General features: G+C 68.8%; 57 protein-coding genes (2 of these 57 running past the window's edge). 28 read left to right on the top strand and 29 right to left on the bottom strand.

Going from position 1 to position 56,078, the window contains the following annotated elements; genetic code table 11:
• Both pstB and HRC28_RS23815 read left to right on the top strand, forming a co-directional pair.
• Positions 1-92, top strand: the end of a protein-coding gene (gene pstB / locus HRC28_RS23820) for a phosphate ABC transporter ATP-binding protein PstB (RefSeq protein ID WP_182377834.1). The gene continues 688 nt to the left of window position 1, outside the view; 92 of the gene's 780 nt are visible here — the last part of the coding sequence; the start codon falls outside the window, past its left edge; the stop codon is at positions 90-92.
• Positions 92-832, top strand: a complete 741-nt coding sequence (locus HRC28_RS23815; protein WP_182377833.1) for a winged helix-turn-helix domain-containing protein — start codon at positions 92-94, stop codon at positions 830-832. The genes pstB and HRC28_RS23815 overlap by 1 nt, the downstream gene beginning before the upstream one ends.
• Before the next feature lie 8 nt (positions 833-840).
• Here HRC28_RS23815 and HRC28_RS23810 read toward each other — a convergent pair whose 3' ends face one another.
• The 3 genes from HRC28_RS23810 to HRC28_RS23800 form a co-directional block, all read right to left on the bottom strand.
• On the bottom strand, positions 841-1,875 hold the full coding sequence (locus HRC28_RS23810) for an inorganic phosphate transporter (protein ID WP_182377832.1): 1,035 nt from the start codon (positions 1,873-1,875) through the stop codon (positions 841-843).
• A 2-nt stretch (positions 1,876-1,877) separates the two neighbouring features.
• Positions 1,878-2,495, bottom strand: coding sequence for a DUF47 family protein (locus HRC28_RS23805; protein WP_182380946.1), 618 nt, complete (start codon positions 2,493-2,495; stop codon positions 1,878-1,880).
• A 188-nt stretch (positions 2,496-2,683) separates the two neighbouring features.
• Complete coding sequence (locus tag HRC28_RS23800; protein WP_182377831.1) at positions 2,684-4,825, bottom strand: RNA degradosome polyphosphate kinase; 2,142 nt, start codon at positions 4,823-4,825, stop codon at positions 2,684-2,686.
• 79 nt (positions 4,826-4,904) lie between these two features.
• On the opposite strand from HRC28_RS23800, the gene HRC28_RS23795 reads away from it, so the two are divergent.
• Positions 4,905-5,945 (top strand): alpha/beta hydrolase, encoded by a 1,041-nt coding sequence (locus HRC28_RS23795; protein ID WP_182377830.1) that lies wholly within the window; start codon positions 4,905-4,907, stop codon positions 5,943-5,945.
• Between the two features lie 3 nt (positions 5,946-5,948).
• Here HRC28_RS23795 and HRC28_RS23790 read toward each other — a convergent pair whose 3' ends face one another.
• The 3 genes from HRC28_RS23790 to mshD are packed head-to-tail and all read right to left on the bottom strand — an operon-like array spanning position 5,949 to position 12,031.
• Complete coding sequence (locus HRC28_RS23790; RefSeq protein WP_182377829.1) at positions 5,949-6,554, bottom strand: hypothetical protein; 606 nt, start codon at positions 6,552-6,554, stop codon at positions 5,949-5,951.
• Positions 6,555-6,565: 11 nt separating this feature from the next.
• Positions 6,566-11,131: a hypothetical protein gene (locus tag HRC28_RS23785; RefSeq protein ID WP_182377828.1), complete on the bottom strand. Its 4,566-nt coding sequence runs from the start codon at positions 11,129-11,131 to the stop codon at positions 6,566-6,568.
• Positions 11,132-11,161: 30 nt separating this feature from the next.
• Positions 11,162-12,031, bottom strand: a complete 870-nt coding sequence (gene mshD / locus HRC28_RS23780; protein ID WP_182377827.1) for a mycothiol synthase — start codon at positions 12,029-12,031, stop codon at positions 11,162-11,164.
• Positions 12,032-12,122: 91 nt separating this feature from the next.
• Here mshD and HRC28_RS23775 point away from each other — a divergent pair, with 91 nt between their 5' ends.
• Positions 12,123-13,673, top strand: a complete 1,551-nt coding sequence (locus tag HRC28_RS23775) for an FMN-binding glutamate synthase family protein (RefSeq protein WP_182377826.1) — start codon at positions 12,123-12,125, stop codon at positions 13,671-13,673.
• A gap of 10 nt (positions 13,674-13,683) precedes the next feature.
• Here HRC28_RS23775 and HRC28_RS23770 read toward each other — a convergent pair whose 3' ends face one another.
• A complete protein-coding gene (locus HRC28_RS23770) occupies positions 13,684-14,418 on the bottom strand; it encodes a response regulator transcription factor (RefSeq protein WP_182377825.1) in 735 nt (244 codons plus the stop codon).
• Between the two features lie 137 nt (positions 14,419-14,555).
• Here HRC28_RS23770 and HRC28_RS23765 point away from each other — a divergent pair, with 137 nt between their 5' ends.
• The 3 genes from HRC28_RS23765 (at position 14,556) to HRC28_RS23755 (ending at position 17,081) form a co-directional block, all read left to right on the top strand.
• Positions 14,556-14,822 carry a MoaD/ThiS family protein gene (locus HRC28_RS23765; RefSeq protein ID WP_182380944.1) on the top strand — a complete coding sequence of 89 codons (267 nt, stop codon included), beginning with the start codon at positions 14,556-14,558 and terminating at the stop codon, positions 14,820-14,822.
• 82 nt (positions 14,823-14,904) lie between these two features.
• A complete protein-coding gene (locus HRC28_RS23760; protein ID WP_182377824.1) occupies positions 14,905-16,245 on the top strand; it encodes an O-antigen ligase family protein in 1,341 nt (446 codons plus the stop codon).
• Between the two features lie 122 nt (positions 16,246-16,367).
• Positions 16,368-17,081, top strand: a complete 714-nt coding sequence (locus HRC28_RS23755) for a TylF/MycF/NovP-related O-methyltransferase (protein ID WP_182377823.1) — start codon at positions 16,368-16,370, stop codon at positions 17,079-17,081.
• A gap of 89 nt (positions 17,082-17,170) precedes the next feature.
• Here HRC28_RS23755 and HRC28_RS23750 read toward each other — a convergent pair whose 3' ends face one another.
• The 3 genes from HRC28_RS23750 to HRC28_RS23740 form a co-directional block, all read right to left on the bottom strand.
• Positions 17,171-17,875: a sugar transferase gene (locus tag HRC28_RS23750; protein ID WP_182377822.1), complete on the bottom strand. Its 705-nt coding sequence runs from the start codon at positions 17,873-17,875 to the stop codon at positions 17,171-17,173.
• A gap of 130 nt (positions 17,876-18,005) precedes the next feature.
• Positions 18,006-19,226, bottom strand: coding sequence for a glycosyltransferase family 4 protein (locus HRC28_RS23745; RefSeq protein ID WP_182377821.1), 1,221 nt, complete (start codon positions 19,224-19,226; stop codon positions 18,006-18,008).
• A 14-nt stretch (positions 19,227-19,240) separates the two neighbouring features.
• A complete protein-coding gene (locus tag HRC28_RS23740; RefSeq protein WP_182377820.1) occupies positions 19,241-20,224 on the bottom strand; it encodes an NAD-dependent epimerase/dehydratase family protein in 984 nt (327 codons plus the stop codon).
• Positions 20,225-20,373: 149 nt separating this feature from the next.
• Here HRC28_RS23740 and HRC28_RS23735 point away from each other — a divergent pair, with 149 nt between their 5' ends.
• Entirely contained in the window at positions 20,374-21,363 is a 990-nt protein-coding gene (locus tag HRC28_RS23735; RefSeq protein ID WP_182377819.1) for a GDP-mannose 4,6-dehydratase, read from the top strand.
• Here the strand turns inward: HRC28_RS23735 and HRC28_RS23730 are convergent.
• Positions 21,360-22,265 carry a class I SAM-dependent methyltransferase gene (locus tag HRC28_RS23730; RefSeq protein ID WP_182377818.1) on the bottom strand — a complete coding sequence of 302 codons (906 nt, stop codon included), beginning with the start codon at positions 22,263-22,265 and terminating at the stop codon, positions 21,360-21,362. The two genes, HRC28_RS23735 and HRC28_RS23730, sit on opposite strands and share 4 nt — an antisense overlap.
• 48 nt (positions 22,266-22,313) lie before the next feature.
• Entirely contained in the window at positions 22,314-23,396 is a 1,083-nt protein-coding gene (locus HRC28_RS25205) for a glycosyltransferase (RefSeq protein WP_202033165.1), read from the bottom strand.
• 24 nt (positions 23,397-23,420) lie between these two features.
• Between HRC28_RS25205 and gmd the strand changes: the two genes are divergently transcribed.
• Positions 23,421-24,416: a GDP-mannose 4,6-dehydratase gene (gene gmd / locus HRC28_RS25200; RefSeq protein WP_202033164.1), complete on the top strand. Its 996-nt coding sequence runs from the start codon at positions 23,421-23,423 to the stop codon at positions 24,414-24,416.
• Complete coding sequence (locus tag HRC28_RS23715; RefSeq protein WP_182377815.1) at positions 24,413-25,306, top strand: FkbM family methyltransferase; 894 nt, start codon at positions 24,413-24,415, stop codon at positions 25,304-25,306. The genes gmd and HRC28_RS23715 overlap by 4 nt, the downstream gene beginning before the upstream one ends.
• A gap of 46 nt (positions 25,307-25,352) precedes the next feature.
• Here HRC28_RS23715 and HRC28_RS23710 read toward each other — a convergent pair whose 3' ends face one another.
• The 3 genes from HRC28_RS23710 to HRC28_RS23700 all read right to left on the bottom strand — a co-directional run bounded on the left by HRC28_RS23710 (position 25,353) and on the right by HRC28_RS23700 (position 28,576).
• Positions 25,353-26,081: an SGNH/GDSL hydrolase family protein gene (locus HRC28_RS23710; protein WP_182377814.1), complete on the bottom strand. Its 729-nt coding sequence runs from the start codon at positions 26,079-26,081 to the stop codon at positions 25,353-25,355.
• Positions 26,078-26,980 (bottom strand): hypothetical protein, encoded by a 903-nt coding sequence (locus HRC28_RS23705; protein WP_182377813.1) that lies wholly within the window; start codon positions 26,978-26,980, stop codon positions 26,078-26,080. The genes HRC28_RS23710 and HRC28_RS23705 overlap by 4 nt, the downstream gene beginning before the upstream one ends.
• Before the next feature lie 183 nt (positions 26,981-27,163).
• Positions 27,164-28,576 carry a class I adenylate-forming enzyme family protein gene (locus HRC28_RS23700; RefSeq protein ID WP_182377812.1) on the bottom strand — a complete coding sequence of 471 codons (1,413 nt, stop codon included), beginning with the start codon at positions 28,574-28,576 and terminating at the stop codon, positions 27,164-27,166.
• A 136-nt stretch (positions 28,577-28,712) separates the two neighbouring features.
• Between HRC28_RS23700 and HRC28_RS23695 the strand changes: the two genes are divergently transcribed.
• Positions 28,713-29,978 (top strand): hypothetical protein, encoded by a 1,266-nt coding sequence (locus HRC28_RS23695; protein WP_182377811.1) that lies wholly within the window; start codon positions 28,713-28,715, stop codon positions 29,976-29,978.
• Positions 29,978-31,234: an oligosaccharide flippase family protein gene (locus HRC28_RS23690; RefSeq protein WP_182377810.1), complete on the top strand. Its 1,257-nt coding sequence runs from the start codon at positions 29,978-29,980 to the stop codon at positions 31,232-31,234. The genes HRC28_RS23695 and HRC28_RS23690 overlap by 1 nt, the downstream gene beginning before the upstream one ends.
• A 35-nt stretch (positions 31,235-31,269) precedes the next feature.
• Here HRC28_RS23690 and HRC28_RS23685 read toward each other — a convergent pair whose 3' ends face one another.
• From HRC28_RS23685 to HRC28_RS23675, 3 genes are read right to left on the bottom strand one after another with little or no spacing between them, the layout of a single operon-like run.
• The gene (locus tag HRC28_RS23685) at positions 31,270-32,007 is read right to left on the bottom strand and encodes an SDR family oxidoreductase (RefSeq protein WP_182377809.1); all 738 of its coding nucleotides are present in this window, start codon (positions 32,005-32,007) and stop codon (positions 31,270-31,272) included.
• Positions 32,004-32,261, bottom strand: coding sequence for a phosphopantetheine-binding protein (locus tag HRC28_RS23680; protein ID WP_182377808.1), 258 nt, complete (start codon positions 32,259-32,261; stop codon positions 32,004-32,006). Before HRC28_RS23680 ends, HRC28_RS23685 begins: the two co-directional genes overlap by 4 nt.
• Complete coding sequence (locus HRC28_RS23675) at positions 32,258-32,974, bottom strand: hypothetical protein (RefSeq protein WP_182377807.1); 717 nt, start codon at positions 32,972-32,974, stop codon at positions 32,258-32,260. Before HRC28_RS23675 ends, HRC28_RS23680 begins: the two co-directional genes overlap by 4 nt.
• A 116-nt stretch (positions 32,975-33,090) precedes the next feature.
• Between HRC28_RS23675 and HRC28_RS23670 the strand changes: the two genes are divergently transcribed.
• The gene (locus HRC28_RS23670; protein ID WP_182377806.1) at positions 33,091-34,152 is read left to right on the top strand and encodes a sulfotransferase; all 1,062 of its coding nucleotides are present in this window, start codon (positions 33,091-33,093) and stop codon (positions 34,150-34,152) included.
• A 24-nt stretch (positions 34,153-34,176) separates the two neighbouring features.
• Here the strand turns inward: HRC28_RS23670 and HRC28_RS23665 are convergent, their stop codons facing one another.
• Entirely contained in the window at positions 34,177-35,220 is a 1,044-nt protein-coding gene (locus HRC28_RS23665; RefSeq protein WP_182377805.1) for a putative sugar O-methyltransferase, read from the bottom strand.
• Between the two features lie 105 nt (positions 35,221-35,325).
• On the opposite strand from HRC28_RS23665, the gene HRC28_RS23660 reads away from it, so the two are divergent.
• The 3 genes from HRC28_RS23660 (at position 35,326) to HRC28_RS23650 (ending at position 38,427) form a co-directional block, all read left to right on the top strand.
• Positions 35,326-36,330: a glycosyltransferase family 2 protein gene (locus HRC28_RS23660; RefSeq protein WP_182377804.1), complete on the top strand. Its 1,005-nt coding sequence runs from the start codon at positions 35,326-35,328 to the stop codon at positions 36,328-36,330.
• Positions 36,327-37,574, top strand: a complete 1,248-nt coding sequence (locus tag HRC28_RS23655) for a glycosyltransferase 61 family protein (protein WP_182377803.1) — start codon at positions 36,327-36,329, stop codon at positions 37,572-37,574. The genes HRC28_RS23660 and HRC28_RS23655 overlap by 4 nt, the downstream gene beginning before the upstream one ends.
• A gap of 85 nt (positions 37,575-37,659) precedes the next feature.
• Positions 37,660-38,427, top strand: coding sequence for a class I SAM-dependent methyltransferase (locus HRC28_RS23650; protein ID WP_182377802.1), 768 nt, complete (start codon positions 37,660-37,662; stop codon positions 38,425-38,427).
• Here the strand turns inward: HRC28_RS23650 and HRC28_RS23645 are convergent, their stop codons facing one another.
• On the bottom strand, positions 38,428-39,837 hold the full coding sequence (locus HRC28_RS23645; RefSeq protein WP_182377801.1) for a polysaccharide biosynthesis tyrosine autokinase: 1,410 nt from the start codon (positions 39,835-39,837) through the stop codon (positions 38,428-38,430).
• 142 nt (positions 39,838-39,979) lie between these two features.
• Between HRC28_RS23645 and HRC28_RS23640 the strand changes: the two genes are divergently transcribed.
• From HRC28_RS23640 to HRC28_RS23620, 5 genes are all read left to right on the top strand, one after another.
• Positions 39,980-41,803, top strand: coding sequence for a DUF4012 domain-containing protein (locus HRC28_RS23640; protein ID WP_182377800.1), 1,824 nt, complete (start codon positions 39,980-39,982; stop codon positions 41,801-41,803).
• Between the two features lie 362 nt (positions 41,804-42,165).
• Positions 42,166-43,014, top strand: a complete 849-nt coding sequence (locus tag HRC28_RS23635) for a sulfurtransferase (RefSeq protein WP_182377799.1) — start codon at positions 42,166-42,168, stop codon at positions 43,012-43,014.
• A complete protein-coding gene (locus HRC28_RS23630; protein WP_182377798.1) occupies positions 43,014-43,322 on the top strand; it encodes a DUF1416 domain-containing protein in 309 nt (102 codons plus the stop codon). Before HRC28_RS23635 ends, HRC28_RS23630 begins: the two co-directional genes overlap by 1 nt.
• Before the next feature lie 95 nt (positions 43,323-43,417).
• Positions 43,418-43,885 carry a thioredoxin family protein gene (locus HRC28_RS25695; protein WP_182377797.1) on the top strand — a complete coding sequence of 156 codons (468 nt, stop codon included), beginning with the start codon at positions 43,418-43,420 and terminating at the stop codon, positions 43,883-43,885.
• Positions 43,882-44,349 (top strand): DUF4395 domain-containing protein, encoded by a 468-nt coding sequence (locus HRC28_RS23620; protein WP_182377796.1) that lies wholly within the window; start codon positions 43,882-43,884, stop codon positions 44,347-44,349. The genes HRC28_RS25695 and HRC28_RS23620 overlap by 4 nt, the downstream gene beginning before the upstream one ends.
• Positions 44,350-44,362: 13 nt before the next feature.
• On the opposite strand, the gene HRC28_RS23615 is transcribed toward HRC28_RS23620, so the two are convergent.
• The 5 genes from HRC28_RS23615 to HRC28_RS23595 form a co-directional block, all read right to left on the bottom strand.
• Positions 44,363-44,761 (bottom strand): PIN domain-containing protein, encoded by a 399-nt coding sequence (locus HRC28_RS23615; RefSeq protein WP_182377795.1) that lies wholly within the window; start codon positions 44,759-44,761, stop codon positions 44,363-44,365.
• The gene (locus HRC28_RS23610) at positions 44,758-45,033 is read right to left on the bottom strand and encodes an AbrB/MazE/SpoVT family DNA-binding domain-containing protein (protein ID WP_182377794.1); all 276 of its coding nucleotides are present in this window, start codon (positions 45,031-45,033) and stop codon (positions 44,758-44,760) included. The genes HRC28_RS23615 and HRC28_RS23610 overlap by 4 nt, the downstream gene beginning before the upstream one ends.
• 93 nt (positions 45,034-45,126) lie before the next feature.
• On the bottom strand, positions 45,127-45,555 hold the full coding sequence (dtd, locus tag HRC28_RS23605) for a D-aminoacyl-tRNA deacylase (protein WP_182377793.1): 429 nt from the start codon (positions 45,553-45,555) through the stop codon (positions 45,127-45,129).
• 7 nt (positions 45,556-45,562) lie between these two features.
• Positions 45,563-46,423 carry an SGNH/GDSL hydrolase family protein gene (locus HRC28_RS23600; RefSeq protein WP_182377792.1) on the bottom strand — a complete coding sequence of 287 codons (861 nt, stop codon included), beginning with the start codon at positions 46,421-46,423 and terminating at the stop codon, positions 45,563-45,565.
• 27 nt (positions 46,424-46,450) lie between these two features.
• Positions 46,451-46,813, bottom strand: a complete 363-nt coding sequence (locus HRC28_RS23595; protein WP_182377791.1) for a DsrE family protein — start codon at positions 46,811-46,813, stop codon at positions 46,451-46,453.
• Positions 46,814-46,864: 51 nt separating this feature from the next.
• Between HRC28_RS23595 and HRC28_RS23590 the strand changes: the two genes are divergently transcribed.
• The 4 genes from HRC28_RS23590 to HRC28_RS23575 are packed head-to-tail and all read left to right on the top strand — an operon-like array spanning position 46,865 to position 49,212.
• Complete coding sequence (locus HRC28_RS23590; RefSeq protein ID WP_182377790.1) at positions 46,865-47,359, top strand: FABP family protein; 495 nt, start codon at positions 46,865-46,867, stop codon at positions 47,357-47,359.
• Positions 47,352-47,783, top strand: a complete 432-nt coding sequence (locus HRC28_RS23585; RefSeq protein WP_182377789.1) for a Fur family transcriptional regulator — start codon at positions 47,352-47,354, stop codon at positions 47,781-47,783. The genes HRC28_RS23590 and HRC28_RS23585 overlap by 8 nt, the downstream gene beginning before the upstream one ends.
• Positions 47,780-48,256 carry an adenylyltransferase/cytidyltransferase family protein gene (locus HRC28_RS23580; protein WP_182377788.1) on the top strand — a complete coding sequence of 159 codons (477 nt, stop codon included), beginning with the start codon at positions 47,780-47,782 and terminating at the stop codon, positions 48,254-48,256. The genes HRC28_RS23585 and HRC28_RS23580 overlap by 4 nt, the downstream gene beginning before the upstream one ends.
• Positions 48,253-49,212, top strand: coding sequence for a folate-binding protein YgfZ (locus HRC28_RS23575; RefSeq protein ID WP_182377787.1), 960 nt, complete (start codon positions 48,253-48,255; stop codon positions 49,210-49,212). The genes HRC28_RS23580 and HRC28_RS23575 overlap by 4 nt, the downstream gene beginning before the upstream one ends.
• Before the next feature lie 61 nt (positions 49,213-49,273).
• Here HRC28_RS23575 and HRC28_RS23570 read toward each other — a convergent pair whose 3' ends face one another.
• Positions 49,274-50,554: a GTP-binding protein gene (locus HRC28_RS23570; protein ID WP_237111631.1), complete on the bottom strand. Its 1,281-nt coding sequence runs from the start codon at positions 50,552-50,554 to the stop codon at positions 49,274-49,276.
• A complete protein-coding gene (gene cysD / locus HRC28_RS23565; protein WP_182377786.1) occupies positions 50,554-51,468 on the bottom strand; it encodes a sulfate adenylyltransferase subunit CysD in 915 nt (304 codons plus the stop codon). The genes HRC28_RS23570 and cysD overlap by 1 nt, the downstream gene beginning before the upstream one ends.
• A gap of 99 nt (positions 51,469-51,567) precedes the next feature.
• Between cysD and HRC28_RS23560 the strand changes: the two genes are divergently transcribed.
• The 3 genes from HRC28_RS23560 to HRC28_RS23550 all read left to right on the top strand — a co-directional run bounded on the left by HRC28_RS23560 (position 51,568) and on the right by HRC28_RS23550 (position 53,880).
• Entirely contained in the window at positions 51,568-52,371 is an 804-nt protein-coding gene (locus HRC28_RS23560) for a DUF4143 domain-containing protein (protein ID WP_182377785.1), read from the top strand.
• A gap of 86 nt (positions 52,372-52,457) precedes the next feature.
• Complete coding sequence (locus HRC28_RS23555) at positions 52,458-53,624, top strand: nucleotide sugar dehydrogenase (protein WP_182377784.1); 1,167 nt, start codon at positions 52,458-52,460, stop codon at positions 53,622-53,624.
• Between the two features lie 118 nt (positions 53,625-53,742).
• On the top strand, positions 53,743-53,880 hold the full coding sequence (locus tag HRC28_RS23550) for a hypothetical protein (RefSeq protein WP_182377783.1): 138 nt from the start codon (positions 53,743-53,745) through the stop codon (positions 53,878-53,880).
• 12 nt (positions 53,881-53,892) lie between these two features.
• Here HRC28_RS23550 and HRC28_RS23545 read toward each other — a convergent pair whose 3' ends face one another.
• Both HRC28_RS23545 and cysC read right to left on the bottom strand, forming a co-directional pair.
• Positions 53,893-54,894 (bottom strand): sulfite exporter TauE/SafE family protein, encoded by a 1,002-nt coding sequence (locus HRC28_RS23545; protein ID WP_182377782.1) that lies wholly within the window; start codon positions 54,892-54,894, stop codon positions 53,893-53,895.
• Positions 54,891-56,078, bottom strand: partial view of an adenylyl-sulfate kinase gene (cysC, locus tag HRC28_RS25195; protein ID WP_202033163.1) — the 3' portion only. 729 nt of this gene lie beyond the right edge of the window; the window shows 1,188 of its 1,917 coding nt (coding positions 730-1,917); the start codon falls outside the window, past its right edge — the gene reads right to left on this strand; the stop codon is at positions 54,891-54,893. The genes HRC28_RS23545 and cysC overlap by 4 nt, the downstream gene beginning before the upstream one ends.

The following is a 56,078-nucleotide window of genomic DNA, read 5'->3' as shown; positions in this document are numbered from 1 at the left end:
GCCAACTGGTCGAGTTCAACCCGACGAAGAAGATGTTCGCGAACCCCGATGACCCGTCGACCGAGGCCTACATCTCCGGCCGCTTCGGCTGATGGACGCCCGCCGGCAGTCGATCCGCGCTTACCTGCGTCGCTGGACGGAGTCGGCGGGGGCGCAGTTGCTGGTGGTCGATCCGGCTGATGACGAGAGCGGGCTCGCCGAGGCGATGGCCGGTCACGGCGTGCACGTGACCTGGGTGGGCGACACCCTGGACGGACTCGTCGAGTTCGGTCGCATCGACCCGCACGCGGTCGTGGTCGCGCCGGACGCCCCGGGCATCGCGGCCGGTGACTTCGTCACCCGCATCCGTCGCCACGGCTCGCCCTACGTCATCGCGAGCTCGGACGGTCTCGGGGACGGTGCCCGCGGGCAGTCGGACGCGATCGGCCCGCTGATGCTCGCAGGAGCCTCGGCCGTCGTACTCCGGCCGTATGCGGCGCAGCAGGTCTGGGACCTGATGACCCACGCGCCGCGCTCTGTCGCCGATCACGCCACGCTCGAAGTGGGTCCGATCGAGCTGGACGCCACTGCCTTCACCGTGCGGGTGGGCGGTGAACGGATCGCCGACCTGCCCCTGAAGGAGTTCGAGCTGCTCCGGGCCCTGATGCTGGCCTCGCCCGGTGTGGTCACCGACGAGGAACTGCGCGAAGCGATCTGGGGCGCCAGTGAGCGCCGCCCCGGGGGCAACACCATCGCCATGCACGTCACCCGGTTGCGGGCCCGCCTGGGCGACGTCGCCGTCGTACGACGGATCCGCGGGCGGGGCTACAGTCTCACCGTCGACTCAGCCTGACCCGCCTCCTACAACAAGAAGAGCGCGAGGATCTCGTAGCAGGCCCAGGCTGCCAGCGCCGCGGCCGGGAACGTCGAGACCCAGGCGGTGAGGATCGTGCGGGCCATGCCCCACTTGACCGCGTTGAACCGCTTGGTCGCACCCGCACCCATGACGGCCGAGGTGATCGTGTGGGTTGTCGAGATCGGCGCGTGGAAGATGAACGCCGTCGAGTAGAGCACGGTGGCACCGACGGACTCGGCCGCGAAGCCGCGCGGCGGGTCCAGGTCGATGATCTTGCGACCGAGCGTGCGCATGATGCGCCAGCCGCCGGCGTAGGTGCCGGCCGAGATCGCGCCTGCGGCGAGGAGGACGACCCAGATGGGCAGCGTCTCGATGTCGTACGTCGCGGGATAGGCGATGACGAGCGTCAGCAGGATCACGCCCATCGTCTTCTGGGCGTCCTGCAGGCCGTGACCGAGGGCGAGGGCGGCGGCCGAGACCGTCTGCATGCCCCGGAAGCCGCGGTTGATCTTGTGCGGGTTGCCCTTGCGGAAGATCCACATGATCGACAACATCACGATGAAGGCGGCGCAGAAGCCGAAGAGCGGCGACAACACCATCGGGATCAGGACCTTCTGGACGATGGTCTCCCACTTGACGGCCACGCCGCCGGCGATCGCGGCTCCCACGAGACCACCGATGAGGGCGTGCGAAGAGGACGACGGGAGGCCGTAGTACCAGGTGATCAGGTTCCAGATGATGGCACCGAGCAGGCCGGCCATCACGACCACGAGCCCGTGATTGACCGTGAGTCCGGCCAGTGTCCTGCCGGCATCGTCCGTGATCGTGATGACATCAGCCACCGTCTTGGCGACTTCCTGGCCCAGCAGCGCGCCGATGAAGTTCATGATCGCAGCCAGCGTCAGGGCGATCCGCGGTGTGAGCGCACGGGTCGACACCGACGTGGCGATGGCGTTCGCCGCGTCATGGAAGCCGTTGGTGTAGTCGAACACGAGCGCGATGACGACCACGGCGATCACGATCGCCAGGGTGAGGCTCACGCTCAGCCTTCCTTGACGGCGATCTGCTCCACGATGTTGGCGACCCGCTCGAAGGCGTCGATGGCGCCCTCGAGGGACTCCACGATGTCCTTGAGCTTGAGGACCTCGATCGTGGCGAACTCACCGGAGAACAACTTGGCCAGGGTCCGCCGGTGATTGCGGTCACCGGTGTTCTCGAGGCGGTTGATCTCGATCCAGTAGTCGTCGAGTGACTGCATCGACTGGAGGCGCGGCATGGCCGCAGTCGTCAGTTCGGCGCAGCGCTGGAGCACCTCGACCTGCTCGGAGAGCTCCGGCGGCAGCGTCTTGACCTCGTACAGCAGGATCAGGTCGACGGCCTCGTCCATCATGTCCATGCAGTCGTCGAGGCCCGACCCGAGCGCGTAGATGTCCTCGCGGTCGAAGGGGGTGACGAAGGTGCTGTTCACCTTCTTGACGATCGAGTGCGTGGTCTCGTCGCAGGCGTGTTCGGCGGCGCGCATGCGCTCGGCGACGTCGGCCTTGTCGGAGTCGTCGGACAGCATTTCGGCGAGGAGCTCGGCTCCACCCACCAGATGCTGAGCCGACTCCGCGAAGAGTACGTAGAAGGAGTTATCGACCGGACGTAGACGCAGACCCACAAGTACTCCCGTTGAGGCGGAGACGAACGGCTTCATGCTAGGGGGAAACGTTCGGATGAACGCAAACCCCCAGCACCGCAGACAGTGTGGCACGTCCCACGCTCAATGGCGCAACGGTGCACCCTCTCCGTGTTCGGGCAGGTCAGAGGGGGTTTGGCCGCCCGCGCGAGGCGCCCACGACCGCAGGATCAGAGCAAAAGTCGGCGATGCCGCTGGGCCTCGATCAGGGTCTCCTGGAGGTGAATTTCGCCGTCATTGCGCTTCCATTGGCCGTCCGCGCCGAGTTCCCAGGCCTGGGTGGTGGGCGCGAAGGCGAGGTCCAGCAGGCGTCGTACCTCGTCGCGACTCTGCGCGGGGAGTCGGACCAGCACCTCGACCCGGCGGTCCAGGTTGCGGTGCATCATGTCGGCGGAGCCGATCCAGGTGACGGGCTCGCCGCCGCCCTCGAAGTCGAAGATCCGGCTGTGCTCCAGGAACCGACCGAGGATGGAGCGGACCTTGATGTTCTCGCTCAGCCCGGGGACACCGGGGCGCAGCGCGCAGATGCCGCGGACGAGCAGCTCGACGCGCACGCCCTCGCAGGAGGCGAGGTAGAGCGCGTCGATGAGCGGCTCGTCGACGATGGAGTTCGCCTTGATCCGGACACCGGCGGGCCGCCCCGCCTGGTGGTGCGCGATCTCGGCATGGATCTGGTCGATCAGGCCGCTGCGCACGGAATCCGGCGCCACCAGCAGTTCCTCGTACGTCGCCTTGCGTGACCAGCCGGACAGGTTGTTGAACAGGTGGGCGACGTCCTCGCCGATGGCCTCGTTCGTCGTGAGCAGGCCGAGGTCCTCGTAGGTGCGGGAGGTCTTCGGGTTGTAGTTGCCCGTACCGATGTGGGTGTAGCGCCGGATGCCCTCGGGCTCGTCGCGGACCACCATGGCGAGCTTGCAGTGGGTCTTGAGTCCGACCAGGCCGTGGACGACGTGACAGCCCGCCTGCTCGAGCTTTCGGGCCCAGCGGATGTTGGCCTGTTCGTCGAAGCGCGCCTTGATCTCGACCAGCACCAGCACCTGCTTGCCGGCCTCGGCGGCATCGATGAGGGCGTCGATGATCGGCGAGTCACCGGAGGTCCGGTAGAGCGTCTGCTTGATCGCCAGCACGTGGGGGTCCGCGGCGGCCTGCTCAATGAACCGCTGCACGGACGTCGCGAACGAGTCGTAGGGGTGGTGCAGCAGGACGTCGCGGCGCCGCAACGCCTTGAAGACATCGACCGGTGCAGCCGACTCCACCTCGGCCAGCCGGGTGTGGGTGACCGGCACGTACGAGGGGTACTTCAGGTCCTCGCGCGGCAGGTCGGCGATCGAGTGCAGCCCACGCAGGTCGAGCGGACCCGGGAGCCGGAAGACCTCTTCCTCGGTCACGTCAAGTTCGGAGACGAGCAGTTCGAGCACCGACGGGTCGATCGACTCCTCGACCTCCAGACGCACCGGCGGGCCGAACTTGCGGCGGAGCAGTTCCTTCTCCAGTGCCGCGAGGAGGTTCTCGGCGTCGTCCTCCTCGACCTCCAGGTCCTCGTTGCGGGTGACCCGGAAGGTGTGCACCTCGAGCACGTCCATGCCGGGGAACAGCCGGCCGAGGTGGGCGCCGATGACGTCTTCGAGCGGGACGAAACGGGCGTTGCCGAGGGAGACGAAGCGGTCGAAGTTCGACGGCACCTTCACGCGCGCGAAGAGTTCCTTGCCGGACTTCGGATTGCGGATCAGGACCGCGAGATTGAGCGAAAGGCCCGAAATGTAGGGGAATGGGTGGGCCGGGTCGACGGCGAGCGGCGTCAGGACCGGGAACACGCGCTCCTTGAAGAGTCGCTTGCAGAACTTCTGTTCATCGCGTTCGAGATCGGCCCAGCGGACCAGTTCGATGCCCTCGTCGCGCAGGGCAGGCACGATCTGGTGGTGGAAGATGTCGGTCTGCCGGCGGCTGAGGTCGGACGTCTGGGACCAGATCGCCTCGAGCACCTCACGCGGCATCATTCCGCTCGCTGCCCGAACCGCCAGGCCGGTTGCGATCCGGCGCTTGAGGCCGGCCACCCGGACCATGAAGAACTCATCGAGATTGCTGGTGAAGATGGCCAGGAAGCGGGCCCGCTCGAGGAGGGGGAGTTCTTCGTCCTCCGCCAGTTCGAGCACCCGCTCGTTGAAGTGGAGCCAGGAGAGTTCCCGGTCCAGGAACCGGTCAGCGGCCGCCGCAATCGTCTCCTCCAGTGCGGGTGAGGGCACGTAGGAGGGGACGGCCGAGAGGACGGGCGCCTCGGGGGTCGCGGGGACAGGGTGCTGCTCGGTGGACATGAATCGAGTGTGGCAGTTCAGGGTGAACGGAAGGTGACCACGAGCGGGGTGGTCGCAGCCCGATGTCGTCAGTAGGTTGATGCGCGTGAGTCTGCAGACCGCCGTCGAGACACGTTTCCTGAAGTCGATCATGGGGCTCCCCGAGAGAGCACAGCGCGTGCTGTCAGGACGCCCGCTCGTGCTCGACGGACAGACGCTCGCCACCGACCTGCAGTTGATGCTGCGGGTGCAGCGGTTGGCGCGCAAGCCAGCGATGGTGGACGTGCCGGACATCGCGGTCGGCCGCGCCGACATGTTGGCCAACGCGACGATCGTGGGCGGTACCCAGCCGATCGGTGCCGTCCGCGACCTCACGGTCGCGGGGCTTCCCGCGCGGCACTATCTCCCGCATGGCCCGCACTCCGCCACCGCGGGCCGCCCGGTGCTGCTGTTCTTTCACGGCGGCGGCTTCCTGTACGGCGACCTCGACAGCCACGACGCACCCTGTCGCGTGTTGGCGGAGAAGTCCGGCGTCCCGGTACTGGCGATCGAGTGGGGCCTGGGCCCCGAGCGCCCCTTCCCGGGCGGCTTCGATGACGCCGAGGCTGCGGTCCGCTGGTTGTTCGAGCACGCGGATGAACTCGGCGTCGATCCGACCCGGATCGGAGTGGCCGGCGATTCGGCAGGAGGCGCCGTGGCGGCGTGGACGGCCATCGCGGCTGCGCGCGCTGGTCTCCCGCTGGCGTTCCAGTTGCTGTTCTACCCCTGCACCTGGCCGGGGCGCGACACCGAGAGCCTCCGCCTCTTCGGCGAGGACCTCTTCCTCACGGCCGACTACATGGCGATGGTCGATCGCACCTATCTCCCGTCCGCCGCGGACCTGGCGAACGAGCGGGTGCACCTCCTCGGTGCAGAACTGCCGACCGGGCTCGCGCCGGCGTACGTCGTGACCGCAGGCTTCGACCCGCTGCGCGACGAGGGTGAGGCGTACGCGCGCCGGTTGTCCGACGCCGGAGTGAAGGTGGAAATGCGCCGGTACGTCGACCAGATCCACGGTTTCCTCAACATCGTGGGCGTCGGCCGCACCAGTCGCGCCGCCGTACTCGAGATCGCCGACAAGGTGCGCGCGGCTCTGGGCTGAGCCTCAGATCTCGGGGCGGTACTCCCGGAGCTCCCGCAGGAAACCCTGCGGGTCGACCATCGACGCGTCGATGACGAACGGGTCCATGCCGCGACGCGGGAAGTGCACAGCCCAGTCGGACTCGCCGGGGCGGCCGAACACGAGCACCTGGGTGTCCGGCTTCTTCACGTCGAAGCGGTGCGTCGACTCGCCGTGCTTGACGTAGACGACGCCCCGGACGACCTCGACCTCGATGGGCACGATGCGGGTGCGTGCCGCGCCCCAGGCCAGGCCGACGGTGAGCGCGAGCATCGCGAGCCCGAAGATGCTGCCCAGCTTGCCGTTGAGCATCGCCAGCAGCGTCACCATGCCGGCCACCACCGCCGTGGCGCCCAGGATGAGGGACAGCACGCGGGGGTCGCTGCCGTCGCCGGTCAGTCGATCGCCCGCGGCGTCACCGTCGAACAGCGAGAGGGAACCGGCCTCCGACTCGGCGGCCACCTGCGCGGCGATCTGGGCGGCGATCTGGGCGCGCGCGGACGTGAGCTCGTCGCCGAGACGTCGTACCTCTGCCTCGGCGTCGGCGCAGCGGCGTGCAAGAGCGTCCCGCTCCGCCCGGAGCGAGGTCACCGGGTCAGTGTCTAGAGGTCCGGTTTCCACTGTCGCAGAGCCTCCATGAAGGTGTGGGCGTCGACCATCCGCGAATCGATGGAGACCGGGGACATGCTGCGCCGCAGGATGAGGACCCGCCAGTTGCGCTGGCCAGGCGTTCCGGTCTGCTCGATCTTGGTGTTCGGGCTGGTCAGGTCGAACCGGCTGTTCGTGTCGCCGACCGTCACCTTGAGCACGCCGGCCTCGTCGATGTGGACGCTGCGCGAGGTGTTGCTCATCCTGAGCGCGTACATCAGCAGGATCGCCGCGGCCGCGGTCATGGTGCCGCTGAGGGCGATGTCGTCGCGCAGGGTGCCGATGATGGCCATCCGGGCGACCACGGCGGCACAGGCAAGGGCCGCGAGGATCGCGATCGGGCCGAGGCTGTCGTTGCCGCGCTTGGCGTGGAACGGGATCCCCTTGGTGGCCGGGGCGGCGCTGACCGCGGCGATGACGGCGGTCGCGTGATCGGTGCGCTCCGGCTCCTCGATCGGCGCTTCCTCGACGGGCTCCTCGGTGAGCTCGGGCTCGTCGGCCACGACCTCGTCCACGGGCTCCGGCTCGATGACGGGCTCCGGCTCGTCGAGGACGACCTCGTCCACGGGCTCCGGTTCGATGACGGGCTCCGGCTCCTCGACGGGCTCCGGCTCCTCGACGGGCTCCGGCTCCTCGACGGGCTCCGGCTCCTCGACGGGCTCGTCCACCGGCGCTTCGTCGACGGCCTCGGGCTCGGTGGCCGAGGCCCGCCACTGGTCGATCAGGCTGGCTGCGACGGTGGTCTCCTGGTCGCCGTCGTGGTCGCCGTCCTCGGTGTCGACGTCGATGAGTTCGTCGGTCTCGTCGATCGGGCCGAGGTCCGTCGTGGACCCGGCACGCCACTGTTCGACCAGGGAGAGCTGCGCGACCTCGGGCTCGGCGTCGACGATGACGTCGGCTTCGGCGTCTTCAGTGTCCGCGGCGTCAACGACGGGCTCGGCGAAGGCCGCTGGCTCCGCCACGACGGCGGGTTCGTCCGGTACGACGGGGACCGCATTCACCCGGGCCCTGATCTGGGCGACCTGTTCGGCCAGATCAGCGGCCTTGGCCTCGGCTTCGGCGCGGGACGCCGCCGCATCGGCGATGGCCTGTTCGCGTTCCCGGGCCAGCTCGGCGGCATGGGCTTCGGCTGCTTCACGGGCGGCTGCCTGCTCGGCGGCGTTCGCCTCGGCAGCGGCACGAGCGCGCTCGGCTTCAGCGACGGCGCGGTCCCGCTCCTCGGCGAGTTCCGCGGCGCGGGCTTCAGCAGCTTCACGGACGGCTGCCTGCTCGGCGGCGAGTGCCTCCGCCTGGGCCCGGGCCGTCGCGGCTTCGGCCGCGGCCAGTTCACGATCGTGGACGAGTTCGGCGGCCCGCGACTCGTCAGCGGTGCGCGCTGCGGCCCGCTCCGCTGCGAGCGCTTCGGCTTCGGCGCGGGAGGTTGCTGCTTCGGCGACGGCCTGCTCGCGTTCCTGGGCGAGCTCGGCTGCGCGTGCTTCGGCGTCGGCGCGTGCGCGCGCCTCCTCGGCGGCGACGATCTCGGCGTTGGCGCGTGCGGCTGCCTCTTCGGCGGCGTGGGTCTCGGCGTTGGCGCGCGCAGCTGCCTGTTCGGCGGCCAGGGCGTCGGCTTCGGCGCGAGCGAGTGCGGCGGCCGTGACCGCCTGCTCGCGCTCGTGGGCGATCTCGGTGACGCGTGCCTCGGCGTCCGCTCGTGCGCGCACCTGCTCGGCGGCGAGGGCTTCGGCTTCGGCGCGCGCCTGCGTCTGCGCGGCGGCCACGGCCTCGGCCTCGGCGCGGGCCCGGGCGTGCTCCAGGGCGGTCTCCTGCGCCTGGAGCAGTTCGGACTGCAGGCTGTTCACCGCCTGCGTGTGGACGACGGCCGACGCCTCGAGCTCGGCCAGCGTTGCTGCTGCCCGGGTCTCGGCATCGATGCGGGCCTGGGTTGCACCGGCGGCGAACTCGGCCGCGAGGGTCAGCGCCTCGGTCGCAGCACGGTTCTCCTCGGCCAGGGCGGCGGCGGAGGCGTGGGCGGACGCTGCTGCCGCCTGCGCTTCACTGGCCAGCTCGAGTTGCTCGCGGGCAGCCACCTCGGCTAGGCGCCGTGCCTCGTGGGCCTGCTCGGCTCGCTGTGCCTGCTGCGTTGCGGACTCGTCTGCTGCCACGCGGGCCGCGACCTGCACCTCGGCGCGCGCGGCGGCTTCCTCGGCACGGCGTTCGGCCGCTTCGGCTGTCTCGAGCGCGATCCGGGCGAGGTCGGCCTGTTCGAGGGCGGCCTGCTCGGCTGCCCGACGGGACTCGTGGGCGTCCTGGGCGAGGCGCGCGTGGTCCGCGGCAGCTTGCTCGGCAGCGGCGCGGCCCTCGACGGCCTGGCGGGCGAGCGCGCCATGCTCCTCGGCGCTGGCGGCGGCCTGCTCGGCGAGCAGCCGGGCGCGGTCTTCGGCTGCTTCAGCGGCCCGGTGGGCTTCCTGGGCGAGCGCGGCCTGCTGACGGGCGGCGTCCTCGGCGAGGGCGCGGGCCTGGGCGATCTCGGCAGAGGTGCGCTCGGTCGCTGCGCGCTCCTCGAGCATCCGGCGCGCGAACTCGGCGTGTTCGGCGGCGCTGACTGCGGCGGCCTCGGCCATGACCCGCGCGCGGTCCTCGGCGATGGCGCGGTCGTCGTGGGCCTGGCGGGCGGTCGCGGCGTGCTGCTCGGCCGCGGTCTCGGCCACCTGACGGGCGGCGGCGGCCGCGGCGGCGAGGTCAGCTTGTTCGCGGGCCCGGTCCTCGGCGGCCCAGCGCTCGGCGTGCGCGGTCGAGGCCCGCTCGGCCTGCTCGATCGCGTGGCGCTCGGCCTCTTCGCGGCGGGCCGTCTCGGCATCGGCAGACTCGGCGCGTTCACGGGCGGCGCGCTCGGCAGCTTCGCGGGCGGTGAACTCGGCACGGGCGAGCTCTTCGGCTTCGATCCGCGCGCGGTGCGCCGTCGCCGCGGTCTCGGCCTGCTCCTGGGCGAGGCGGTCGGCCTCGGCGCGGGCGACGTTGGCCCGCTGCGCGGCTTCCTCGGCGACGAGTCGTTCGGCGGCTTGTTCGGCCGCGGCCATCTCGGCATCCCGGCGGAGGCGGGCGGCGAGCGCTGCCACGACTTCAGCATTGTCCGGGCCTTCCGGCACGGTGCCGGCTGCTTCGTCGCCGTCCGTCGGTACGACGGTCGGGGTCAGCTCGGCCTCGATCTCGGCGCGGGCGTGCGCGAGCACCTCGGAGGGTCGACGCGGGATCTCGCGCGGACCGTCGGCGTTGGGGATCGGCTCCTCGAGCATCGGGGCATCGACGAAGTCCGGGATGATCCGCGCGTCCGGCTTGGGTGCCGCGCTGGGGCCGGTGCCGCGACGGCGCAACCGGGCCAGGCCCTTGGGCGCAGGGGCGGGGATGGGTTCGGCGAAGCCTCCGTCGACGGCGGCTGCGATCACGCGTTGGCCGGCGACCTCGTCGCTGACACGGTCGCCGAGCGAACGCTCTTCGTGCTCCGGTTCCGGCGCCTCGCCCGCTTCGGGCTCGTGCGTCGTGAACAGATCGACCGCAGGCTCATCGAGAACGGACTCCACGGGCTCCTCGGCCGCAGCGTCTTCGATCGCAGCGTCTTCGATCGCAGCGTCCTCGACCACGGTCTCCGGCGCCAGGAAGTCGATCACGGGCTCAGCGACGACCTCGGGCTCAGCGACGTCCTCGTCTGCTCCGACGTCGGACACCTCGACCTCAGTGGCCTCCCGTTCGACCGGAGCCGTCGTCGGCTCGTCGAGGATCCCGAGGGGCAGCGTTGCGGGCGTGGGCTCCAGCGGGTCGGTGAGCGGATCGCTCGTCGGGCGCCGTGTGGCGCGGGAGATGATCGCGGACCAGTCGTTCGGGTCGATCGGTTCCTCGTCGACGGGCGCCGCAGGCGGGGCCACGTCAGCCGTTGCGTCGTCGGCGGTCGCGGGGCTCTCGACCGGCGGGTCCACCCGCAGGCGCTCAAGGCGCTCCGACAGGCCCCGTCCGGTTGCGACGGCCTCGATGTCGACGGGCTCCTCGACGGGCAGGTCGGCGATCCGACGGCCCACCGCACGGTCGATCACGTCCGCCCAGTCGGCAGTACCGGAGTGCGCACCCGTCGCCGGGTCCGTCGGAACGACCGGCGGTTCGAACTCGTCGGGTTCGGACCCCGTCAGCGCCGCCGGGCTGACCAGCGAGCCCCAATCGACGTCGTCGGTGTCCGGCGTCGCGTCGGCGACAGGGTGGGCCCGGTGAGCGACGCGCGCGACGATGTTGTCCGGGTCCTCGGGGACGAGGCCGTCCGGGTCGTGGAGCGCCGGAGCGCTCGGGTGGGCGTCCTCGCCGGTGTCGAGGACGGCAGCGGTGTGGCTGCGTCGGAGGAGTTCCTGGATCTCGTCGGGCTCGAGTTCAGCGACAGCCGGCGCGTCCTGGTCGTTGCGGCGCCACAGACGGTTGCGTCGTCCGCGACCGCGCCCCGAGGGTGCGTCGGCATGCCCGGAGTCCTCGGACTCGGGCTCGCCGTCGGTGAACGAACTCATGAAGGGTAAATCTACTCATGCCCGTCGGGGTTACGGTGCATGTTCCAGAACGTCCGAGCGGCGGTACTGCACGTGCGTGTCCGTCGGAGCGTGCGTGAAGCCGATTCCGTCGTACAAATGGCGTGCCGCGGTGTTGTCCGATTCGACGTACAGCAGCACCTCCTCGACCCCTCGCGAGGCGAGGTGGTGCAGGCCCGCAACGGTCAGCGCGCGCCCCAGCCCTCGTCCCTGCGCGTCCGGCGACACGCCGACGACATAGACCTCGCCGGTCGACGCGTCGTGCTGCTTGGTCCAGTGGAAGCCGAGCAGGCGCCCGCCACGGTCGACGGCCAGCAGCAAACCAGCCGGGTCGAACCACGGCTCGGCCATCCGTTCCTCCAGGCCGTCGACGTCGAGGTCGCCCTGCTCGGCGTGGTGGGCGAAGGCGGCCGCATTGACGGCCAGGAATGCGGCGGCATCGCCGGAGCCGAAGTCGCGGATGGACACGTCAGCGGGCGGCTCCGCCGCCGCAAGCGGTACGGCGGTCGGTCGGCGCATCACCCAGAGTTCCCTCGTCCGGGCGAATCCCAGGGGCCCGGCGAGCGTGACGGCCGCGGGGTGGTCGCCGTGGGACCACGCCGCCAGCGCCCCCGGCGCAGCGCAGGCGAGGCCGGCGAGCGCACCGCCGGTGCCGTGCCCGCGGGCCTCCGGGGCGACCGCGAGGTCGACTTCCTCCCCGCGGCGCAGGGCGAACCCGTCGCGGGTCACCCAGGCGTCCAGTCCGTTCAGGCCGTGGTGCTTGAGGCGCAGGTGGGCGGCCTCGTCGAGGGGGTCCGCACCGTCGTACTCACGACAGGCCCGGCGCACCTCGGCGATGGCAGCGAGAGCGGTCTCGCCGGTGAGCAGGTCGTCGATGGCCACGTGTCGACGCTATCGCGCAGTGGTGTGCGCCCCGGAACTCGACCGTGACAGACCGTTTACATGCGACACCACGACACGGTAGGACTGCCCCATGAAACTCAGCCACGCGGTGAGTGGGGCAGCCGTGGCCCTCGGCGCGGTCGCCGTACGCGACCTCGTCCAGAAGAAGCACGCTCTTCAGCGCAATTTTCCGGTCGTGGCTCACGCCCGGTACTGGCTGGAGACCATCGGTCCGGAACTGCGGCAGTACATCGTCACGGGCAACGACGAGGAACGGCCGTTCAGTCGCGACCAGCGCACCTGGATCTACGCGTCGAGCAAGGAGCAGAACAGCTACTTCGGCTTCGGCACCGACCTCGACGTCGAGCACACCCAGGGGCATGCGTACATCAAGCAGCGCACCTTCGCCGACAAGCTCCCGAGCGACCAGGACCACAACTGGACGCTGCCGAGCGCGAAGGTGCTGGGCGGACCACGGGGGAGAGCCAAGGCGTTCCGCCCGGAGTCGGTCGTGAACGTCTCGGCGATGAGCTTCGGTTCGCTGTCCTCGAACGCGATCACCGCGATCAACAAGGGCGCGGCGTCCGCGGGCTGCCTGCACAACACCGGCGAGGGATCGATCTCGCCGTACCACCGCAACGGCGCCGACCTGATCGTCCAGATCGGTACGGCGTACTTCGGCTGCCGTGACGATGCGGGCAACTTCTCGCTCGACAAGCTCAAGGCGATGATCGACTCGGCACCGGTCAAGGCGCTGGAGATCAAGCTCAGCCAGGGTGCCAAGCCCGGTCTCGGTGGACTCCTGCCAGCGGCGAAGGTGACCCCGGAGATCGCGGCCATCCGTGGCATCCCGGAGGGCAAGGACTGCTCCTCGCCGTCGCGGCACACGGCGTTCCACGACGTCGACTCGATGCTCGACTTCGTCGAGATGCTCGGCGCTGAAACCGGCCTGCCGGTCGGCATCAAGTCGGCCGTGGGCGCGATGGACTTCTGGGAGGACCTCGCCCGACTGATGTCGCCGCGGGACCGGGGCGTCGACTTCATCACCCTCGACGGCGGTGAAGGGGGCACCGGCGCAGCGCCGCTGATCTTCGCCGACTCGGTGTCGCTGCCGTACCGGATGGGCTTCTCCCGGGTCTACGGCACCTTCGCCGAACTCGGGCTCACCGACGACATCACCTTCATCGGCTCCGCGAAGCTTGGACTGCCCGACAACGCAGTGGTCGCGTTCGCGCTCGGCGCCGACATGATCAACGTGGCGCGGGAGGTGATGCTCTCGATCGGGTGCATCCAGGCGCAGAAGTGCCACACCGACCACTGCCCGACCGGCGTGGCGACGCAGAACCCGTGGCTGGTCCGCGGCCTCGACGTCACGTCCAAGGCGGACCGGGCCGGCGTCTACCTCCGGACGATGCGCAAGGAACTGACCCGGATCTCGGCCGCCGTTGGCGTCGCCCACCCGGCTCTGATCACGTGTGCCGACGTCGACATCTTCAACGGCGACTACGACGCGCGTTCACTGGCGTCGGTCTACGGCTACAAGGAGGGCTGGGGCGAGATCGGCCCCGACCTCAGGGACGAGATCGTCCGGCTGATGCACACCAGCGACCACTTCGACGAGCAGCCCGACGCCGCAGACTAGACGCCGGAGACTAGGCGTCGAGTGTGTTGCGCTCAGCCATCCGCGCTGCGTCGGCCTCGGCGTCCTTCGACGGGAGCACGAAGCGGTAGCCGACGTTGCGCACGGTCCCGATGAGCGTCTCGTTCTCGGGGCCGAGCTTGGCGCGCAGCCGACGCACGTGGACGTCGACGGTGCGCGTGCCACCGAAGTAGTCGTAGCCCCAGACCTCCTGCAGCAACTGCTGGCGGCTGAACACCCGGCCCGGGTGCTGGGCGAGGAACTTGAGGAGCTCGAACTCCTTGAACGTCAGGTCGAGCACTCGTCCGCCGACCTTCGCGGTGTACGTCGCGTCGTCGACGACGACCTCACCAGAGCGGATCACGTGGGCATCGGGGTCGGCGGCGTCGCGGGCGGCGGCGAGACGGCCGATGGCCAGCTTGATCCGGGCCTCGAGTTCGGCAGGGCCACAGGTGTGCAGCACGACGTCGTCCATGCCCCAGTCGTGGTTGACCACGGCCAGACCACCCTCGGTGGCCACGAGGATCACGGGTACGTCGGTGCCGGTGGTGCGGATCAGGCGGCACAGGTCGCGGGAACTGGCCAGGTCGTGACGGCCGTCGACGAGCACCAGATCGGACTCGGGCGCCTCGAGGAGGGCGCTGCCCTCGGCAGGCAGGATCTTGACGTGGTGGCCGAGCAGGGCGAGACCGGGCAGAACTTCGGCCGACGGTTGCAACGCGCTGGTCAGAAGCAGAAGAGTGCTCACTCTGGTCTCCTCACTGGCAGCGCTTGGGCGCGTGCCGGGTGTGAGACCGAAACGCAACGCTGGGCCCCGGCCGGTTTTCCTATGGGGGACGATACCGAAACAATGGTGCAACGGGGAAGGACAGCACGGTGAATGAGATGCAGGTCATCCGGGTCCGCTACTGGGCGGCCGCACGATCTGCTGCCGGAGTGCCCGAGGAGGACATCGATGTCCCGGGCCCGGTCTCGCTGACCGAACTGGTCGCCGAGATCGTGCGTCGCCACCCGGACGGCCGCCTTCCCGACGTCGTCAAGGCGTGCTCGGTGTTGATCGGTGACCGTCCGGTGTCGTCCGGAGACCCGGCCGAGGTCGTCGTACGCCCGGGGGACACGGTGGAGTTCCTGCCGCCGTTCGCCGGGGGATGAACACACTCCCTCGCACGGGGCGCACGCACCGTTAGACTCGCCCCGGTCGTCCCGTGAGACGACCCCCGTGCAGAGGAGACCAGTGCCGAACCAGACAGTCGCGCGGCCGCCGAAGGCGCCGTCCGGTGACGGCACGACCGGCGTCCTCGAAACGCGCCTGGTCACCGGCCTCCTGGTCCTGGTCGCGCTCGGCCTCGTCTACATCGCGGCCCGCGGCCCGATCGCGGCCGTCGCCGCGGGCATGCTGGCTGTCCTCTTGCTCCTGTTGGCCGTGCTCGGCCGGGAGCGGCTCGCCTTCTTCGCGATGATGGGGGCGTTCGCCACCGCGCCCATGAACAAGGGCATTGCGCCCGGCGGCGCGGAAAGCCCCATCACGCCCACGGACCTCCTGTTCGGCCTCGCGGTGATGCTCCTGGTCCCGACGCTCTTGCGGCGCTCCCTGCGACTGCCGCTGGCCTACACGATCGGCATCTCGCTGATCCTGATCACGGGCACGCTGTCGACCCTGTTCTCCCCGGATCCGCTGTTCAGCGCCATTCAGTTCGTGCAGTGGCTGGTCGTCATCCTCGGCCTGCTCGGCCTGTTCGCGTTGTGGGCACCGACCTGGAAGATGATCGACGTCCTCCTCTGGAGCTACGTCGCGGGGCAGATGATCAGCATCGCCTACGCGCCGATCGGCGGTGCGGTCGGCAACCGCTACCAGGGCCTGTCCCACCACACGAACGAGTTCGGTGGCGCCGGCGTGATGGCGTTCGCGACCCTGATGTACCTCTGGCGTCGCAACGACGCGGTCTGGTACCGCGCCCTGGTGGCGCTGGCGATGGCTGCGAGTGTCGGCTCCGTTCTGGCGAGCGGTAGCCGCGCGGCGGCCGCCGTGATCGCCGGACTGGTACTGATGATCCCCTTCGTCGAGCGCTCCGCCCTCAAGGGTTTCGTGCTCGCCATCCTGGGCGCGCTGTTCGTCTTCTCGCTTCCTTTCGTCATCGGCAACTCGGGCGAGGGGTCGGCGCTGGCCCGCCTTGCCGGCTCGGCCGACGCGATCGGCGCCGACCGGGCCCGCACCGAGGCCCAGGACTTCGGCATCAACCTGTTCCTGCAGCATCCGTTGGTCGGCAACGGGTTCTCGGAAGCGCTGTACGTCCACAACGTCGTGCTCGGGGTCGCCTCGAGCGTCGGCGTGATCGGCCTGCTCGGCTATTTCCTGGTGCTGTTCACCTTGGCGCGCCCGATCATCGGCAACCATCCGAACCGGCGTCTGGGGTACGTCGTGTGGGCGTTCATCGCCATCACGCCGACGTTCCCCGGCCTCGAGGACCGGACCCTCTGGGTGCCCATGGCGCCCGCGATCCTGCTTGCCATCCAGGTGCGGATGACCTCCGACAAGAAGAAACCGGCCGCGAAGACCGCGCTCGTGACCCGCTGATCACGCCACCCGATCGGTTCGGCTGACCAACCCTGTCCAAGTTCAGGTGGAGCGGTCCGGCAGCCCTTATGCTTCTGCCGGAAGCGGCGCCCTCCCGACATCGCCGCGCGGAGTGACCCCACATGCCTTCTGCAGTTCAGCGCGCCATGGCGAATGCTCGCCTCAAGTCGAAGGTTGTCATTGCCAAGGTGGGCAGAGACAGCCTCCGGCTGGACACCATCGTCAACCTGCCCAAGATCGAGACGTGGCGCCGTGAGCACGTCCCGGCAGGCACGCCGGCCTTCGACCACCGCGAAGAGATGTACGACCACCTCCACGAGACGCTGATCGGCGACAACCCGGTCGACTACCTCGAGTTCGGGGTGTTCGAGGGCAACTCGCTGCGTCACTGGGCCAACCTCAACAAGAACGCGGATTCCCGGTTCTACGGGTTCGACTCCTTCGAGGGTCTGCCCGAGACCTGGAAGCGGTTCGACAACAAGATGGTCAAGGCGCACTTCGACGTCAACGGCGCCCTGCCGGACATCGAGGACGACCGCGTCGAGTTCATCGCCGGCTGGTTCCAGGAGAGCGTCGACCCGTTCCTGGAGAAGTTCACGCCCGAGTCGCAGTTGATCGTTCACATCGACGCTGACCTCTACTCCTCGGCGCTCTACGTCCTGACCCGCCTCAACGCCCTGCTGGTGCCCGGCACGATCGTGGTCTTCGACGAGTTCTCATCGGTGCTCAACGAGTTCCAGGCCTTGGAGAACTACTGCTCCGCCTACCAGCGTGAGTACGACGTCCTGGCCCACTCCTGGTACTACTTCGGCCAGGTCGCGATCCAGATGCGCTGACCGGCCCACCGGCCGGAAAGCAGAAACGGCGGCGCACCCCTCGGGGTGCGCCGCCGTTCTGTTTCGTCTGGTCGTTGGCCGAGCGGCCCTCAGGCGACGTCGGCCTCGGCGCCGTAGTGCTGGGGCGCCAGGTCGGACATGTGCACCGTCGTGCGCTGGCGGCGCGGGGCCGCGAGCTGGAGGGCCTCGTCGAACGACATCGGCTTGCGGAGACCGAAGGTGACGAGGACCGTGAACAGCAGGATCTTGAAGTCGAGCGCGATGCTCGGGCTGGCTGCGCTCTGACGGGAGTACGCCGACTCCAGGGCCAGGCGCTGGTCGTCGGTCAGCGAGCACCGTCCGACGAGCTGCGGCAGTCCGGTCAGACCGGCCGGGGTCTCCCAGCGCGAGTCGATGTCGGCGTGCTGGTCGGTGAGTGCACCGCGAACGACATCGGTCAGGGGGCGGGCGCCGACGATGCTCATCTCGCCCTTGAGGACGTGCACGAACTGGGGGATCTCGTTGAGCCCGAGCCGGTCGAGCACGCGGCCGATCGGAGTGTAGAGCGGGGAGTCGTGCGGGGTGTTGAGGAACCGGCCGCTGTCGACGGGGGCCGTGACCTTGTGGGCGTCGCGCACCATCACGCGGAGCTTGACCATCTCGATGACGGTCGTCGGGCCCACCCAGCGGCGGGAGCGATAGAAGATGGGTCGACCTGAGAAGAGGAGCACGGCCATGGAGGCCACGGCCACCACGGGTACCCAAACGACGGCGGCCAGGCTGATCACGACGACGTCGAACGCGCGCTTCTTCAACTGATACCTCCTGCCACAGACCAGACCCGAGTTGTGGTCGTCCCGATGCGGGGTGGGGGACCCTGCACCCAGCCCAACGAGCGAGTGGGCGATGGGGTACGAATCACTTGCAGGATTAAAGGTGAGACCTTCAGCTGAGGCGGGACGAACCCGTTCCACGCGCTCGAACATGGGTGCGAAGGAGTCCCTCGAACTTCGTGGCGCAGCCGTCGAGGGCGAACTCCTGCTCCGCGAGATCACGGGAGGCCTCGCCGAGTTCGGTGCGCATCTCGTCGTCCTGGAGGACCTGGACCAGCCAGGCACCGGCCTCGGCCACGGAGGCCCCTTCAGGCGGCAGTACGAGCCCGCCCGCACGGGTCACGAGGGAGGAAGCGAGGTTCTCGGCCGGCATCAGGCCCAACACCGGCCGTCCGGCGCACAGGTAGGACAGGGTCTTGGACGGGACCGAGAACGCCCCGGCCTCCTTCTCGAGCAGGACGACGAGGACATCGCCGCTGCCGAGCACCTCCGGCAAGCGTTCATAGGGCTGGAACGGCAGCAGGGTGATCGGCACGTCCAGCCGCTCCGCTTCCGCACGCAGTACGTCGACCGCGGGGCCGGAGTTCACGACGACCAGTCGGACCGGCTGGCCGGCGTCGGCGGTCGCCTTCGCGAGGTGGACCAGGAGTTCGGGGTTGTGCTTGAGGCCGAGCGTGCCGGAGTAGAGCAGGGTGCGGACGTCGTCGACGTTGTTCTCGGTGGCCCAGTCGTTCTTCCGGTCGACCGGCACGATCTCGTCGAGCGGCGCCCAGTTCGGGATCACGGTGACCTTGTCCGCCGTACCCCACTTCTCGTGGACGGGGACGAAGGACGAGGCGATCACGACGATCGCTGCAGCGCGCCGGGAGCACCAGCGCTCGGCGACCTCGAAGGCCCACGCCACGGCGGCGAAGTGCTTCGGCAGCTTGCTGCCGCTGAACGACTTCACCGCGATGGCGTAGACGTCCTGGTGCCACAGCACCCACGGCTTGCGCAGCACGGCCATGGCGAGCGCGAAGATCACCAGGGTCGGGATCTGCACGTTCGACATCATCGTGATGTCGGGATTCGCCCGGCGCACGTGGCGGACCAGTTCGAAGCCGCGGCGGGTCTCGCGCACGAGGCGCTGGGCCATCCGCTGGTTGTCGATCAGCTTGGCGCCGCCGATGCCCTCGAAGGTGATCGTCTCGCCGGGCGCGGCCTCGAGCTTGCCCTTGCCGGACACGTAGCCCTCGACGTACGAGTGCGTGACGTCATGCCCCCGACGGGCGAGCTCGCGACTGAGCTCGGCCTGGAAGGGATGTCCGCTGTGGTCGTGGACCAGAATCCGCAACTGCTCAGTCCTCGTCAGCCGTGTGCGCGCTTGACCTGGTCGTACACCCAGGCATAGGTCTTGGCCAGACCGTCGGCGAGCGTGATCGACGGCTCCCACTGGAAGACCTCGTTGATCATCGTGTTGTCGGAGTTACGACCCCGCACGCCCTGGGGTGCGCTGAGGTCGTACTTGCGCTCGCACTTGATGCCGGCGATCTCTTCGACGATCGAGTAGAGCTGGTTGATGGAGACCAGCTCGGCCGAGCCGAGGTTGATGGGCTCCTCGAGGCCACTGGCCAGGATCCGCTGGGATCCGTCCACGCAGTCGTCGACGTACATGAAGCTGCGGGTCTGCTCGCCGTCTCCCCAGATCTCGAGCTCGTGGCGGCCGGTGATGACCGCCTCGGCGATCTTGCGGCACACCGCGGCCGGCGCCTTCTCGCGACCGCCGGTCCACGTGCCCTCGGGGCCGTAGACGTTGTGGTAGCGGGCGGTGCGGGTGATGAGGCCGTAGTCCTCGGTGAAGTGGCGGGCCATCCGCTCGGAGAAGAGCTTCTCCCAGCCGTAGCCGTCCTCGGGCTGCGCGGGGTAGGCGTCGGACTCCTTGAGCGCCGTGACGGCGGTGTCGGTCTGCTTGTCCGCGGCGTAGACGCATGCGGACGAGGAGTAGAAATAACGCTCGACGTCGAACTTCTTGGCCGCCTGGAGCATGTGGGTGCTGGTGAGCACCGTCAGCATGCACAGCGCCTTGTTGTTCTCGATGAAGCCCATGCCGCCCATGTCGGCCGCGAGCATGTAGACCTCGCGGGCTCCCGCGGTGGCCGCTTCGGCGTCGGCGAGCAGCGAGAGGTCGCCGACACCGTTCTGCGCGTCCGGGTGCACCTGGTACCACTCGTCGATCGGCTTGACGTCGATCGACCGGACGGTCTTGCCCTGGGCGAGGAGATCAGCGACGAGATGTCCTCCGATGAATCCGCCGCCACCGGCTACCAGGACGTCTACGGGGCCCGAACTCATGAAATTCTCCTCAGGATCTGAATGGTGTGAAACCGCCCCCCAGCGATGACCTACCAACGACTAGACCAGCACAGCGTCACGGCGTCGCGGGAAGGTGGGGGTCGACTCCCGGCAGGTGTGCCGGTTTGTCGTCTCCTACACTCGCGCCTGTGCGCACTGCCCTCGTCACCGGCGTCGCGGGGCAGGACGGAATCTACCTCGCGCGATCCCTCCTTGCGGACGGTATCCGCGTAGTCGGGACCGTCTCCGGTCCTGTCGACAACCAGCCCCGTCACGTCTATCTCGCCGGCGCCGAGTTGCGTTCGCTCGACCTGCGCGACGGAGTCGGCCTGCGTGCGCTCGTCGCCGAGGTCGAGCCCGACGAGGTCTACAACCTGGCGGCGGTGAGCTCGGTCGGGCGCAGTTGGCACGAGCCCGAGCTGACGAAGGCCGTCAACCAGACTGCGGTGGAGATCCTGGTCGAGGCGCTCCTGGCGCAGCGTGACCGCACCGGCCGACAGGTCCACCTGTTCCAGGCGTCGTCGGCCGAGGTCAGCGGAGACGCAACCGCCAGTCCGTACGCACGTTCCAAGGCTGCGGCCGAGGACGTGGTGCGCGACGCGCGGGACCGCGGGCTGGCTGCATCGATCGGTCGTCTCTACATCCACGAGAGCCCGTTGCGCGCAGTCACGTTCGTGAGCCGCAAGATCACCCAGGGCGCGGCGGAGATCGCGCTGGGCCGACGCGATCGTCTGGTCCTCGGCAACCTCGACGTCGTACGGGACTGGGGCTTTGCGGGCGACTACGTCGAAGCGATCCGGCTGATGGTCGCGGCCGACGTTCCCGTCGACCTGCCCATCGGCACCGGTGATCCGCGCCGGTTGGTGGATCTCGTCGAACGCGCCTTTGTTGCTGCCGGTCTCGATGGTGCCGAGGGGTACGTCGACCAGGACCCCTCGCTCGTGCGGCCGGCCGACACTGCGGTGATGGTCGCGGACCCCGAGCCCGCCGCAGCGGCGATCGGGTGGCGCGCGACGAGGACGTTCGAGGAGACCATCGACGCCATGGTCGCCGCGGACCTGGCTCGGCTGCGCTCAGGTGTCGACGAGGCCGAGGCCTACCTCGGGAAGCTTCCGCTCCCCGAGCGCGAGACGCGTTAGGCCTTGCGGGCCCGCACGTCGAGCACGATGCGCGGCGCGACCGGGCTGGCGATCAGCCGGTCCAGCAACCTGGCTGCCGGACGGATCGACCACTTCGGCGGGTTCATCGAGGCGATGTACGCCTCCGACGTGAGCGTGTAGCGCAGCCGTGGCTCCGCGACGATGTCGACGAACCCGAGTCGGGTGAGCTGCGCCGTGATGCTCTCGCGGGTGTGCAGGATCCAGTGGTGCTGGGCGATCCGGCGGTCGGGCACCTTGCTGAACCGACCGAAGGTGGCGCGCTTCGCGGCGTGGGCCATCGTGTCGGCCTTCGTCCAGTGCGGCGTCTGCAGGAACAGGACGCCACCGGGGCGCAGCATCGTGTGGGTGTCGGCGAGCAACTGGTCCGTGTCCGTGACATGCGCCAGCACGCACCACAGTGTGACGGCGTCGACGTCCTCGACGTGGCCGAGGCTGGACAGGTCGCCGAGGTCGAGGTCGACGTCGTGGCGGTCCTTGGCCAGCTTCACCGCACCCGCGACGATCTCGTTGCCGGTGACCGAGAAGCCGAAGTCGTCGCGCGCGACGCTGAGGAACTCGCCGTCACCCGCGCCGACGTCGTACATCACCGGTGCCGTGCCGGCGGGCCGGTTCGGCAGGGCGTCGCGGACCCAGCCGAGCGCCTCGCGCCAGGCCTCCGGTCCGACCTGCTCGCGCTTGATGTCGACCCAGTTGCTGTAGTCGTCGTCCGACCACTCGATCTGGAGCTCGATCGCCTCGAGGCGTTCGGCGTCCTCGTGGTCGTGCCAGAAGTGCACACCACAGTCCTGGCAGGTGCTGATGCGCCGGCCGGTTGCCCGGGAGGCGACTGCCGTGCGGACGCGAGGTCCCGCGCAGGCAGGGCAGTCGTGCGAGTTGGTCATCACGTTCTCCCGATGCGGTGGAATGTCGGACGGTAGTACAGCAGCAGGTCACCGACCCGCGTGCGGCAACCCCGCCCTGATGATTTCGGCGGTACGTCGCCAGGTGAACGCCTGGGCGAACGACTGGCCTGCGGCGAGCTGCTCCGGGGTGAGCGCCAGGGCGCTGCGGATGCCGTCCGCCAGATCTGCGGCCGTGGTGGAGCGGACCGTGATCGCGTGACCGCCCGTGACCTCGGCGAGAGCCGGGTCGGCGGAGATGAGAGTCGGGATGCCGAGGCGCAGCGCCTCCGCCGCGGGGAGTCCGAAGCCCTCGAAGTCCGAGGGGAACACGACCAGGCCCGCGCCGGTGAAGCAGGACTGGAACGCTTCGTCGTCCAGCCACGGCATCAGTTCGACGTGCTCCTCGATGCCGAGACGTCGTACTTCTTCGGTGGCGGCAGCCCGGTCGGCCGATCCCATGCCGACGAGACGGAGCAGCCAGCCCGGGCCCTCCGGTCCGGACGCCGCACAGAACTCCGCCCAGCCGGCAATCACCGCGTCGGCGTTCTTGTTGCTGAAGTGCCCGAACGCGATGGCGTAGGGCCGATCGCCAGCGGGCGGGCGGTTCCACGCGAGGGCATGGTCGGAGCCGAGCGGCGCTGCGACGGCACGGGCGGACAGCACCGGGTGCAGGTCGCGGAAGTCGGTGAGCGTTCGCTCCGAGATGGTGAAGATGCCGTCCGCCATCCGCAGGCTCCATGCCCACGAGATGGTGCGGGCAATACGGGCCTTGCGGGAGAACTGGTCGGGTCGCAGTTCGAAGCGGAGGTCGTAGAGGATCACGCCGCGGGGAGCACGGGTGCCGGCCAGGGCAGAGGCAGGTACGCCGACGAGGACGGCGTCCGCCCGCAGTCGCTTCGCAGCGCGACGGATCGACACCGACCGCAGCCACAGGCCACCGACCGGTCCACGCGGCCGTTCGAGCACTTCTGCACGAACGCCGTCGGGGAGCGGGAAGCGGTGGCTCTCCGGTCCGAACAGGACGGTGATCTCATCCTCGGGGAAGGTCTCCGACCAACCCCTGGTGAGGTGTTCAAGCACGATCGCCACGCTGCCGGGGAGCCCAACGACCGCATCCACGACGAGACGCATGAGACGCGACGATACTGTGCCCCCGTGACGAAGCGCGCACTCATCACCGGCATCACCGGTCAGGATGGTTCCTATCTCGCCGAACTGCTGCTCGGAAAGGGGTACGAAGTCCACGGATTGGTCCGTCGGTCGTCGACCTTGAACCGCAGCAGGATCGATCATCTGCATGGAGCAGCCGACCTGCACCTGCACTACGGCGACCTCACGGACGGGGTCAGCCTGAGCAACCAGTTGCGTGACATCGCTCCGCACGAGGTCTACAACCTCGGCGCCCAGAGCCACGTGAAGGTGTCGTTCGAGCTGCCCGAGTACACCGCGTCCACGGACGCGGTCGGCACCTTGCGACTGCTCGAGGCGATCCGCGCTGCCCGGCTGGATTGCCGGTTCTACCAGGCCTCCACGTCCGAGATGTTCGGCGCCACCCCGCCGCCCCAGAGCGAGTCGACGGTGTTCTACCCGCGGTCGCCGTACGGCGCCGCGAAGCTCTACTCGCACTGGGTGACCATCAACTACCGCGAGGCCTACGACCTGTTCGCGGTCTCCGGGATCCTCTTCAACCACGAGTCCCCGCGTCGGGGCGAGAGCTTCGTGACCCGCAAGATCACGCTCGGTGTGGCGTCGATCAAGCTCGGCATCTCCGACCACCTCGACCTGGGCAACCTGGACGCCGTCCGCGACTGGGGCTTCGCGCCCGAGTACGTCGAAGGCATGTGGCGGATGCTGCAGCAGGACGAGCCGCAGGACTTCGTCCTGGCCACCGGCGTCGGTGCGACCGTTCGCGACTTCTGCGAGGCGGCCTTCTCCCACGCCGGCCTGAACTGGGAGGACCACGTCCGCTACGACAAGTCCTACGAGCGTCCGACCGAGGTCGATGCGCTGATCGGGGATGCGTCGAAGGCGCACTCCGTGCTGGGATGGAAGGCCAAGACCCACGCGACCGAGTTGGCTCAGTTGATGGTCGACGCCGACATCGAGCACCTCGGTCGCCTCGTGCAGCACAAGAAGGAGCTCGGCGGATGATGCGGCCCGATGCGATGGTCTCGACTGCGAAGCGGCGGGTGAGCTGGTTGATCCGTGACCGGTTCCCGTTCCGCCCGGTGACCCGGGAGGTCCAGGGCGTTCAGCTGGTCCTGCCCTGGTCGCACCGCCTGCCGGACTACGCCACCTGGGGCCCGCTGTACGGGCAGAACCTGGTCGAACTGGCGAAGGGGCTCGCCGAGGCGGCACCGCCGCTGACGGTCCTCGACGTCGGCGCCAACGTCGGTGACTCCGCCGTACAGATCCTGAACGCGGCCGACGGCAAGGTGCTGTGCATCGAAGCCGACCGCGCCTACCTGGAGTTCCTGCACCGCAACGTCGACCAGGACAAGCGGGTCTCGGTCGTCGAGGCCCTGCTGGTCGTCGAGGAGGGGAGCAGCGGCGCCACGGCCGTCCGCACCGGCGGCACCACCCGGTTCGTGAAGGGTTCCGCTGCCGACGCGATGCCGACCGTGTCGGCGATGCGACTGCGCAAGGACAACCCCGACTTCGACGACCTGCGGCTGGTCAAGTCGGACACCGACGGCTACGACGTCAACCTGGTGCCGGCGATCGCCGAGGCCTGGGCAGACGCACGTCCGGTGTTGTTCTTCGAGTACGACCCGTACCTCACCCGCCTCGCCGACCTGGACCCGCTCGCGGTCTGGCCGCGTCTTGCGGAGCTCGGCTACCGGCACGTCGCCGTGTGGGACAACGGTGGGGCGCCCCTGGGTCAGGCCACCACCGACGAGATCATCGCGGCGGCCGGGCGGCTCGAGAACCAGCCCGGGCCCGCCCGCGCGCGCACCTACTGGGACGTGGCCGTCGTCCACGAGGACGACGACAGCGGCCGCTCGGTCATCCAGCGACTGGTGCCGGGCTCCCTGACCTGACCTGGCCGGTCCTGGCCTGAACTGACCCGGCGCCTGCCGGCGTACGTCAGGCGGACTGGAGCTGGAGTTCCACGACCTGACGGGCAGCGGCCCGTCCGGCGTCGGTCGGGTGCACCCCGTCGGAGGTGAACTCCGGGCTGTAGTAGCCGTTGGCGTCGCTCAGGGCGTCGGTCAGGTCCAGCGCTTCGATCCTCGGACGGGACTGCTCGGCCTGCGTCACGGCCAGGAGGTCGGACCGCATCAGGCGGTGCGCTGCCAGACGGTCCTCGAGGGTTCCCTCGATCGGGAAGCCCTCGTCGACGAAGATGTCGACTGCCGGCGGCACGGGCACCACGATGAAGGCGTGGGACGCGCCGAACTCCGACACCAGGGACCGGACCCGCTCGATGTACGTCGGGATGAAGGGCAGTTCCGGCTTCTCCTTGACGCGCGGTGCGAGGTGGCACCGCAGGTCGATCTCACCGAAGCTGAAGAACCAGTTGACCCGGTCGTGGCCCGGCACCAGGCGAAGGATCCGCAGTGCGCGGCGCATGCCGGGCTTGAACCCGTCCCGCGAGATCGAGTACATGAGGCGCGGTCCGAGGTGCCAGACCCAACGCCCGTCGTCGCCGCGACCCACGCCCAGCGGGGGGAAGGAACTCGTCACCATCATGACCGCGTTGGAGTCGCCGACCCACACCTGGTCGACCCGACGACGGGCCACCGCCACGATGAACCCGATGAACCCGAGCCAGGCCAGGGTCTTGGCCTTGAACACACGAATGCGGTGCCTCATGCGTTGCCCCCGCTGCCGCCTTCGACGGCCTCCGCGACCGTGGTCGTCTCGCCCGTGGTCACGTCGATGACGGGCAGGTGCCCCATCGTCGCGATCCGGTCCGCCCGGGAGCGGATCCGCGACAACGTGCCGTCCTCGTTGCGTGCCGTGAGGAAGCGACTCTCCCGATACCCCGAGCGTGCTGTCTGCTCCGGGATGTCGCCGGCGACGTCCTCGCGGACGAAGAACGCGTTGGCTCCGTTGCTCGCACAGCCGACGAAGCGGTAGCCCCGGCTCTTCGCGAGGTGCATGAACGCACCCAGCGAGGCGCCGAAGTAGAGCTGCGAATAGTGCGCCGAGGAGTTCACGAACGCCGGGTCGTAGGGCACCGTGATGGCCGCGTCAGGTCCCCAGACGGCGTTGTACTCGACCACGACGATGGCCGGGTCGACGACGGTGATCGCGTCCCAGATCCAGTAGTCGTTGCCGTCGACGTCGACCGACAGCAGGCCCAGGCTGCCGGTGAAACCGCCACCGGAGATCAGGTCGTTGATGTTGTCGGTGGTGACGAACGCGGACACGGGCTCGACGTCGTGGCGCCAGCTCAGCGTGGTGCCGAGCACGAACTTCACGTGCTCCTCGCCGCCGTCGATGATCAGGCCGCGCCAGTTGTTGTTCTGCAGCAGGAAGCGCGTGTTCGACTCGCGGTAGTCGCCGGTCCCGATCTCGACGAATGTCGTGTCCTGGACCTTCGTCTTGCGGGCCAGGTGCTGGATGATGCCGTCCTCACCGAACTGCGAGAACACGCGGAACTCCACGTCCTCGAGGGTGGTGGGTGCCGGGCGCACGTCGAGCAGGTGCGTCTCGAGACGGCCGATGGCCAGGCGCATCTCGTCCTGCTCGTTGCGGAGTCGCTGCACCAGGTGACGTGCACCGGGAACAGTGGCGAGGCGGCGAAGCGATTGATAGGCGAAGTCGGGCGGCAACGGACCTCCATGCCAGATGGAGCTGGCTTTGAGCGGGCCAGCAGTTCATGCGGAGAATAACGGACGGGTGCACCGGGGCGGGGTCAGGTCCAGCGACTACGCGCTGACCGGCCTCCTTCAGTCCTGCAGGCCCCGCACGGTCTTCTCCCCGCGGGTTTCGAACGACGCCACCAACTTCACGCTCCGTGGGTGCCATGCCGGGGGCAGGTCGGCCAGGGCGGCACTGATCTGCCGGCGGATCTCGTTGGTGTCGGCACCGTCGAGGCCGCCCTCGGGCACGATCTCGACGGCCACGATGGCGCCGGTGAGGCGGTTCGGGCGACCGAAGACGCGCGCCATCGCCACCGAGGGGAGCGGCGTGATCCGGTCCTCGACCGGCAGCGGGTGCACCTTCACGCCGCCGACGTTGATCACCTCGGACGTGCGGCCGCGGAACACGACCCGGTCCTCGACCAGGTCGACCAGGTCGCCGGTGGGCTTCCAGCCGGCGTCGGTGTCATCAGCGGTGGCGCCAGCGGTGTCGCCCGGTTCGGGCACGTCACCGGCGTAGCCGAGCATGCCGGTGCCTGCGCGGACCCACAGTTCGCCGTCGATGACGCGCAACAGTCCGTCGGGGTTGGTGTCGCTCCACAGGCTGCCGGCCGAGAGTCCCGGGCGGCCGTCGCGCACCGACGCGATGGAGCCGAACTCCGTGGACGCATAGATCTGGGAGATCCGGGCCGACGGGAACGCGGCCTGCAGATCGGTGAGCAGGTCGGGCGAACTGGCCTCGCCGCCCAGGGTGATCTGGGACAGCGCCGGGAGGCTGACCCGACGACTCCGCGCCTCGGCGAGCAGGAAGCGCCAGTACGTCGGCGTCGCGCTGACGCAGGTGAGGTCGCCGGCCAGCAGGGCGTCGAGTCCGTCGCGGGGCTGGCGCGGGAACGGCGCGACGAGCGTCGCACCGACGGACACGACGTGCTGCAGGACCTGGATGCCCGCGAACTGGTGCGGACCGTAGGCCAGCAGCCACCGCTGCTCGGGTCGCGGCTTCGCGTCGAGGGCCGTGCGGGCCAGCACGCTCCAGTCGTGGCGAGCCGCCTTCGGCAGTCCGGTGGTGCCGGTGGTCCGAATCATCAACGGTTGCGGGCCATCGCTCGCCGGTGCCTGTGCCGGTGACGCGGCGTCGGGGGAGTCGGCGAGCAACTCCTCCGGTCGGATCACCGTGAAGTCGCCGACCAGGTCTGCGCGCCGACTCACCACGAACTCGTGAGCCAGGGTCGCGGCCTGCTCGGCGAACTGGGTGGCGTCGATGTCGGGCTGGTACTGGCACGGTTCGACGCCGGCTGCCGCAGCACCGCCCAGGAGACGCAACACCCACGCGGCGTCGGGCTCGACGATCGCGAACCGGGCGATCCCGCGACGGGTGAGCGCGGCAGCCACCCTGCGTGCTTCGGCGAGCAGGTCGTCGTACGAAACGACGCCTTCGGGGGTGATGACCGCGGGCTGCGAAGGCGTTCTCGCTGCGGCCGCTTCGAGGAGCCGGATCATGCCGACCAGTATCCAAGGAGGGCTGCGGGCGTGACCGGGGGGTCCCCGAACCGTTTCCTTCACGAAGGCGGTCAGCGGCCACGCCTCGCGTGACAGGATGACGCCGCCGCTACCAGCCCCCCAGGAGGAGCGAACCGTGGGTTCCCACCGATCGATGACGGTCGCCGAGAAGTACTACACACTGCTCGACCAGTGCTGGCCGGCCAACGTGTTGATCAGCGCGGACCTCGATCGCTGCTTCGATGTCGAGTTCGTCGCCCAGCGCTGGCAGGAGTTCCGTGCGCGGCGGGTGCTCGCCCGCACCGTCGCTCGCGAGGACCTCACGATCGCTGACGCCGGCACCGACGGGGATTTCTTCTCGACGCGCGAGCTCACCGAGGACCTGTGGGACGCGGTCTTCGACGAGGAAGCGGCCATCCGTTACGACCTCGGGACGCCGCTGCGCCTTCGCTACCTGCGGAGTACGACGGAGGGCAGTTCTCGTGTCCTGTTCGTCGGCCACCACTCCTTCTTCGACGGCCGGATCGGGATCTCGGAGATCCAGACCTTCGTTCGCTTCCTTGACGGGCAGGACATCCCGGAGCAGCAGTCCCTGTCGGAAGCACCGCAGACACGGCAGGACTACCCCTGGCAGCAGGATCGGCGCGAGATGATCGAGGTGCTCCGCGATCTCAAGTCCCGCAGCGTCGAGGTCGGTGCGCCCGGTCCGGACTGGTGGCCGGACGTGTCCGGTGAGCGTCGCTCCCGCCTGCAGTTGATGATCTTCGACGCCGAGCGCGCGAGCAGCCTGGTGAAGGCCGGGAAGGTCCACGGCTCCGGCGCCTTCTCCACCGTCGGTGCCGCCTGGCTGGTCTCGGTGGCACGCCACCTGTGTGCGGCCGACCCGACGGCGGCGCTGCACCTCTCGGTTCCGGCCGACGTCTCGTTGCCCAGTGACGATCCCGGGCGCCCGCCGTCGATGGCGGTCGCCGTCCTCGGTCGGCCCTACCGGGTCGACACCGAGGACGTCTGGGGGCTGGCGACCGAGGTCGCCTCCACGATCAAGGAGGCGCTCGGCCGCGGCGAGGCCGACCTCTTCTTCCACCTCACCCGCGTCGAGCACGTCGTCGACCTCGTTGCCGGTAAGGCCCTGGTCGCGGCCGCGCTCGCGTCCGGACCGCCCTGCGTGGTCGTGAGCAACATGGGCGTCGTCGATCCCGGGACTGATCCCGAGTGGTTGCGGTTCGTCAGCGGCCAGCTGCCGTCTGCCCCGAACCAGGTGGTGTTCGCGGCGACGCTGAACTATCGCGGCCTGCTGGTCCACAACATCTCGACCGACGACAACCGGCTCCCGCCCGAGCAGCTCGCCACGCTCATCGACGGCTACCTCGACCTGGTGCAGACCATGTCGGCGAGCAGTTGATGACCGAATCCACCCCGACGACCGCGGGTTCAGGTCGCCGCGTCGGTCTGATCACGATCGACCAGATCCTCTCCAGCCTCTCCAACATCGGCGCCCTGATCTGGGTCGCGCACGCCTTCGAGCCGGAGGACTTCGGTCGCTTCAGCCTGATCATGATGGTCTTCACGGTCGCGCAGGTGGCGATCCGCAGCCTGATCTCGACCACCGTCGTGGTGCATCCCGAGGACGCCGACACCCGACCCCGCAGCATCCTGGCCTCGACCTTCCTGATCGGACTGGTCGCCGGTGTCCTGTGCCTGGTTGCCGGGCTCGCACTGCTGGCCGCAGACAGCGCCCTGGCGGGGCCGATCCTCGCGCTCGCCGCACCGATGCCGTTGTTGCTCGTGCACGACGTCGGGCGCTATCTCGGCATTGGCCGTCAGCAGCCCGGGAAGTCCATCGTCCTCGATGCGCTGTGGGTCGTCCTGCTCGCCGCCGGCTTCGGCGCGATCATCGTTCTCGATCTCGACTCGCTCACCTGGCTGGTGGCGATCTGGGCTGGCTCGGGTGCCCTCGCCGCCCTCTGGGTCTTCGCTCAGTACGGCGTCCCCTCGCGCGACGGACTGGACTGGGTTCGTGAGCACTGGGGCTTCTCGTGGCGCTCGCTGGTCGGCGGTGTGGCGGCCAGCGGCACCGTGCTGCTGACGGCATCGCTGATGTCGCTCTTCAGCAGTCCGCTCGCGGTGGCCGCGTTCCGGGCAGCCACGCTGCTCGCGGCGCCGAGCACCGCCGTACAGACGTCGGTCTCGACCTCGGCGGCCGCCGACATCGCGCGGGAACGGGACACCGGCGCGAGCTTCTGGCCGCACGTGCGCCGGGCGATGCTGATCTGTTTCGTGGTCGGCGCGCTGACCATGGCGCTGCTGGTGTTCCTGCCCGACTTCATCGGCCACGCCGTGCTCGGCGAGGCCTGGGACGTCGTGGAGCCGCTCATGCTGGCGGTCAGCCTCAAGGTGCTCCTGATGGCCGGGCAGAGCGGCCTGCGGGCAGCACTGATCGGACGGCACCGGATCCAGGTCGCGATGGTGACCGACATCGTCAGCCTGGTGCTCGCTGGTGTGTGCATGGTCGTCGGCGCCGCGCTCGGCGGTGCCGAGGGAGCCCTGTGGGCCATGGCGATCGGCACGGGCGTCACCACCGCGTGCTGGTGGGTGGCCATTGCCTGGAAGGGCGGCGACGTGCCCGCATCGGCTCACCCGGAAATGCGTACCGCCTGACGAGTCACGAATGACCCGTCAGGCGGTAGGGCAGATCAGGCGGTCAGACCACCGTCGACCACGAGGACCTGGCCGGTGATCCAGTCGTTGCGCGGGTCGACGAGGAAGTCGATGGCACGCGCGATGTCCGCGGGCTCGCCGAGGCGACCCGCGGGGGTACGGCGGACGATCTGGTCGAGCTGGCCGCCATCGAGGCCGTGGCTCATCTCGGTGCGCAGGTAGCCCGACGCGATGCTGTTGACCGTGACCTTGCGGCTGCCGAGTTCGCGCGCCAGGGCCCGGGTGAACCCGTCGAGGGCGGCCTTGGTGGCGCCGTAGACCGTCAGTCCGCGGTAGCCGGTCAGACCGACGATCGAGGAGATGTTGACGATCCGGCCGCCGCCGTGGACGAGCATGTTGCGGACCACCTGGCGGGTGACGTGGATCGTCGCCTTGAGGTTGAGGTCGATGACCGTGTCGGTGTCCTCGTCCGAGAACAGCGCGAGGATGCCGTCGCGTGCGACGCCCGCATTGTTGATCAGGACGTCGACGGACTTCCACTCCGTCAGCACGTCCTTGACGAACTGGGTCGACTGCTCGCGATCGGCCAGGTCGGCCTCACGGAACAGGAATCGGTCGGCGTACTGCGGGTCCGACTGCCAGGCGCGCACCGCGTCGGTCTCGGAGCGCGAGCAGGTGGCCACGCGGTCGCCGGCGTCGAGGAACGACTGGACGATCCCCTGACCCAGACCACGGCTGCCGCCGGTGACGATGACAGTGCGAGGTGCACTCATGCGGTGGCCGCGGCCTGGTCGGCGTAGAACGCCATGACCTCGCCGACGGTCTCGGGCAACAGGCCGGCGCCGAACGGGTCGGTGCCCAGCTCGTCCTCGAGGATCGCGGACAGCTCGGCGGTCTCGAGCGAGTCCAGCCCGAGTCCGTCTTCTCCGTGGAGGCGGACGTCGGGGGTGACCGCCAGGTCACCGTGGTCCGACCGCTCCAGGAGGTCCGTGATGATCGCGACGATCCTGGTCTCAACTTCGTTCATTCCGACCTCAACTCAGATGTGGGGGGTTCCGGAGTGCCAACGACGTCACCGGGTCGTTGGTAACGGGCGCGGCCGTAGACATGTGCGGGAATGTCGATCACCGACAGGCGCCGGGCGGGGACGCCACCGCTGAGGTGGCCCGACTTGACCTCCTGGCCGGTCCAGGTGGTCGAGCCCGCAGCGAGCAACGCACCCTCGCCGACGACGGTGCCGGGCAGCATCGTGCACGAGGTCGCGACCACGGCACGGTCGCCGATCGTGACCGGGTCGAGGATGACGCCGCCGTTGGTCGGGTCGAAGGCGTGGGACAGCAGCGTGGACCGGATACCCGTCACCCACGACTGGTCGCCGAGGACCACGCCGCCACCGCAGTCGAGGTAGTGCTGGCTGATGATGTGCGAGTCGTCGCCCATGCGCAGCGTCCGCAGGTTCTCCGTCTGGACCGCCCCCGGCTCGTATCCGGAGTCGCCGACGATCTGGTTGAAGAGCATGATCCGGCAGCCGACGCCCGTCTTCACCAGGCGCAGGTCACGGAACAGGTTGAAGTGGTGGATCAAGGTGCCTTCGCCGAGCTCGAAACGGTCGACACGGCGCACCAGGCAGATGCCGACGACGGCGGTGTCGGGCACGTCGTGGCCCAGCTTGCGGAGCAGTCGGTTCTTGATCCCGCTCGGCGGCAACAGGAACACAAGGGTCGTCAGGGCCTGGCGCACGCGGTGAGACTACACAGCCCTTTGCCGGGGGCCGTGGGGAGTGGCCCAGACAAGCCCCGTCGTGGGGCTAGGGTGTGCGGCGTGTCGCCCTCCCCCCACTGTTGCGCAGACCGTCCATGACCGTTCTCGCACGTCTGACTGACGGATTCGTTTCGATGCAGTGTGACGTCTGTACGCCACCTGTCCTGACGATCAACACCCCGCAGGGCCTGCGCGCCAACGGCTGGACGCTCGCCGCGGACGCGGACGGGCTCGACGCCTGCGCGAACTGCTCGGTGCGGATCCCGGCCCGCCAGCGCCAGGCTCGTCGGGACGCGGTTGCCGTCGATCCCGATCCCGCACGGCTGCCCAATCTCGTGGTCATCGGGGCCATGAAGGCCGGCACCACCAGCGTTCACAACTACCTCGACGTCCATCCGGAGATCGCGGTGTCGGTGGACAAGGAGATGCGGTTCTTCACCGATCCTGATCACCGCTCCTGGCTCGGCGCGTACCAGGACCAGTTCCAGCCGGGCACCCGTTATCGGGCCGAGTCCACGCCGTTCTACACGAAGGCTGCGTGCTTCCCCGGTGTGGTCGACCGGATGGCCGACCTGATTCCGGACGCGCGGCTGATCTACCTGGTGCGGGACCCGATCGAGCGACTGGTGGCGGAGTACGTCGAACAGCTGCAGTGGCGCGCCACGAGCCGCACGCTCGAGGAGGAGCTTGCGGACCCCGAGGAGATCACCAACGGGCTGATCGACTCCAGTCGGTACGCCACGCAACTCGAGGACTTCCTGCGCCGGTTCGACCGCGACCAGATTCTCGTCCTCGACCTCGCCGACCTGGCCAGCGACGTGGTCGGCACGATGGGCCGGATCTTCGACTTCCTCGACCTGCCGCGCCCCGATGCGAGCGCCGACGACTTCGTCCGGTTCAACGTGCGCGAGGACCGGCGTGCCCTGCCGGACTGGCTCCTGAAACTGCGCCGTGGACCGATGGGGCGGGCCACCCAATGGGTGCCGGCCGGGCCGCGGCGCGCCCTGAGCCACCTTGCCTGGAAGCGGACCGGTGCCCGCCTCGAGGTGCCGGTGCTCGACCCGGGCCTGCGCGCCGGGCTGGAAGCAGCGCTCAAGCCCGAGGCCGACCGCTTGCGCCAGCTGACCGGCCAGGCCTTCGCGACCTGGTCGATCTAGCCGGATTCGTTCAGCCGGATTCGTTCAGCCGGACTGCTTGACCTTGCGGAACAGGTAGAAGCGGTCGTGCAGGTCGATGAGCTCGCGGAGCTCGTCGGACTGGTGGATCGGCCGGTCGTCGACCAGTTCGTAGCCACGGTCGAGCACGTCCTGGCGGAACGGCTTCATGGTGCCGTCACGCTCGGTGCTGCGCAGTTCGTCGGGAGTGTTCGGAACGATCAGCAGCCACTCGATGTCGCGCTCGGCGATCCGGTCCAGCCACCACAGGATTGCTTCGTGCGAACACTCCGAGAAACTGTGGATGTTGACCGCGACGTCGTACCGCTCGTTGAGCTTCTGGTGCTGGTCCAGCGGGACGACGCGGACCGACGACGGGAGCTCGCGGAAGCCGGTGTAGTACTCGCACAGGAACGTCGAGGTCGCGACGCCGTCGATGCAGTCGTAGGCCTCGAGGTTCGGGAGTGCGGTGGACATCCGGTGCGCGAGGCGGCCGTAGCCGGCGCCGATGTCGAGCACCCGCAGGCCCTTGATGGAGGCCAGCCCCATCTGGTCGTTGAGGTAGTTGATCTCGTTGATGCTGTCGAGGAGGTCGCGGCTGACCGACGGCCGGTCGCCGAACTCGAACGTGAAGGCACCGAAGAGGCCGTCCTCGGAGACCTTGTCGAACAGGCCGAGGGAGTCGCGCTCCTGGATGTCGAGCATCGCGAGGTACATCCGGATCCGGACGGCCTGCCCGAACTGCCGGAACTGCCAGACGTAGGCGTTGTCGCCGCGGAACCAGGCCAGCGAAAGGTTCTTGTTCAGGAACGAGTTCTGCCACTGCGTGTGGACCGCCGCCGCGACGTCGAGGCCGTCGTACGTCGCCTGCAACTCGACGAGGCGCGGGCTGTCGTGCCGCAGGGCCGCCTCGCTACCAGCGGGAAGGCTGACCGCGTCGTTGTGGCTGACAGCGACCGCCCTTCGACCGTCTTCGTCGATCCGGGTGATCATGAAACCTGCGCGAGCGGCGCTGGACTTGGCGTGACGGCGGAACCAGGCACGGGCAAGTGTGGGGGAAATCTGGGGCACGAGGCGAAACTGTAACTGGACCCGGCCACGAACATGCGCGGGATCTGGTGGAATGTCGTCGTCCGATGGCCCCCCGCACGGATCACGCCCAATTCGAGGACCCGCTTGTTCACCACTCCCGTGGCACTGATCGCCTTCAACCGGCCAGAGCTGACAGCACGAACGCTGGCCGTGATCAGGTCCGCCCGACCCCGCGAGCTCTATCTCATCGTCGACGGTCCGCGGAGTTCCCGGCCGGAGGACGCAGCGAAGTGCGCGGCGACGCGTGCGGTGCTGGACGACATCGACTGGCCCTGCGAGGTCCACCGTCGGTACGCCGACCGGAACCTGGGCCTCGAGGCGAATGTCGAACTCGGCCTGGACTGGTTGTTCGCCCAGGTGGAGAGCGCGATCGTGCTGGAGGACGACTGCCAGGCCGCGCCGTCCTTCTTCCGCTATGCAGCCGAACTACTCGACCGGTACCGGGATGAGCCGCGGGTGTGGCAGGTCTCGGGCAGCGGGCTGGGTGTTCCGAGCCGTCTGTTCGACGGCGACAGCTATGCGTTCACTGCGTGGGCGAGTGTGTGGGGCTGGGCGACGTGGGCCGATCGCTGGCAGCGACACCGCAAGCTGTTCCCCCGCGACCACATCGGCGGCGATGCGCCCGTGCGCACCGTGCCGTGGACGCCCCAGCCGGGGATGCTGGTCACGCGGTCCGGCCAACGCCACTTCGACGACGCGGTCGCGTCGAGCGACACCATCACCCACGGCTGGGACAAGCACTGGTGGCTGACGATGATCAGCCTCGGCGGGTTCGCGATCTCGCCCGCCGTCAACATGGTCGAGAACGTCGGCTGGGGTGAGGACGCCACGCACGGTGTCGCCGAAGGTCGCCGTGACCACGCGGCCGAGGAGCTCACCTTCCCGCTGACGCATCCCCAGTCCGTTGTGCTCAATGCCGAGGTCGAGCGTGAACTCGAACTCGTGCTCAGTCGCGTCGGTGGCCGCGGGGCGATGCTGGCCCGACGACTGATCAGGTCCCCGCGCGTGCGTCATGCGGGTCGGACCTTGATCAACAGTCGCGCGGGGATCGCCACGCATCGGTTCATCAGCAGGATCGGTTCCCGATGAGCCTTCCCTCGGTACTGCGGCCGTGGTGGCCGTTCTTCAAGCGCCTGCACCGGGCGCTGACCCGTCTCTTCGGACATCTCTTCCGGATCGTCTCCCGGCCGCTGGGCAGCCGGGGAGTTCCGTTGCGGGCAACCGAGCGGTCGGTGGACACCGCGGCTGGGGAGCCGGGTGTCGTCGTACTCCATCCCGGCCGGCCGGAGGTGCCGCTCGTCCGGTCCGCGACCCAGGGGCAGCCCGCGGCGCACTGGTTGTTCGAAGCTGTCCGGGAAGCGACCGTGCCGACACCGACCGTTCCGGCCGTGACCGTGCCGGCGACGTTCACCCTCGAGATCGCGGGTGGCCGGCTGACCGGTGACTACGGGGCAACCACCACGCCGGGCAAGGTCCTCGATCACGAGACGAGCACCTACTTCGGGGTGTTCGACTGGCGTGAGCACCCGATCTTCCTGCGGCCCACCCTCGGACCCGTCGAGCACGTCGACGGCACGGTCCTCAGCCTGACCACCCGCGGCACGAGCGAGAACTACTACCACTTCCTGTACGACGCGATCGCGCGCCTCAGCGTCGTCGAGGACACCCTGCCCGGTCAGAAGTACGACGCCGTGGTCGTGTCCCACAAGGCCCGCTACCAGCGCCAGCTGCTCGAGCTCGCCGGCGTGGATGCGCGGCTGATCCAGCCGGAGCGCGGCCGGACGGTCTCCGCCGATCGTCTCCTCGTGCCGAGCAACCCGAACTGGGCGCTGCAGGCACCGCCGGCCTCCGTCGCGTGGCTGCGCGACCGGCTACGACCCACCGCCGGTGCGGGTGGCCCGGACACACCCCGGCGCCTCTACATCACCCGCGGTACGACGCCCCGCACCCGCCGCTACGTCCAGGAAGCCGAGCTGTGGCCCGAGCTCGAGCGCCGCGGCTTCACGATGATCGACCCCGGCACGTTCAGCGTGCAGGAGCAGATCGACCTCTTCCACGGCGCCGAGGTCATCCTGGCGCCGCACGGTGCCGGCCTGAGCAATGTCACCTTCTCGCCCGCCGGCGTGAAGGTGCTCGAGATGTTCCCCGGCACCTACGTCCATCTGGGCCTGTGGGCAATCTGTCAGGCGATCGACGCCGACTACCGCTACCTCGTCGCTGACGGCGGGAACGGTCAGAACGGGCCCAATGCAGGCAATCTGGACGACGTCTCCATTCCACCGGCTCGCGTGCTCGACGCACTCGACGCCCTGATCGCCGGTGCATCTCGATGACCCCCCAGGTCGCGCACCGGCACCGCTTATCCTCGACCCCCCACCTGCGCACCCCTGGTGCGCTGCGAGCAGCGAAGGCAACGAGATGACTGCACCGGACGAGACGTTTCAGCCCGGCCCGACCCTGAGCCGGCTGTACCCCGAGGTGCGGGCGGGTGGCTACACCCGTCACGACGGCTTCATCGAGTTCTACACCCGGGTCAACGCGCTGCTCGAGCCCGACAGCCGGGTCCTCGACTTCGGCGCGGGGCGCGGCCTGTGGGCAACCGAGCCCCTTCCGGCCCTGCACAAGAAGCTGCGTGCCTTCCACGAGCGGGTGGGCGAGGTCTACGGGGTGGACGTCGATCCGGTGGTTCTCGAGAACAAGACCCTGGCCGGTGCCCACGTGATCACGCCGGGCGAGAAGCTGTCGTTCGAGGACGCGTCCTTCGACGTCGTCATCGCCGACCACGTGCTGGAGCACGTGGGCGAGGAGGACGCCGAGCAGGTCGCCAGCGAGTTGCTCCGCGTGCTCAAGCCCGGCGGCTGGTTCGCGGCCCGGACCCCCAACAAGTGGGGAATGATCGGCATCGGTGCCCGCGCGGTGCCGAACGACCTGCACACCAAGGTGTTGCGCAAGCTCCAGCCGGAGCGCAAGGCCGAGGACGTCTTCCCGGTCCGCTACAGCATGAACACCCGCAAGCACCTCAAGCGGTTGTTCCCGGAGCCGAACGAACTGGTCGTCTACGGACACGCCTCGGAGCCGACGTACTTCGGCCACGCAGCGCCGGCCTGGCGGATGGCCCAGTTCGTGGACCGGATGACCCCGCCGCGGCTGGCGCCGACGCTGATGATCTTCGTCAAGAAGGCCTGATCAGGCCTTCCGGCGTCCGCTCAACGAGGACGACGACTTGCCGGTCGCCTGGCGTCCAGCCGGGCTGGACTCCTCGTAGTAGTAGTAGTAATACGAGCCGACCGCACGCTTGGCGACCATGTTGACCACGACGCCGTAGAGGCGGCCGCCGACCTGGCCGAGGCGGTTGATCGCCTCGTTGACCTGGTCCTTGGTGGTCCGGCCGTGGCGGACCACGATGATGACGCCGTCGGCCAGCTTGGCGAGGACCGAGGCGTCGGCCACGGGCAGCAGCGGCGGGGCATCGATGATGACCATGTCGTACGACGACCGCAGGCGCTTGATCAGGTCCTGGGTGATCTTCGACTGCAGGATCTCGGTCGGGTTCGGCGGCTTGGCGCCACTGGCGAGCACGTGGAGCCCACTGGCCTCGTGGACCTGGATGGCGTCGTGGATCTCGGTCTTGCCGACCAGTGCGGTCGTCAGGCCGATGGCCGGGTCCAGGCCGAGCGTGCTGGCCACGCGCGGCCGGCGGAGGTCGGCGTCGATGATCAGTGTGTTGCGACCGGTCTGGGCCAGCGCGACGGCGAGGTTCGTCGACGTCATCGTCTTGCCCTCGCCAGGCACGGCGCTGGTGATGACGATGCAGCGCGGCTGGTGGTCGAGGTCGATGAACTGCAGGTTGGTGCGCAGCAGGCGGAACGCCTCGGTGCGGGCCGCGAAGCCTCCGAGGTCGGTCAGCAGCGGTGCCGACTTGATGTCGCCGTCGAAGCCGATGCTGGCCAGGACGGGCGACTCGGTGAGTTCGGCAACGTCGTCGGCGGTGCGGATCGTGCGGTCGAGCAGGTCGCGGGCCACCGCGAGCGCAACGCCGACGAGCAGGCCGATCAGGCCGGCGACGACCAGGTTCAACAGGACGTCGGGGCTGACCTGCGAGCGGTTGAGGGTTGCCTCGTCGGTCACCTTGGCAACGATCTGTGACGCGCTGCCCTCCGTGGGCGTCTCGAGGTCGGCGACGTACTTGGTGAACTCGTTGGTCACCACGTCGGCGATCAGCTGCGCACGCTGCGGGTCGGTGTCCTTGACGCGGAGCTCGATCAGCGAGGTCGACTCGACGACCTCGGCGTTGATGCGGGACGCGAGCTGCTCGGACGTCAGGTCGAGCCCGAGCTGGTCGATGACCCGGGACGCGAGCTCGGTGCTGCTGGCGAGGTCGGCGTACGAACTGGCGCGACCCGAGGCGAACAGCGAGGCGGCGTAGGCGTCGGTGGTGTCCCGGACGTCGACCGTCAGGAAGACCTGGGAGCGCGACTCGTAGGCGGGGGTGCGAGTGAAGGTGATGGCCGAGCTCGCGGCGAGCGCCACCAGCACCAGTGCCGCGACGCTGATCCAGCGACGCCGCAACACCATCAGAAACTGCTTGAAGTCCAAGACCCCGTCCTTGCTACGCGATACACGCTGTCAACAACGTCGTGATCCTACGTGGACGACGTCCGGGGACCGTTAGGCTGGCCGAGGATCGGTCGGTCGTGCGGTACGCAGGAGGGTTTCCAGATGGCGGATGGGCGGTCCGATGTCGCCTGAGGTGCGCCGTCGTCGCGGTACTCGCCTGCAACGGTTCGGCCGGAAATTGCGCCGGCTCCTGCGGCGCAGGTCGACGCTCGTCGGCCTCGGTGTTCTTGGCGTAGGGCTGCTCTGGAGCGTGTGGGTGGCCGTGTCGGCCGCCCAGCACCTGCAGGAAGTGGACCGCCAGGCGCAGATCCTGCGTGCAGCGCTGATTCGCGGTGACGCCGACGGCGTGCGCCAGGCGACCGAGCGCTACCAGGAGGCTGCCGACTCCGCCGAGTCCCGCACGTCCGGATTCACCTGGACGCTGTTGGAGGCGGTCCCGCTGCTCGGCGACGACGCAGAGGGGGTCGCCACCGTTGCGCGGGTGCTCGCCGACATCGGCCGCGACGGCCTCCCGCCGGTCGCCAAGGCTGCGGAACTGGTCCAGGCCGAATCCTTCCAGCCGGTCAACGGCGTCTTCCCGATCGACCAGATCACGGGGATGGCCGGCCCGGCGGAGCAGAGCGAGGCTGCCTTCGACGACGCTGCCAGCGCCCTAGCGAAGATCGACTCGAGCCACTTCATCGCTCCGATCCGGGAGCGGTACGACGAGCTCAGCGCGCTGGTCATCGATGCGCGGACCACCCTCGGGTCGACGTACCGCGCAGCGAAGATCATTCCGCAGATGATGGGGACCGATCGCCCACGCTTCTACCTGATGGTCCTGCAGAACAACGCGGAACTGCGCAGCAGTGGTGGCCTGCCGGGCGCCCTGTCATTGGTCCGGATGCACAAGGGCAAGGTGGACATCGTCGAGCAGACCGACATGTCCGAACTCGCCGGGGACGGCACCTCGGTGGTGAAGCTGACGCCGGAGGAGCGAGGGATCTTCGGACCGATCCTCGGCGTCGTTCCGATCAACGCCACCCTGACCCCGGACTTCGTCCGCGCGGCGGACATCATCCGGGCGCGCTGGGAGCGTGAGGTCGGCGGCCGTCTGGACGGCATGTTCTTCTTCGATCCGGTGGCGGTGGCCTATCTGTTGCGCGGCACCGGCCCCGTCGAGGTGCCGCGCTACCCGCCGGTCAGCGCCAGGAACGTCGTCAGTGCCGTGGAGAACGACGTCTACCTCCTCACGAACGACCGGGCGGTCCACACCGACTACCAGCAGGCCGTCGCCGAGGCGGTGTTCGACGCGTTCACGGCCGGCCGCGGCAACACGACCGAGTCGATCCGCGGCCTCGTCACCGGGGTGCAGGAGGGCCGGATCCGGATGCACAGCTTCGAGCCGGAGAGCCAGTCCGAGATCGCCGGCACGATGATTGCGGGGGAGTTCTCCGACCAGGCCACCGACGTACCCCAGGTCGGGATCTACATCAACGACGGCGGTCCGTCGAAGATGCAGTACTACCTCAAGTACGACGCCGAGGTTGTCCCGCGATCCTGCATCGGCGGCCGCCAGGCGCTGGCCGGATCGATCAGCTTCCACAGCGACACCCCGGCGAACGCCGAGGACCTGCCGCCCTCGATCACGGGCGAGGGCATCCGCGGGCAACGGACCGAGCCCGGCGACCAGTTGCTCGTGGTCTACCTGACCTCGCCGGTCGGCGGGAAGCTCACCTCGTTGTCGATCGACGGCCAGCGGGTGGTGAACCCCGTGATCGAGGAGCTCGCCGGGCGATCGCTCGCCCGGGTGGGGGTCCTGCTGGAGCCGCAGGGGCGCCATCGCGTCGACTTCGTGATGGATTCGGGTGTCGGCCAGGAGGCCGATGTCGACCTCGCCGTGACCCCCGGCGCCTTCCCGGGGACCTCGAACGCGACCGTTCCCTCCGCCTGCCGGATCCGCTGATCCCAATATGTGGACATGCGTCCCGACATTCGAGACGCGAAGTGTGCCGGGCCGGGGAAAGCGCCTAGGCTCCTCCTCATGTCGACAATCCTGCTGCTGACCAAGCGGCGCGCGGTGGACAACTGCCGCGTCAGCTCGGCACTGTGTCGACCCTGCTGACGGGGCCCTTCCGAGCCTGAGCGTTCAGGGCCAAGCCGTTCTGCCTTTCCTGGCACGGGCTTGGCACCGCCGTACTCACGCAGCCCCGGCGTGTCCTGTCCAGGGCCCCGCCTCCCCGGCCTACGCCGGACCACCAGTCATCAGCCAGTCATCCAGCCATTCGTACATCCGCCTCACATCGCAACCACCAGAAGGAATCAGTCATGAGCCGCGAGAACTCGCTCGTCTCCACCCAGTGGGTTGAGGACAACCTCAACACCCCGAACGTCGTTCTCATCGAGGTCGACGAGGACACCACCGCCTACGACAAGGGCCACATCGCCGGCGCGATCAAGCTCGACTGGACCACCGACCTCCAGGACCAGGTCCGTCGCGACTTCGTCAACAAGGAGCAGTTCGAGGCCCTGCTGTCGGCCCGCGGCGTCTCCAACGACGACACCGTGATCCTGTACGGCGGCAACAACAACTGGTTCGCTGCCTACGCCTACTGGTACTTCACGCTCTACGGCCACAACGACGTCAAGCTCATGGACGGTGGCCGCAAGAAGTGGGAGCTGGACAGCCGCGAGCTGACCGACGAGCTGCCGACCCGCACCGCGACCACCTACGTCGCGCAGGAGCAGAACACCGCGATCCGTGCCTTCCGTGACGAGGTCGTCGCCGCCATCAGCGTGCAGAACCTCGTCGACGTCCGCAGCCCCGACGAGTACGCCGGTCGCCTCCTCGCGCCGGCCCACCTCCCGCAGGAGCAGTCGCAGCGCGCCGGCCACGTCCCCACCTCGGTGAACGTGCCCTGGAGCAAGAACGCGAACGACGACGGCACCTTCAAGTCCGAGGCGGACCTGCAGGCCCTGTACGCCGAGGTCGGCTTCGACGAGTCGCTCGACACCATCGCCCTGTGCCGCATCGGTGAGCGTTCCTCGCTCACCTGGTTCGTGCTGCAGGAGCTGCTCGGCAAGAAGAACGTCAAGAACTACGACGGCTCGTGGACCGAGTACGGCTCCCTCGTCGGCGTTCCGATCGCTCTCGGCGACGAGCCGGGTGTCGCCTGATGTGCGGCGCGGTCATCGGCGGCCTGTCCCTCGAGGGCATCAACGTCACCAAGGAAGCCGTCATCCAGGGCCAGGTCCTGCGGGGCACGGGCGAGGACGCCACGCCGGTCTCCGGTGCCTACGTGCGCCTGCTCGACAAGAGCGGCGAGTTCACCGCTGAGGTCCCGACCTCCGCGACGGGCCACTTCCGCTTCTTCGCCGGCGACGGCGAGTGGACCCTGCGCACCCTGGCCCCGAAGGCCGACCCGGTCGACTCCGCTGTCACGGCGGCGACCGGCACGGTCGCCGAGGTCCAGATCAACATCTGATTCAACTCGGTGGTTGAGGTGCGAGCGTCAGCGAGCCTCGAAACCCGACGGCGGCTTCCGGAATCCGGGAGCCGCCGTCGGCGTTGGAGCCTCTTGTGAACCCCGGTCTGCTGATCCTCGTGCTCGCCGTCCTCGTGGCGGTGGCCTTCGGCCTGCACCGGCGACGGGTCGACGGCCACTTCGGTGAGGCGCTGCCGGTGGATGAGGTGGTCTCGACAGGCTCGACCAGCGAGGACTCCGCCTGGTCCTCCGTCACGGCCGCCCTCCCGTCCGCCGAGCTGGGGGAGCAGGCCACCCTCGTGCAGTTCTCCAGCGCCTTCTGTGCCCCCTGTCGCACCACCCGCGTCGTCCTCGCCGACGTCGCCGACCGGTACGACGGCGTGGCCCACCTGGAGATCGACGCCGAGGAGCACCTCGCACTGGTCCGGGCACTCGACATCCGTCGTACGCCGACCACCCTGATCCTCGACGCTGCCGGCAACGAACTCACCCGTGCAGCCGGAGCACCCCGTCGCGAGCAGGTGCTCGCAGCCCTTCCGTCCAGCTCCCAGGAGACGTCATGACCAGCACCACCTCCACGCGCGTGGTCAGTCAGGGCATTGATCCGCGCGGCCCGCGATTCACCGCGTCGGTGACTCTCGTGATCTTCGCTGTCGCGCTGCTGCTGTCCGAGTCCGCGCCGGGCGTTGCTGCTGTCATCACCGGCGTGCAGGCAGTGTTCTTCGCCATCGGCGCCGGGCTGGGCGTGCAGAAGACGCCGACCGGACTGTTCTTCCGGAGCCTGATCCGTCCGCGGCTCGCACTGCCGACCGAACTCGAGGACCCGACGCCGCCGCGCTTCGCCCAGGCCGTCGGCCTGGTGTTCGCGATCGGCGCCACCATCGGCTTCGCGACCGGTGCCGTGCTGCTCGGTCAGGTCTTCGCCGGGTTCGCTGTCATCGCGGCGTTCCTCAACGCCGTCTTCGCGTTCTGCCTCGGCTGCGAGATGTACCTGCTCGGCCTGCGCGCGACGCGTCGTACGGCCTGATCGGCAGGGCCGGTCAGGCGCCGAGCAGGCGCCAGCCGAGGGCGCGGGATGCGGCCCGATCGAGGGTGACGGTTTCGCTGATGCCGAACAGTTCCATCGATCCCTGGATCAGGGCGTCGGGGAAATCGGCGCCCTCCTCGGCGAGGGCCAGAGCGCGGACGACTCCTTCGCCGTCATCGAACTCGAGGGACTCGGCCTGGATCAGACCACGGATCACCTCGAGGCAGGATTGCTTGTCGAACCGGTAGCGGCTGGAAAGCACCCAGTAGAGCTCGGCCATCGTGACCTGGGCGATGAAGCCTGGCTCCTCCGGAGTCAGTGCTCGAAGGACCTCGCGCGCCAACTCGGCAGTCGCTGCGTCCTCCTCCTCGGCGAAGGCACGGACCAACACGTTGGTGTCGATGCCGATCACTGCGGGTCCTCGTCGTGGACTCCTCGCATCCCGCTCTCGGCGGCTCCTTCGGCGATGCCATCGTTGATCTCTTCGATCGTGAGGGCCCGCTGACCCGGACGGTGCAGGATGCCGAAGAGGTCCTGGATCTTCCCGGTGCGAGCAACCATCCGGTAGTTGCCCGGGCCGAGCCGCACGAACATCACCTTGGACCCGGCCACCAGTCGAAGATCATCACGGATCTCCTTGGGGACCGTGATCTGGCCCTTGCTCGTCATCGTTGCTTGTGACATGCCCGCTCCTTACCTGGAACCGCTTCGCCTTACCTTCACGGTAAGCGACTGACTCGAGCAGGGCAAGGAGATTTCCGTCAGTGCACGCCTGAATCAGGGCGTCTCGAGGACGACCGTGAAGGGACCGTCGTTCACCGACGACACCTCCATGTGGGCGCCGAACACGCCCCGTTCGACGTGGGTGCCAGCGGCCTCGAGGGCTGCGCACACCGCGTCGTAGAGCGGCTCGCTGACGGCACCCGGCGCTGCGGCGATCCAGGTGGGACGACGGCCCTTGCGCGCGTCGCCGTACAAGGTGAACTGCGAGACCATCAGGACCGGAGCGCCGACCTCGCTGACGGACTTCTCGTCGTCGAGGATGCGGAGGTCGCCGATCTTGCGGGCCATCCAAGCGACCTCGGCCGGGCCGTCGTCGTGCGTGACCCCGAGGTACACCAACAGGCCGGGGACGTCGATGGCGCCGACCACCGATCCGTCGACGACGACGGATGCGGAGGAGACCCGCTGCAGGACGGCACGCATCAGCTCATCAGTTCAGTGCGTCGGTCACCAGTTGGGCGATGAGTTCCTGCTCGGGGGCATAGGGGTGATAGGCGAGCCCGTCCTCCTCGGGCTTCGCGCCGGCAACCCACGGGTCCTTGCCGCAGATGTCGTGGCCCTCGGTGGCGCCGAACACGTCGACGTACACGACATCGGTCTGCTTCGCGGCCGACGACAACGCCGTGTTGAGGCCGGTGTTGAAGGCGCGGGCAAAGGCGATGTCGCCGCTCGCAAACCCGAGGTTCACGCACCCCTTGGTGGCAGGGAAGATCTGCGGATAGCCGACGACGAGGATCTGTGCGTCGGGCGCGCGCTCCTGCAGTGTGGTGATGACCCCGACGAGATGGTCCTTCACCTCGAGCAGGCGGCTCTCCACACGGTTCGCACCGGTGAGCGCGTCGAGATCGGTGCACGGCTGCCCGTCGGGGGTCTTGCGGGCGAGGCTGGGGCAGCCGACCACGATCCGGCCGATCAGGTTGAAGTCGTTGGCCCCGATCCCGACGGTGATCACGTCGGTGTCCTCGTCGACGGCGTCGATCTGCGGCTCGAGGGTGCCGATGGCGTTCGTCTGCTGCTCCTCGACGGCCCCGGACGTCGCTCCCGAGCAACTGACGTCGCTCAGCGAGAACTTGAGCTCCGAGGCGACCAGATGCGGGTAGTTGTTGGCCGATCGCAGGCAACCGTCGTCGACGTCGGTGCTGCCGATGCCTGGCGCAGCCGTGTAGGAGTCACCGATGGCGACGTACTTCCGGAGGGGTTCGGTGTCGGTGCCGTCTTCGTCGGGTCCGCAGGCCGAGAGGAGGGCGCCGGTGAGACCGAGGGCCAGTACGAGAGCAGGGAGACGCGCCACGCGCGAAAGCATAGGTGGGCGCGACGGTCAGTAGACCAGCGCCTGTACGCCGTCCCGGGTCACTTCTTCGACGAACACGGGAGCGCCGGCGATCCGGACGCCGTCGATCAGGTCCTCGACCGTGAGGGAACGTCGCGCGGCGCACTGGGCGCACACCGTGACGGAGCCGGCCGTCACCACGGCGTCGAGCAGGTCAGCGATCGGAGTGGCGAGCGGCAGCTCGAGTTCCGCGGCGCGACCGGGCACCGCGAGCCACGCAGCCTCGCCCGTCAACCACAGCGACACGGGGATGCCGGAAGCTGCGGCGGTGGCCGCGACCGTGAAGCCCTGGTTGCACCGCTCGGGCTCGTCGACGCCACAGGTGACCTTCACAACCAACTCGCGTGCCATGCGGACCAGCCTAGAGACCCTGTCGTCGTCCGGACTCCTAGACTGGAGGACGTGGCCTTCGAACTTCCCGAGAACCTGCACCCCAACTGTGGTCCCATCGCGTGGATGCTCGGCACGTGGCGTGGCAACGGCCACGGCGACTACCCGACGATCGAGAAGTTCGAGTTCGGCCAGGAACTGATCTTCACCCATGACGGCCGACCGTTCTTCCACTACATGGCGCGCGCCTGGATCATCGACGAAGCGGGGGAGAAGGTCCGCGACGCGGCCATCGAGACCGGCTTCATCCGCGCCGTCGGCGACGGCAAGTTCGAGGTGCTGCTGACCCACAACACGGGCTTCGCGGAGATCTGGACGGCCGAGGCCAGCAACGGCAAGTTCGAGATGGTCACCGACGCCGTGGCGCGCACCGAGACCGCCAAGGAGTACACCGCCGGTCGACGCCTCTACGGCAACGTCGAGGGCGACCTGCTCTACGCCTACGACATGGCCGCGATGGGCCAGGCCCTGCAGCCACACCTCTGGGCGAGGCTCCAGCGTGCCTGACGGCACTGACAAGGACTGGCGAGCCGCGCTCCGTGATCGCGGATATCGGCTCACCCCGCAGCGCGAACTGATCCTGGCGGCGGTCGACGAGCTCGGCCACGCCACACCGGACGAAGTGCTGGCCAGGGTCCAGGTCACGGCCAGCGCCGTGAATGCCTCCACGGTCTACCGCACCCTCGAGGTGCTGGAGGAGATCGGCCTCGTGCGACACGCGCACCTCTCAGACCGGGCGCCGACCTACCACTCGACGCGCGGCCACGAGCACTTCCATCTGGTCTGCCGCGGCTGCCAGGCGGTCACCTCGATCGACACCGCCGAGGCGGCGCCGTTCGTCGACGCCCTCGCCGCACGCGGCTTCACCCCGGACCTCGGGCACCTCACTGTTTTCGGCCGTTGTGCCACCTGCGAAGGAGAAACCCGATGACCGCCCCGCGAACCGTGCTGACCTATGGCACGTTCGACCTGTTCCACATCGGCCACCTGCGCCTCATCGAGCGGTTGGCTGCGCTGGGGGACCGGCTCATCGTCGCGGTCTCCACCGACGAGTTCAACGCCGGCAAGGGCAAGAAGTCTGTCGTGTCGTACGAGGACCGTTCCGCCATCGTCGGTGCGATCCGCGGCGTGGATCTGGTGATCCCGGAGGGCTCGTGGGAGCAGAAGCGATCGGACATCATCAACCACGGCGTCGACCTCTTCGTGATGGGCGACGACTGGGCGGGGAAGTTCGACGACCTCGCGGACGTTTGTGAAGTGAAGTACCTGCCCCGCACCTCCGGGGTGTCCAGCACGGACATCAAGGAAATGCTGCGCACCCTCGACCCGATCCACATCGAGGAGATGCAGACCGCGCTCGGCACCCTCACCCGACTCCTCGAGCACTACAGGGATCTCACATGACCAGCCCCACCAGCCCGCTCCTCGCCCTTCCGGGTGCCGTCGCCGGCGACGGCATCGACGCCGGCGTGGCCGCCCACTACGGCAGCCTGTTCGGCGAACAGCGCGCACTCGCGGCCGGCGAGGGCTTCGTCGACCTGTCCCACCGTGACGTGCTGCGGATCAGCGGCCCGGACCGGCTGACCTGGCTGCACGCCCTCACCACCCAGTTCTTCGAGGGCCTCGAGCCCGGCCGCTGGATCTCCGCGCTGGTGCTCAGCCCGCAGGGGCACGTCGAGCACGCGTTCACCGGCGTCGACGACGGCGAGTCGTTCACGGCGCACACCGAACCCGGTCGTGCGGCGGCACTGATCGAGTACCTCGAACGGATGAAGTTCATGAGCCGCGTCGAGATGAGCGACGTGACCGGCGACCTCGCGGTGGCCTGGCGCCCGCCCGGCAAGTACGACCTCGTCCCGCGGGAGCAGCTGGCGACGTACGCCGAAGCGGCCGGGCCGGCGGCGGGCTTCTGGGCGTTCGAGGCGTTGCGGATCGAGCGGGGCGAGCCGCGCTTCGGTCTCGACACCGACGAGCGCACCATTCCGAACGAGGTCGGCTGGCTGGCGAGCGAGGAACCGTGGTCGGCCGTCCACATGGACAAGGGCTGCTACCGCGGACAGGAGACGGTGGCGCGCGTCCACAACATCGGCCGTCCCCCGCGCCGGCTGACGTTGCTGCACCTGGACGGTTCGGAGAACCGGCTGCCGAAGCCCGGCTCCGAGATCGTCCCCGCTGACGGCGGTCGTGCGGTCGGGGCCGTGGGCTCCTCGGCGCGGCACCACGAACTCGGCCCGATCGCGCTGGCCCTGCTCAAGCGCAACACGGACATCACCGTGCAGCTCGAGGTCGACGGCCTGCCGGCCGCCCAGGAGGTCCTGGTCGACCCCGAGGTCGGGCTGCACTTCCGGCCCCGGCGGTAACGCCCGCAAAAATGGCACGGCGCCCGCCCCCTCAGGGGACGGGCGCCGTTTGCTGTGCGAGTCAGCCGTTGATCATGCCGGCGCCGACGGTGATGCCGGTCGCCTCGTCGATCAGGATGAAGGACCCGGTGGTGCGGTTCTTCGAGTACGGGTCGACGAGCAGCGGGACCGTCGTACGCAGCGTGACGCGACCGATCTCGTTGACGCCGAGTTCCTTGGTCTCCTGATCGCGGTGCAGCGTGTTGACGTCCAGGCGGTACTGGATGTCCTTCACCAGCGCCCGACCCGTGCGGGTCGTGTGCTTGATCGCCAGCTTCTGGCGGGGCAGCAGCGGTGCGGTCGTCATCCAGCAGATCATCGCGTCGATGTCCTGGGTCGGCGTCGGCGCATTCCGCACGCGAGCGATCATGTCGCCGCGCGAGACGTCGACGTCATCCTCGAGGTGGATGGTCACGCTCATCGGCGGGAACGCTTCGGCGATGTCCTCGTCGAAGAGGTCGATCTTCGAGATCTTCGACGTCATGCCCGAGGGCAGTACGACGACCTCGTCGCCGGGCTTCAGGACGCCACCGGCGACCTGTCCGGCGTAGCCGCGGTAGTCGTGGTACTCGTCGGACTTGGGCCGGATGACGTACTGCACCGGGAACCGGGCGTCGATCAGGTCGCGGTCGGACGCGACGTGCACGTGCTCGAGGTGGTGCATCAGCGTGGGACCGGAGTACCACGGCATGTTCTCGGAGCGGTTCACGACGTTGTCGCCCGACAGCGCCGAGATCGGGATGACCTCGAGGTCCGGCACGTTCAGCTTGGTCGCGAACTGCGTGAACTCACGGTAGATGTCGTCGTAGACCTTCTGGTCGTAGTCGACGAGGTCCATCTTGTTGACGGCCAGCACCAGGTGCGGGACCCGGAGCAGCGACAGGATCACTGCGTGGCGGCGGGACTGCTCGGTCAGGCCCTGGCGGGCGTCGACGAGCACCAGGCCGAGGTCGGCGGTCGAGGCGCCGGTGACCATGTTGCGGGTGTACTGCACGTGGCCCGGGGTGTCGGCGATGATGAACTTGCGGTTCGGCGTCGCGAAGTAGCGGTAGGCGACATCGATGGTGATGCCCTGCTCGCGTTCCGAGCGCAGCCCGTCGGTCAACAGCGCCAGGTCGGTGTAGTCGTAGCCCTTGGCCGTGCTCGTGGCCTCGACGGCCTCAAGCTGGTCCTCGAAGATCGCCTTCGAGTCGAGCAGGAGGCGCCCGATGAGGGTCGACTTCCCGTCGTCCACCGAACCTGCGGTGGCAAAGCGCAGCAGGTCCATGCGGTGCGTGGTGTCCCGCGTGGTGTCGATGCCCATCAGAAGTAGCCTTCCTTCTTGCGGTCTTCCATGGCGGCCTCGGAGAACCGGTCGTCGCCACGGGTGGCGCCGCGCTCGGTCTTCTTCGCCACGGCGACCTCGTCGATGATCTCCGCGATCGTGGAGGCGGTGCTCTCGACGCAGCCGGTCAGGGTGATGTCGCCGCAGGTGCGGTAGCGGACGGTGCGCTCCGTGACGACCTCGCCGTCGCGCAGCGGGTTGAGCGGGGTCTCGGTCATCAGCATGCCGTCGCGTTCGAAGACGCGGCGCTGGTGGCTGAAGTAGATGTTGGGGATCTCGATGTTCTCGCGACCGATGTAGTCCCAGACGTCCAGCTCGGTCCAGTTCGAGATCGGGAAGATCCGCATGTGCTCGCCCTCGTGGAGGCGCCCGTTGTAGAGGCTCCACAGCTCGGGGCGCTGCATCTTCGGGTCCCACTGGCCGAACTCGTCGCGGTGGGAGTAGACGCGCTCCTTGGCGCGGGCCTTCTCCTCGTCGCGGCGTCCGCCACCGAAGGCGGCGGTGAAGCCGTTCTCCTCGATCGCGTTGAGCAGGGTCGGGATCTGGAGGCGGTTGCGGCTGATCTTCGCGGCGTCGGGGATGATCCCGTTCTTGATCGCGTCGTCGATGCTCGCCACCACGAGGTTCACGCCGAGGCGGCTGACCCAGCGGTCACGGGTCTCCATGACCTCGGGGAAGTCCAGGCCGGTGTCCACCTGCAGGATCGAGAACGGGATCTTCGCCGGGAAGAACGCCTTCTCCGCCAGGCGGAGCATCACGATGGAGTCCTTGCCGCCCGAGAACATCAGGACCGGCTTCTCGAACTCGGCCGCAACCTCGCGGAAGATGTGGATCGACTCGGCCTCCAGCTGGTCCAGCTGGCTCAGGCGGTAGTCGGTACGTGTCTGAGTCACCCGCGCATCGTGCCATGCAGCGCCTGTCAGCGAGACATCAAAGCCGTCTCTGTAGACAAATCTACGAGTTTGAGGCGGAAGGCTTCTAGACTTCGGGCCGTGACCGCCGACTTTCTTGCCCGTCTGGGCTCCCGGGCGTCGGTCCCCGGAGAAGTCCGGTCCCGCTGGGGAATCACGGAGTACGTCGACCTGATGGCCCCGCGCGACGGCATCTCGCGTGACCTCCACCGCCTCGCCCACCGCCGGGCGAAGGCGCTGCGGCGGGTGGATCCGGCCCGGGTCCTGGCCCTGGCCACGGCCCTCGCCGACCCGCCGTCCGGCGAGCTCAACAAGGCCCGGGTGGCGGGCGCCGCGGGCATCCCGGCGACCACCCTGTCGCCGTACGTCGACGTCCTCGTCGATCTCGGCCTGGTCCGTCTCGTGCCCGGTTGCCGCTCGCCGGTGGCCAAGCGGGCCATCGGTCGCCCGCGTGTGGTGTTCGACGATCCCGCCATTGCGCGTCACCTCGCAGGGGTGCCGATGGAGGAGCTGGTCGCGTTCCAGGGCCGTAGCCGGCTGGCTCCGATGCTGGAGGGCATCGTCGCGGCCGAACTCCTCCGCCAGCAGCCCGAGAGTGCCGTCGAGCACCGGGTGAGCCACCTGCGTGAGCGCAACGGGCTCGAGGTCGACCTGGTCATCGAACTCCCCGACAACAGCGTCTACGGCATCGAGGTGCGCACGGCGAGCAGCTTCCGGCCGCACCAGTTCGAGGCGCTCGAGGCCCTTGCCGTCCGGGCCGGCTCCCGCTTTCGCGGGGGCATCGTGCTCAACACGTCACCCCGCGGCCACCAGCAACGGCCGGGGATGTGGGGCCTGCCCATCTCGTGCCTGTGGGACTGGGACCAGTCAGGGCCCCGCCGGTGACCTGCCGCTGAGCGTGCGTCTCGTCGCCACGTGCACTTCACGTCGTCGTACACGATCGTTCAGGGCGGTCGCTCACCGTCGGAAGCATGAAGATCACTGTGGTCGGAGCCGGCTACGTCGGACTCTCCAATGCGGTGCTGCTGTCCCGGTTCAACGACGTCACGGTCCTCGACGTCAACGCGGACCGGGTGACGGCAGTCAACGAGGGGCGCTCGCCCATCGTCGATGTCGACCTCGAGGCGTACCTGGCCCGAGGCGACCTGTCCCTGCACGCAACGCGCGATCGCAAGGCGGCCTACGCCGACGCGTCGTACGTCGTGGTGGCGACGCCGACGAACTACGACCCCGAGACCAACTACTTCGACACGAGCACCGTCGAGAAGGTCACCGCCGACGCGCTCGCCGCCAACCCGGCGGCGACGATCGTCATCAAGTCCACGGTGCCGGTCGGCTACACCAACACGCTGCGCGACCTGCACCCCGGAGCCTCGATCCTGTTCAGCCCGGAGTTCCTGCGTGAGGGTCGGGCGCTGCACGACAACCTGCACCCGTCGCGGATCGTGATCGGTTCGGACACCGAGGCCGGTCGGTTGTTCGCCAAGCTGCTGGTGCAGGCGGCACTCGACGAGGACGTGCCCGTGCTGTTCACGGGGTCGACGGAGGCCGAGGCGATCAAGCTCTTCGCCAACACCTACCTCGCGTTGCGGGTCGCCTACTTCAATGAACTCGACACCTACGCCGCGACCCACGGGCTCGCGACGAGCCAGATCATCGAGGGCGTCGGCCTCGACCCACGGATCGGCGGGCACTACAACAACCCGTCGTTCGGGTACGGCGGCTACTGCCTGCCCAAGGACACCCGCCAACTCCAGGCGAACTACCAGTCGGTGCCTCAGAACCTGATCAGCGCGATCGTGGAGGCGAACACCACCCGCAAGGAGTTCATCGCCGACGACGTCCTGCGCCGCAACCCGAAGGTCGTCGGCATCTACCGGTTGACGATGAAGGCGGGTTCGGACAACTTCCGTGAATCGGCCGTCCAGGGCGTGATGAAGCGGATCAAGGCGCGGGGCGTGAAGGTGATCGTCTTCGAGCCCGAGCTCGACCAGAAGCGGTTCTTCAACTCCAAGGTCATCCGCGACCTCGAGGAGTTCAAGGAGAAGGCCGACGTGATCATCACCAACCGCCGTTGCGAACTGCTCGACGACGTGGCGGCGAAGGTCTATACGAGGGACATCTACGGCCGCGACTGACCGCGAAGGACGGGGTCCCGACCCGCCCTAGTACCAAAGAACCATCACAGGACGCACCGTTTGGCTGATGGGTTCCTTCGGATCCCCGGGCTACCTTGGAGGGGAGAGGTGGTCAGCCATGGAGATGTTGTTGGGTATCGGAACCGTCTGGGTCGCTGCTGCGGCCGCGGTGACCTTTGGGCTTGCCCACGCTGCCGCTGCGCAGCCGTTCCAGTTCGAGGGCGACCCTCTCCCGCTGTCACCCGTCACGCACTGACGCGGCCCGTCGTCAGGCGGGTTTCGACGCCCTGTCCTCCGGACGGAGCGCCTCGATCTCGGCGACCGTCGGTGCGCCGAACATCGGCATGCCGTGCCGCTTGCGGATCATTCCCCAGACGAACGGCACCAGCACCAGCATGGCCAGGCCGATGGCCGCGACGAGCATTGCTTCGAGCGTCTCGTGACCTTCCCCGAACGGGTGCAGGCCGGACTTGAAGAGCAGGGCGACGCCGGACATGGTCAGCACGATCACGATGCCGCGCCGGATGAACGACTGAGGCACGCGCGGCGCGAGCCGCGACCCGAGCAGCGTGCCGGGGACCGAACCGATCACCAGCGGGACCAGCAGGGCCCAGTCCAGGCCGTGGATCGCGATATTGGCCAGCGCGGCGCTCAGGACCAGCGGGACGGCCTGGACGAGGTCGGTGCCGACGAGCCGGAGGGCCGACAGCCCGGGGTACATCATCAGCAGCGCGATCATGATGACCGATCCCGAGCCGACGCTGGTCACGCCGACGAGCAGGCCGCCGAGCATTCCGACCAGCAGGGTCGGGAGCGGACGGATGTGCGGGTTGTCGTCGGGCTGGACGCCACCGCGTTCCACCCGCCGCAGGTTGATGTAGATCCTCAGCGCGTACGTCGACGCGGCGAACAGCAGCGCGATGCCGATGCAGAGCTTCAGGGTCGACTCGAGCTGCTCGGGATCATCGGTCAGCGCGTTGGCGAGGTAGGGCCCCACGAACGCCATCGGCACCGAGCCGGCGATCAGCCAGCCGGCCAGGCGGAAGTTCGGTGATCCCTCGCGGGCATGCGTGATCGCGCCGCCGGTCTTGTAGATCGCCGCTGCCGTGAGGTCGGCGGTCACGATCGCCGAGGTGTGGCCGACGCCGAGGAAGATCAGTGCGGGCGTCATCAGGGCGCCGCCGCCCATGCCGGTCAGACCGACCACGATGCCGACGAGGAAGCCGGCGACCATGATCGAGAGCGCCGTCAGGGTGATCCACTCGCTCATGCGTTTCCTGTCGTGGCGCTGGTCAGGCGTGGGAGCACGGCCTGGAGAAGAGAGTCGATCTGGTCGGCCGAGGCCTCTGCGGCCGCGCGGCCCCGTCGGTAGGGGTCGCGGATGTCATGGGCGTCGACGGCACCGGCCCGCCGGTGGCCCACCGCCGTCACCAGCGCGGCGCCGGTGAGCGAGGCGCCGACCCGGTCGATCGACTCGGCGAACTGGCCCAGGGTGAAGACCTTGCGGAAGGCGCCGGGCGCCTCTTCGAGGACGAAGGCACGGTGGGAGGACTCCGCCGTGAGCACCAGGTCGGCCCGGGCGATGAGCTCGCGCGTCAACGGCTGGCTGACGAAGCCCGAGAGCAGGTCCGGTCCGACGCCACGATTGGTCAGGACGGTGGCCATGGTGCGATCCACCTCGTGCGCACGGAAACCGTGGGTGCCGGCGCTGGTGAACTCCACCTGCGTCGACGTGCCCAGGATCGCGCGCGCCCGCAGTTCCATGTACGGCGACCGGCAGATGTTCGCCGTACACACGAACAGGACGCGGAGGGCGTCCCCGCTGGTCGATTTCGTCGACATCCCGCGGATCGACCGCTCGTTGGTCGAGCTTGTCGAGACCCCGTGGCTCGAGACCCCGGTGGTCGAGCGCGCGTTGGTCGAGCCTGTCGAGACCGCCCCGGTGGTCGTGAACCCGGATCCGACCAGGTCGGCCGTGTCGAGACGGACGTCGAGGTGACCGGCCTCGCGGAGCGCGCGGGTGACGTCCTCGAGGGCTTCGTCGATGCTGCGACCGGTGGTGTCGACGCGAACGTCTGCGTCGTCGGGCTCTTCGTACGGCGAGGAGATGCCGGTGAACTCGGGGATCTCCCCGCGGCGGGCCTTGGCGTAGAGCCCCTTGCGGTCGCGTCGCTCGCATTCCTTGAGCGGGGTCGCGACGTGGACGAGGAAGAACGTGCCGCCAGCGTCCTCGACCATGCTGCGGACCTGCTGCCGGGTCTCGTCGAAGGGCGCGATCGGGCTGCACACGGCAATACCGCGGTGGCGAGCGATCTCCGCGGCCACCCAGCCGATCCGGCGGATGTTGGTTTCGCGGTCGGCCTTGGAGAAGGTCAGGCCGGCCGACAGGTTCCGTCGTACGACGTCCCCGTCGAGGCTGGTCAGGGAGCGGTGCCCCTGCTCCAGCAGGCGGTC

Source organism: Nocardioides sp. WS12 (assembly GCF_014108865.1).
GTDB lineage: Bacteria > Actinomycetota > Actinomycetes > Propionibacteriales > Nocardioidaceae > Nocardioides.
This window is presented reverse-complemented; position numbering and strand designations above follow the sequence as displayed.

Bases quoted from the DNA above. Each gene is read 5' to 3' on its own strand.
- HRC28_RS23815 (WP_182377833.1), top strand. From the start codon at position 92: ATGGACGCCCGCCGGCAGTCGATCCGCGCTTACCTGCGTCGCTGGACG.
- HRC28_RS23800 (WP_182377831.1), bottom strand. From the start codon at position 4,825: ATGTCCACCGAGCAGCACCCTGTCCCCGCGACCCCCGAGGCGCCCGTC.
- HRC28_RS23795 (WP_182377830.1), top strand. From the start codon at position 4,905: ATGCGCGTGAGTCTGCAGACCGCCGTCGAGACACGTTTCCTGAAGTCG.
- HRC28_RS23785 (WP_182377828.1), bottom strand. From the start codon at position 11,131: ATGAGTTCGTTCACCGACGGCGAGCCCGAGTCCGAGGACTCCGGGCAT.
- HRC28_RS23775 (WP_182377826.1), top strand. From the start codon at position 12,123: ATGAAACTCAGCCACGCGGTGAGTGGGGCAGCCGTGGCCCTCGGCGCG.
- HRC28_RS23765 (WP_182380944.1), top strand. From the start codon at position 14,556: ATGCAGGTCATCCGGGTCCGCTACTGGGCGGCCGCACGATCTGCTGCC.
- HRC28_RS23755 (WP_182377823.1), top strand. From the start codon at position 16,368: ATGCCTTCTGCAGTTCAGCGCGCCATGGCGAATGCTCGCCTCAAGTCG.
- HRC28_RS23740 (WP_182377820.1), bottom strand. From the start codon at position 20,224: ATGAGTTCGGGCCCCGTAGACGTCCTGGTAGCCGGTGGCGGCGGATTC.
- HRC28_RS23730 (WP_182377818.1), bottom strand. From the start codon at position 22,265: ATGACCAACTCGCACGACTGCCCTGCCTGCGCGGGACCTCGCGTCCGC.
- HRC28_RS25205 (WP_202033165.1), bottom strand. From the start codon at position 23,396: ATGCGTCTCGTCGTGGATGCGGTCGTTGGGCTCCCCGGCAGCGTGGCG.
- HRC28_RS23715 (WP_182377815.1), top strand. From the start codon at position 24,413: ATGATGCGGCCCGATGCGATGGTCTCGACTGCGAAGCGGCGGGTGAGC.
- HRC28_RS23710 (WP_182377814.1), bottom strand. From the start codon at position 26,081: ATGAGGCACCGCATTCGTGTGTTCAAGGCCAAGACCCTGGCCTGGCTC.
- HRC28_RS23700 (WP_182377812.1), bottom strand. From the start codon at position 28,576: ATGATCCGGCTCCTCGAAGCGGCCGCAGCGAGAACGCCTTCGCAGCCC.
- HRC28_RS23690 (WP_182377810.1), top strand. From the start codon at position 29,978: ATGACCGAATCCACCCCGACGACCGCGGGTTCAGGTCGCCGCGTCGGT.
- HRC28_RS23685 (WP_182377809.1), bottom strand. From the start codon at position 32,007: ATGAGTGCACCTCGCACTGTCATCGTCACCGGCGGCAGCCGTGGTCTG.
- HRC28_RS23680 (WP_182377808.1), bottom strand. From the start codon at position 32,261: ATGAACGAAGTTGAGACCAGGATCGTCGCGATCATCACGGACCTCCTG.
- HRC28_RS23670 (WP_182377806.1), top strand. From the start codon at position 33,091: ATGACCGTTCTCGCACGTCTGACTGACGGATTCGTTTCGATGCAGTGT.
- HRC28_RS23655 (WP_182377803.1), top strand. From the start codon at position 36,327: ATGAGCCTTCCCTCGGTACTGCGGCCGTGGTGGCCGTTCTTCAAGCGC.
- HRC28_RS23650 (WP_182377802.1), top strand. From the start codon at position 37,660: ATGACTGCACCGGACGAGACGTTTCAGCCCGGCCCGACCCTGAGCCGG.
- HRC28_RS23640 (WP_182377800.1), top strand. From the start codon at position 39,980: ATGTCGCCTGAGGTGCGCCGTCGTCGCGGTACTCGCCTGCAACGGTTC.
- HRC28_RS23635 (WP_182377799.1), top strand. From the start codon at position 42,166: ATGAGCCGCGAGAACTCGCTCGTCTCCACCCAGTGGGTTGAGGACAAC.
- HRC28_RS23630 (WP_182377798.1), top strand. From the start codon at position 43,014: ATGTGCGGCGCGGTCATCGGCGGCCTGTCCCTCGAGGGCATCAACGTC.
- HRC28_RS23620 (WP_182377796.1), top strand. From the start codon at position 43,882: ATGACCAGCACCACCTCCACGCGCGTGGTCAGTCAGGGCATTGATCCG.
- HRC28_RS23610 (WP_182377794.1), bottom strand. From the start codon at position 45,033: ATGTCACAAGCAACGATGACGAGCAAGGGCCAGATCACGGTCCCCAAG.
- dtd (WP_182377793.1), bottom strand. From the start codon at position 45,555: ATGCGTGCCGTCCTGCAGCGGGTCTCCTCCGCATCCGTCGTCGTCGAC.
- HRC28_RS23595 (WP_182377791.1), bottom strand. From the start codon at position 46,813: ATGGCACGCGAGTTGGTTGTGAAGGTCACCTGTGGCGTCGACGAGCCC.
- HRC28_RS23580 (WP_182377788.1), top strand. From the start codon at position 47,780: ATGACCGCCCCGCGAACCGTGCTGACCTATGGCACGTTCGACCTGTTC.
- HRC28_RS23575 (WP_182377787.1), top strand. From the start codon at position 48,253: ATGACCAGCCCCACCAGCCCGCTCCTCGCCCTTCCGGGTGCCGTCGCC.
- HRC28_RS23570 (WP_237111631.1), bottom strand. From the start codon at position 50,554: ATGGGCATCGACACCACGCGGGACACCACGCACCGCATGGACCTGCTG.
- HRC28_RS23555 (WP_182377784.1), top strand. From the start codon at position 52,458: ATGAAGATCACTGTGGTCGGAGCCGGCTACGTCGGACTCTCCAATGCG.
- HRC28_RS23550 (WP_182377783.1), top strand. From the start codon at position 53,743: ATGGAGATGTTGTTGGGTATCGGAACCGTCTGGGTCGCTGCTGCGGCC.
- HRC28_RS23545 (WP_182377782.1), bottom strand. From the start codon at position 54,894: ATGAGCGAGTGGATCACCCTGACGGCGCTCTCGATCATGGTCGCCGGC.